Origin of the sequence: Klebsiella sp. CN_Kp097 (genome assembly GCF_040064495.1) — a bacterium.
Lineage (GTDB): Bacteria > Pseudomonadota > Gammaproteobacteria > Enterobacterales > Enterobacteriaceae > Klebsiella > Klebsiella aerogenes.
In genome coordinates, this window is record NZ_JBEAIL010000021.1 from 1 (window position 1) to 56,725 (window position 56,725).

Below are 56,725 nucleotides of genomic sequence, written 5' to 3' on the forward strand. Positions count from 1 at the left end.
CGGTCGGGGGTTCTCATCCCCCCGTACGGAGAATATAAAAGAAAAGAGCCCGTACTTTCGTACGAGCTCTCATCTCGAATATGGCGGTGAGGGGGGGATTGACTCGCTTCGCTCGCCCCTGTGGGGCAGTCCGCTTACTGCGTTCGCGGTCTGTCCAACTGGCTGCGCCAGTTGTCGAACCCCGGTCGGGGGTTCTCATCCCCCCGTACGGAGAATATAAAAGAAAAGAGCCCGTACTTTCGTACGAGCTCTCATCTCGAATATGGCGGTGAGGGGGGGATTCGAACCCCCGATACGTTGCCGTATACACACTTTCCAGGCGTGCTCCTTCAGCCACTCGGACACCTCACCATATTGTCTTGCTGCTCACCTTGGGTGGGCAACGGGGCGCTACTATAGGGAGTTGCGCTAAAACGGTCAAGCATATTTTTTTCTTTCTTTACCGTTCGGTTAAGCAATGAACACTGCCCCGTCGATTCATCGACGGGGCAGTTATTTTAACGCTGGGAATCCAGCTTTTCGTTGTTCTTCACGACGTCCTGCGCCTTGCTGTAGCTTTCAATCAGCAACTGATACGCCGGGAAGACTTTGGTATACACCTCAGCCCACTCGGCGGCATCCGGACGGTTCCAGGTGCGCTGCAGTTCAGAGGCTACCGCGGCGGTATCCATTGGTACTACGCCGGCCTGGACTACGCGGGCCAGGGTGATCTCCTGCGCCATTTTGCTGTAGGTACCGGAGGCATCGATAACGGCAAACACTTTATAACCGTCGGCGACGGCGGCAATTGCCGGGAAAGCCATGCACACGCTGGTAATGGTACCGGCGATGATTAAGGTTTTACGTCCGGTCGCTTTCACCGCTGCGACAAACTCCGGGTTGTCCCAGGCGTTGATCTCGCCTTTACGCGCAATATACTTCGCATGCGGCGCATTCTCATGAATTTCCGGAATCAACGGGCCGTTCGGACCTTGCGGCACGGAAGCGGTGGTGATCACCGGGATCCCGGCAAGCGATGCCATTTTCGCCAGCGCGGCGGCGCGAGCGCGCAGTTCTGGCATCGGCATATCGCCAACGGTCTGGAACAGGCCGCTTTGGTGGTCAATCAACAGCATCGCGGTATCGTTAACATCAATCACCGGACGAGAACCGTTAAAGTTAGCTGGAGTAGACATATTCTTCACCTCAATTTCGTTAGATTTGGCCAAAACGGCCGCTGTTAAAATCGCGAATTGCTTCGGCAATTTGCGTTTTGGTATTCATCACAAACGGGCCGTAGCCCACGATCGGCTCCTGTAGCGGTTCGCCGGCCATCAGCAGAACCTTCGCGTTGGAGCTCGCTTCCAGATGGAAGGCTTCACCTTTTTGGCTCAGCACTACCAGCTGTCCTTCCCGTGCGTTTTCCGTACCGTTGACGATGACTTCGCCTTCGAGCACGACCAACGCGGTGCTCCAGCCTTCCGGCTGACGCAATGTCACATCGTGACTTTGTTTGAGCTGCATATCCCACACGTTTAACGGTGAGAATGTGTGCGCTGGGCCGACGACATCGCCGTAACGCCCGGCAATCACTCTGACGGTCCCGGCGTCGTCTTCCAGCGTTGCTTGCGGAATGACGTCTGCGGTAATGCTCTGATAGCCCGGGGTCGTCATTTTGTCTTTCGCCGGCAGGTTGACCCACAGCTGCATCATTTTCAGTTCACCGCCGGAGCGGGTGAACGCTTCGGAGTGGAACTCTTCATGCAGGATCCCGGCGCCGGCCGTCATCCACTGCACGTCGCCAGGGCCGATAACGCCGCCTCTACCGGTTGAGTCGCGATGCTCGACTTCACCGGAGTAGACAATGGTGACGGTTTCGAATCCGCGATGCGGATGCTCGCCGACGCCGCGTTTACCGCTTCCCGCCGGAAACGTGTGCGGGCCGGCGTAGTCAAGCAGTAAGAACGGGCTCAGTTGTTCGCCGTGGGTCTGGTAAGAAAACATTGAGCGAACCGGGAAACCGTCGCCCACCCAGTGCTGCGAAGGGGCGGTGTAAACGCCAGTAATCTGTTTCATGGTTATCTCCTGCGTGTCTGTATCTGATGTGAATAAGCTTATATCTGGGGCTAATATTCCGGTAGATAGCGAAAATGACCTATACTGTTCTAAAAATGGAACGATGGAGAAAAGGATGCAGGATCTCAACGACCTGGCCTGGTTTGTTCAGGTGGTCGACCATGGCGGTTTTGCCGCTGCCGGTCGGGCGCTCGACCAGCCCAAATCCAAACTCAGCCGCCGCATTGCGCAACTGGAAGAGCGCCTGGGCGTGCGTCTGATTCAACGAACCACCCGACAGTTCGCCGTCACGGAAGTCGGCCAAACTTTCTATCAACACTGCAAGGCGATGTTGATAGAAGCCGAAGCGGCGCATCAGGCGGTAGAAACGCTGCAGTCTGAACCGCGCGGCAGCGTCAAGCTCACCTGTCCGGTAACCCTGTTGCATGCCCATGTTGGCCCGATGCTGGCGCGCTTTATGGTGCGATATCCTGGGGTGACGCTACATCTGGAAGCCACCAATCGGCGGGTGGATGTGGTGGGCGAGGGGGTTGATGTGGCCATTCGCGTGCGACCAAGGCCATTTGAAGATAGCGACCTTGTCATGCGGGTGTTGGCCGATCGCGGCCATCGCCTGGTGGCGAGTCCGGCGCTGATAGCCAGTCTTGGGCGCCCGCAGGCGCCGGCGGAATTGAGCACCTGGCCGGGGCTAAGTATTGGCGCCGGAAAACATCAGCATAAATGGCAACTTACCGGGCCAGAGGGGGCGCGGGCCGAGGTTTATTTCACGCCGCGGATGGTGACTAGCGATATGCTGGCGCTGCGCGAGGCGGCTATGGCGGGCGTTGGTGTGGTTCAGCTTCCTTTATTAATGGTGCGCGATCAGTTGGCATCAGGGGAGTTGGAAATCGTGCTTGATGAGTGGCAGCCGCGGCGGGAAGTCATTCATGCGGTGTTTGCTTCGCGGCGCGGTTTATTACCTTCTGTCAGAGCGCTGGTGGATTATCTCAGCGAAGAGTATCAACGGATGGAAGAGGATTAGCCCAGGCTCTTTTTCCCGGCGGCGCTGCGCCTGGACGGGCTACTCGTTGGTGGTGCGGCCTGTGGGATGGGTAGCCCGGGCGAGGAATTTATGCCGACCCCGGGAAGGTTTACCGGGGTCAGATGCGAAAAAAGCCCGTACTTTCGTACGAGCTCTCATCTCGAATATGGCGGTGAGGGGGGGATTGACTCGCTTCGCTCGCCCCTGTGGGGCAGTCCGCTTACTGCGTTCGCGGTCTGTCCAACTGGCTGCGCCAGTTGTCGAACCCCGGTCGGGGGTTCTCATCCCCCCGTACGGAGAATATAAAAGAAAAGAGCCCGTACTTTCGTACGAGCTCTCATCTCGAATATGGCGGTGAGGGGGGGATTCGAACCCCCGATACGTTGCCGTATACACACTTTCCAGGCGTGCTCCTTCAGCCACTCGGACACCTCACCATATTGTCTTTCCCGTTGTTGCTGGGAACGGGCGCTAATGTAGGGAAATACGTATCTCCCGTCAATCAACTTTTTTAAAAAAAGATGCGTTTAGCCAAACTTCAAACAACTTGCTTCTTAAACGCGCGGGAATCGTTTTTTTTGTCACCATTCTCTTTATTCCTCGATAGCGATACGAAATTTGTTATGCTGGCAAACCAATACAAAACAAAAAGTAAAACACGACGCAAACCTCAACCTACTCACGCGTCAGTAATCAGGAGTCATTATGGAGATTATTTTTTACCACCCGACGTTCGATACCCCCTACTGGATCGCAGAGCTGGAAAAACATCTGCCGGGAGCGCGCGTTCGTGAGTGGAAACCTGGCGACAATCAACCAGCCGACTATGCGCTGGTCTGGCATCCACCGGTAGAAATGTTGCAAGGCCGCAAATTGAAGGCGGTTTTTGCCCTCGGCGCAGGCGTGGATTCTATTCTTAGCAAGCTGCGAGAGCATCCGGAAATGCTGCCGCTTTCGATCCCGCTGTTCCGCCTCGAAGATACCGGTATGGGCCTGCAGATGCAGGAATATGCGGTAAGCCAGGTCCTGCATTGGTTCCGCCGCTTTGATGATTATCAGGCGCTGAAGCTGCAATCCCGCTGGCAGCCGTTGCCGGAATACCGTCGCGAAGATTTTACTATCGGCATTATGGGGGCAGGGGTGTTGGGCGGCAAAGTCGCGGAAAGCCTGTTGCGCTGGGGTTTCCCAGTGCGCTGCTGGAGCCGTAGCCACAAATCCTGGCCGCAAGTTGAGAGTTTTGCCGGTCAGGAAGAACTGGGCGCATTTTTACGGCAAACCCGCGTGCTGATCAACCTGTTGCCAAATACGGCTGAAACCGTCGGCATCATTAATGAAACTTTACTCTCTCAACTTCCGGATAACAGCTATGTTCTGAACCTCGCCCGCGGCGTACATATCGTTGAGCCGGATTTACTGGCCGCGCTTGACAGCGGTAAGGTGAAAGGGGCGATGCTGGATGTCTTTAGCCGCGAACCGCTGCCGAAAGAGAGCCCGCTGTGGGCGCATCCGCGTGTGGCCATGACGCCGCATATTGCCGCCGTTACCCGTCCACAGGAAGCGATCGCTTATATTGCCAGTACCATTAGCCGCCTGGAGCGTGGTGAAACGGTCAGCGGGCAGGTCGATCGCCAACGCGGCTACTAATCGATAACCCCGCTACGGCGGGGTTTTTACTGATCATGACTCCTGATTCCTGCTATTCTTGCCACAAACAGAGGAGGAGATTGTGATGTATCCTGTTGACCTGCACATGCATACCGTCGCCAGCACCCACGCCTATAGCACCCTGCATGACTATATTGCCGAGGCCAAACGTAAAGGCATTAAACTTTTTGCCATCACCGATCACGGCCCGGATATGGCCGATGCCCCGCACTACTGGCATTTCGTCAATATGCGTATCTGGCCGCGTCTGGTAGATGGCGTCGGCATCCTGCGCGGCATTGAAGCGAATATTAAAAATACCCAGGGTGAAATTGACTGTACCGGACCAATGCTGACTTCGCTGGATCTGATTATTGCCGGTTTTCATGAGCCGGTATTCCCGCCTCAGGATAAAGCCACCCACACTGAAGCGATGATTGCCGCGATTGCCAGTGGCGCAGTCCACATGATTAGCCATCCAGGCAATCCGAAATTCCCGATCGATATTCCGGCAGTAGCCGAAGCAGCGGCAAAGCATCATGTGGCGCTGGAAATTAATAATTCCTCTTTCCTTTCATCGCGTATCGGTAGTGAAGATAATTGCCGGGCAATCGCCGCCGCCGTGCGTGATGCGGGTGGTTGGGTGGCGCTGGGTTCGGACTCCCATACCGCCTTTACGCTTGGCGAATTTACCGAATGTCGCAAAATCCTCGACGCGGTGAATTTCCCGGAAGAGCGGATCCTTAACGTCAGTCCGCGTCGACTACTGAATTTCCTCGAATCACGCGGAATGCCGGCGATTGCGGAATTTGCAGACCTTTAATTTGAACCACTGGAACATATTGTATGAATGAATTTTCAATCCTCTGTCGCGTGCTGGGCTCGCTATACTATCGTCAGCCGCAGGACCCGCTGTTGGTGCCGCTGTTCACGCTGATTCGCGATGGCAAGCTGGCCGCCAGTTGGCCGCTGGAACAGGATGAATTACTGGAGCGTCTGCAGAAGAGTTGTGATACCCAGCCGTTAACCGCTGATTACAACGCCCTGTTCGTTGGTGACGAATGTGCGGTCTCGCCTTATCGCAGCGCGTGGGTTGAAGGCGCCACGGAAGCGGAAGTCCGCGGTTTTCTTACTCAACACGGTATTCCCACTGGCGATGGGCCAACCGATCATATTGGATCCCTACTGCTGGCCGCATCCTGGCTTGAAGATCATGCCTCAGATGACGAAAGCGAAACGTTGGAAACGTTGTTTGCCGATTACCTCTTACCGTGGTGCGGCACCTTCCTCGGTAAAGTCGAGGCGCATGCGCAAACCGCATTCTGGCGTACCATGGCGCTACTCACGCGTGAAGCTATATCCGCCATGTGGGATGAGCTGCAGGAAGAAAACGACGAATAATTGTGATTTAAGTCACTTTTAGTGTGAAACAGCAAACTCACGCATTCATATTGTGTGTTCTGGATCGCATTTGGTTGCCGCGTATCTGCTATGATACGCGGCATGAACATACTCTTCGCAATCGCACTCACGACGGGCATTCTCTCCGGTATTTGGGGATGGGTGGCGGTCTCACTTGGCCTGCTGAGCTGGGCCGGTTTCCTCGGCTGTACGGCCTATTTCGCTTGCCCACAGGGCGGCCTGAAAGGGCTGTTGATTTCCGCCTGCACGGTCATGAGCGGCGTGATATGGGCGCTGGTGATTATTTACGGTAGCGCGCTGGCGCCGCAGTTGGAAATCCTCAGCTATGTGATGACCGGAATAGTCGCCTTCCTGATGTGTATTCAGGCGCGTCAGCTGCTGCTCTCTTTTGTTCCCGGAACCTTTATCGGCGCCTGCGCGACCTTTGCCGCGAGCGGCGACTGGCGCATTGTCGTGCCATCGCTGGCGCTGGGATTGGTCTTTGGCTATGCCATGAAAAACAGCGGGCTGTGGCTGGCGGCGCGAGCGGCAAAGAATAAGTCTCTGGCTAACGATAACGTCTGATTTTCTTCACATTTCCTCGACGACGGGAGTAAGCTTCCCGTCACTCACTACATGAAAGCCTTTTCGCATCAACCCCTCTTCGATTGTTTTTTCCTCTTAATGCAGACATTTTGAGCAAACAAACCATAATAATTTGATACCGTTTGCAAAAACGGAGAGAAAAAAGTATCAACGGGTACTTCATATATATACTGATTTTGTATGTAGTTGCTTGTATTCAACTGCGCTCATGGATGATTTGTAAGGTTTTTTTGACCGTTACGCAGAGGGGTTTTGCCGTGAAAAAAATGACTGGCGTACTACTTGCTACAGTTTGTTTCCTTCCCGCTTTATTGACTTTTTCAACTACCTCTAACGCCGCAAGCGGCGTGATTCGTTTCCACGGCGGCGTTGTCGAACCGCCTTGTAAAATTCGTTCTTCAGAAGATCAGGTCTCGATGGCTTGCGCTAAGCAGAAGTCAGTCACTTTTTCTGCCCAGCAGGTAGCCCGGGGAGATCTGCAACATGCCAATATCAAATCTACACAGTTCACCTTTATCAATCCCCAGCACACCAACGCTATTCTCGAAGTGAGTTATCGGTAATAGCAAGGCCCCTGCAGATCCAGCGGGGGCCTTCGCCGCGCCTCTCTCCTGACATTCTCACGCTGCTTTTTTGTAGCAAAATCAAGATGAATCGATTTTGTTAGCAAAAAGAAAACAAAAAGTAACATATTTGTATTTCATAACGCAATCATTGCCTTGCCGTATTCTGGCGGCGCAGTGCGCTCATGGATGGCCTGTTGCTTCTTTGCTATTAAACAGAGGAGACTGCCGTGATAAAAAAAATCCACACCTTCGCGATGCCATGTCTGATGTTGTCGTGCTTGTTTGGAGCAGTGCACGCCGCGCCGACCGACGGCGTTGTCGCCATTTATGGGCAGGTCGTCGATCCGTCCTGCGAAGCCAATAGTGTGAGCGAAAAGATTGAAATGGCCTGCCCGCAGCTGCCTACCCGGGCGCTTTCGCCGCAGGTGCTGACGACGGGAAATTACAGCAATGACGCCGTCCGTTCAGCACAATTAAAGTATATTGATCCGCAACATACCCGCGCTATCCTCGAAGTGAATTATCGCTAATTACTGCCCCTCAGGCTTCCGCCTGGGGGACTATCATGCCATAGTAGACACCACGCTAAGTATGAAGACGTTTGCCGACAGGAGGGGGAAATGGTTGTTCAACCTGAGGTGGTTCTCGGCGATATCACGACGTTGCAGGTAGATGTTATTGTCAACGCGGCAAACCCATCGTTACTGGGCGGCGGCGGTGTTGATGGCGCCATTCATCGCGCAGCGGGCCCGGAACTACTGGCGGCCTGCAAAATAGTCCGTCAGCAGCAGGGCGAATGTCCGCCCGGGCATGCGGTTATCACCAGCGCCGGTAATCTACCGGCCAGCGCGGTGATTCATGCAGTCGGCCCCGTCTGGCACGGCGGTGACGAGCAAGAGGCCGAATTACTGACGGATGCCTATCGCAATAGTCTGTTGCTGGCGGCAGCCAATAATTATCGATCTATTGCTTTTCCGGCTATCAGCACCGGCGTATATGGCTATCCGAAACAGGCGGCGGCGGAAATTGCGGTGAAAACGGTGAAGGCTTTCCTCACCCGATATAATCCACTGGAACGAGTGTGCTTTGTCTGCTTTGATAACGAAACGGCGGAGATCTATCAGCGATTATTGCAGGCAGAATGAATCGCGGCACCGGCAGCACGCAGGCGCGCTGCCGGTTGCGGATTTTAGTTAACCGACACCGGCGCTTTCGCCGGTTTTTGCTGCGGTTTGCCTGAGAACAGGAAGCGCAGCAGCGGAATACGTAGATGGATTTCGTACAGCACCAGCGCAATACCCACTACAAACACCAGCCCGGCGATAAAACCTAACAGATTCGATTTTATTATCGGCGTAATCCACGCCCCGTACAGCAGGGTGAGGGGATGATGCACCAGGTAGATAAACAGCGAGGCGTTGACGAAGTAAGTCACCCGAGCGGACTGGAAGTTGAGCAGGCGGTGGCCCAGCGAGAATACCACGTTCACCATCCACAGCCCAAGCACCATGGTAATCACCGATTCGGTTTCATACATCCAGCCATCGCCGGAACCATACTGTTGGTTAAGACGATAGGCGATAAAGCCCAGCAGTGCGCCGACAAAACACCAGGGTGATGAGGTGGTGAACATCGCTTTTAGCCGCGGGTTGATGAACGTCTGCGCGCCGAGAACAAAGAACGGCAGATAGAACAGGGTCTGCATAACGATGAAGTTAAACAGTCCGTTGCTGAGAATCGGCGGGTAAACGATAAAAATAGTGCGACGAATTACCGCATACAACACGCCAAGACCAAGGAAAATAAGCGATAATTGACCAAATGTGACAGTGTCACCAAAGCTGGCGGTCTGCGTTTTCCCTCGATTGGCCAGCCACTTAAACAGCACCACGCCGAGAGTGGTCAGCACGACCAGCACCAGCAGGAACCACAGATGAGAGATAAGCTCCCATGCCAGGGTGTTGAATTTGTCATAGCCGGAGAGCGTGTGCCAGTTTTGCGCTTTACCATTAACGTATTGCAGCATCAAGAATTGCGGCAAAGTCAGAAGTGGAATCGCGGTGAGCATCGGAATGCCAACGCGCTCTACGCGTACTTTCCACCATTTCTTTAGGGGATAGCGTAGAAACAGCATGTAAGAGAAGTAGCCGGAAATAACAAAGAAGACCTGCATGCGGAAAGCATGGATAAAGTCATTGAACAGCGTTAACCCCCAGGAGGGCTCCAGGCTATTCACATGCCAGCTGTGGCTGGAGTAGATAAGCGAAATGTGAAAGGGTATCCCCAGCAGCATCAGCCAGGCGCGGATGCTGTCGAAGAAATATTCACGCTCTACTGGTGTTTTATTCATAAATTCACAACAATCTCAGACAATTCGTCTTATCACTCGTGGCGATAACGGTTACATTCCCAGCAACCCTACATGAACTCAGGGTATCTGTCTCCAGGATAAGTACGCAAAGTGCAATATGGGACAGAGAACTGTTTATTCCCTGGTCCGCTAAGCTGAACAATGCAGGGATTATGTTGTCGGATTGCCTGAGTTTCCATTAAAATAGATCGGATCGATTTAAGCACACAAAGGGGGAAGTGCTTACTTACTATGAAACATAAACCACAGATGATGAAAATGCGTTGGTTAAGCGCAGCCGTAATGTTGTCCCTGTGTACTTCATCTGCATGGGCATTCAGCATTGATGACGTAGCAAAACAGGCGAAAACGTTAGCCGGGAAAGGCTATGAAGCGCCGAAAAGTAACCTGCCCTCCGCCTTCCGCGATATGAAATACGCGGATTACCAGCAAATCCAGTTCAATCACGACAAAGCGTACTGGAATAACCTGAAAACCCCGTTCAAGCTGGAATTTTACCACCAGGGCATGTATTTCGACACGCCGGTTACTATTAATGAAGTGACCAGCACCAGCGTACGTAAAATTAAATATAGCCCGGATTATTTTAATTTTGGCAATGTGCAACACGATAAAGACACGGTGAAAGACCTTGGTTTCGCCGGTTTTAAAGTACTGTATCCGATCAATAGCAAAGACAAGAATGACGAAATCGTCAGCATGCTCGGAGCCAGCTACTTCCGCGTTCTTGGCCAGGGTCAGGTATACGGGCTTTCCGCCCGCGGCTTGGCTATCGATACCGCGCTGCCGTCAGGCGAAGAGTTTCCTCGTTTCCGCGAGTTCTGGATTGAGCGCCCGAAAGCGACCGATAAGCGCTTAACTATCTATGCGCTGTTGGATTCCCCGCGTGCGACCGGCGCCTATCGTTTTGTGGTTATGCCTGGGCGCGACACCGTGGTTGATGTGCAGTCGAAGGTTTATCTGCGCGACAAAGTCGGTAAACTCGGCGTGGCGCCGTTGACCAGTATGTTCCTGTTTGGGCCGAATCAACCGTCGCCGACGACTAACTATCGTCCGGAACTACATGATTCCAACGGTCTGTCGATTCTTGCCGGTAACGGCGAGTGGATCTGGCGTCCGCTGAATAATCCGAAACATCTGGCCGTCAGCAGCTATGCGATGGAGAACCCGCAAGGGTTTGGTCTGCTGCAGCGTGGCCGCCAGTTCTCCCGCTTTGAAGATCTCGACGATCGTTACGACCAGCGCCCGAGCGCGTGGATCACCCCGAAAGGCGACTGGGGTAAGGGTAAAGTCGAATTGGTTGAAATCCCGACCAACGATGAAACCAACGACAATATCGTCACCTACTGGACCCCGGATCAGCTGCCGGAACCAGGCAAAGAGATGAACTTCAAATACTCTATTACCTTCAGCCGCGATGAAGACAAACTGCATGCGCCAGATAGCGCTTATGTGGTGCAGACTCGCCGCTCAACCGGTGATGTGAAGCAGTCTAACCTCATTCGCCAGCCAGATGGCACTATCGCTTTCATCGTTGATTTCACCGGCGCTGACATGAAAAAAATGGCGGCGGACACGCCGGTAACGGCGCAGGCGAGCATCGGCGATAATGCCGAAATCGTGGAAAACTCCGTGCGCTATAACCCGGTTATCAAAGGTTGGCGTATGACCCTGCGCGTGAAAGTGAAAGATCCGAAGAAAACCACGGAAATGCGTGCGGCGCTGGTCAATGGCGATCAGACGCTGAGCGAAACCTGGAGCTATCAGCTGCCTGCCAATGAATAAGATAACGAATTATATCGACGCATTGCCGCTGTCGGATGCTGAAAAGGCCGCATTACCTGATGCGAGCCTGCAAGCCGTACATGAAGCGCTTGACGCAGAGCATCATCATTTTCCGCGCGATGAAGATTCCCCGTTAGGATCGGTTAAAGCGCGGCTGGAGCATAGCTGGCCGGACTCTCTGGCCGGCGATCAGCTGGTGAAAGATGATGAAGGGCGCACGCAGCTTCATGCGATGCCGAAAGCGAAACGTTCCTCGATGATCCCCGACCCGTGGCGCACCAACCCGGTAGGCCGCTTCTGGGATCGCCTGCGTGGCCGTGACGTGACTCCGCGCTATCTCTCTCGCCTCACGCAAGAAGAGCGTGAAAGCGAGCAGAAATGGCGTACCGTCGGCACCATTCGTCGCTACATTTTGCTGCTGCTGACGCTGGCGCAAACGGTAGTGGCCACCTGGTATATGAAGACCATCCTCCCTTATCAGGGCTGGGCGCTGATCAATCCATCCGATATGGTTGGCCAGGATCTGTGGGTCTCCTTCATGCAGCTACTTCCTTACGTGTTGCAGACCGGCATCCTGATCCTCTTTGCGGTACTTTTCTGCTGGGTCTCGGCCGGTTTCTGGACCGCGCTGATGGGCTTCCTGCAATTGCTGATCGGGCGTGATAAGTACAGTATTTCGGCATCCACCGTAGGCGACGAGCCGCTGAACCCAGAACACCGGACTGCGCTTATCATGCCTATCTGTAACGAAGATGTTGATCGCGTGTTTGCCGGTCTGCGCGCCACCTGGGAATCGGTGAAAGCGACGGGTAACGCTGCGCATTTTGACGTTTACGTGCTCAGCGACAGCTACGACCCGGATATTTGCGTTGCCGAGCAAAAAGCGTGGATGGAATTGATTGCCGAAGTGCAGGGTGAAGGCCAGATCTTCTATCGTCGCCGTCGTCGTCGTGTGAAGCGTAAAAGCGGCAACATCGATGATTTCTGCCGTCGCTGGGGTAGCCAGTATAGCTACATGGTGGTGCTCGACGCTGACTCAGTAATGACCGGCGAGTGCCTGAGCGGGCTGGTGCGCCTGATGGAAGCGAATCCGAATGCTGGGATCATCCAGTCTTCGCCGCGCGCTTCCGGTATGGATACCCTTTATGCGCGCTGCCAGCAGTTCGCCACCCGCGTGTACGGCCCGCTGTTTACCGCCGGGCTGCACTTCTGGCAGTTAGGTGAATCGCACTACTGGGGTCACAACGCCATTATCCGCGTGAAGCCGTTCATCGAACACTGCGCGCTGGCGCCGCTGCCGGGCGAAGGTAACTTTGCCGGCTCGATTCTTTCGCACGACTTCGTGGAAGCTGCTCTGATGCGCCGTGCGGGGTGGGGCGTTTGGATCGCCTACGATCTGCCTGGCTCCTATGAAGAGCTGCCGCCGAACCTGCTGGATGAACTGAAGCGTGACCGCCGCTGGTGTCAGGGTAACCTGATGAACTTCCGCCTGTTCCTGGTGAAAGGGATGCACCCGGTACACCGTGCGGTGTTCCTGACCGGCGTCATGTCCTATCTGTCGGCGCCGCTGTGGTTTATGTTCCTCGCGCTGTCGACGGCGCTACAGGTCGTGCACGCCCTGACCGAGCCGCAATACTTCCTGCAGCCGCGTCAGCTATTCCCGGTATGGCCACAGTGGCGTCCGGAACTGGCTATCGCGCTGTTTGCTTCGACCATGGTACTGCTGTTCCTGCCAAAACTGCTGAGTATCATTCTGGTGTGGTGCAAGGGGCCGAAAGAGTACGGCGGCTTCTTCCGCGTGACGCTCTCCCTGTTGCTGGAGGTACTGTTCTCGGTGCTGCTGGCTCCGGTGCGCATGCTGTTCCATACCGTGTTCGTGGTCAGCGCGTTCCTCGGTTGGGAGGTAGTGTGGAACTCACCGCAGCGCGATGATGACTCAACACCGTGGGGCGAGGCCTTTATGCGTCACGGTTCGCAGCTACTGCTGGGGCTGGTATGGGCGGTTGGCATGGCGTGGCTGGATCTGCGTTTCCTGTTCTGGCTGGCGCCTATCGTCGTGTCGCTGATCCTCTCTCCGTTTGTCTCGGCTATTTCCAGCCGCGCGACGGTAGGTCTGCGCACTAAACGCTGGAAATTGTTCCTGATCCCGGAAGAGTATTCGCCGCCGCAGGTACTGAAAGATACCGATGCTTACCTGACTTTGAACCGTCAGCGTTCGCTGGGCGATGGCTTTATGCACGCGGTGTTTAACCCATCGTTCAATGCTCTGGCGACGGCAATGGCTACGGCGCGTCACCGCCACGGCCGTATTCTGGATATCGCCCGTGAACGCCACGTTGAGCAGGCGCTGAATGAAACGCCTGATAAACTCAACCGCGATCGTCGGCTGGTGCTGTTAAGCGATCCGGTAACGATGTCGCGTCTGCACTATCGCGTGTGGAACGCCCCGGAGAAATACTCCTCCTGGGTGGGGGCGTATCAGCAGCTCACGCTGAACCCGCTGGCCTTGAAAACGAAGTAAGCCGTACGTTAAGGAAAATACCGGCAATTGTGCCGGTATTTTTTTGCCTGAGAGGAAGTGAATGAGAATATTTGTGCTTATCGCCATGACGCTGGTACTCAGCGGCTGCGGCAGCATTATTAGCCGTACGGTACCGGGGCAGGGCCATGGCAACCAATATTACCCCGGCGTACAGTGGGATGTTCGTGATTCAGCCTGGCGCTATCTGACCATTCTCGATCTGCCATTCTCGCTGGTATTTGATACGCTGTTGCTACCGTTAGACGCCAGCCACGGCCCTTATGAGTAATTAACGCTCGTCCCACTCATCGGCTGCGGTCTGACCCTCTTCGGTATCCAGGGAAGGCTCCAGCTGAAACTCGCCTTCATCCCATTCGTGTAGCGTATTTTCTTCCACCCATTCCTGGCGTAGCTCGATTTCGTCATAATCGCCGTCAAATACGCTCTGTGCCGCTTCGCCACTGAGCATGGCCAGGCACTCGCCTTCTTCATCTTCGCTGGCGAAGAATTCAGCCCGCCAGGCGATATCGCCATCCTGGAGAATATACTTCTGCATATTGAACTGTTCGATGTTGGCAGTTTCTTCATCGCTGTCGGGATTATCGGCCAAAAACTCTTCCCGGGCGGCGTCGATGGCCTCTTCGAGCGTGGCGTAGAAAACTGATTCCGTTGACATAGCTAACCCCCTAAGAAGAATGAAAAAGGAACACGTTTCAATCTATAGAAGGCGGTTAGTCAGGCGTCAAGGCAGAGAAGCGCTGAAGCGCTTAATTTACCGAACGTTTACCCGAGCCCCCGTCATCCGCTGAAGCGTCGTGCCGTGGGCGGCGCAGACTGATGGTCGAGTAAAAAGCGTTAAACAGGACGACGCAGGCGGTGACGAGGAACACGGCGCGGAAGCCGTAGTTGGCCGAGACCGAGGCGCCGATTAACGGGCCGGTGACGTTGCCGATATCGCGAAACGACTGGTTATAGCTGAAGATACGTCCCGAAATCTGGCTGGTGGAGTTGTACACCAGCAGGGTTTGTACGGCGGGTAACAGCGCGCCGTCGGCGGCACCAAGCAAAAAGCGCAGAATGCCTAGCTGCAGCGGCGTCTGAACGAATGACATCGGGATCAGTAATAGCACGGAGATAACCAGAGCAACTATCAGGATCTTTTCCGGCCCAATGCGATCGCCGAGCTTGCCTAAACGTGGCGCGCTCAATAGGGCGGCAATGCCGGGTACGGAAGCAATCATGCCGCTAATAAAGGCGATATTACTGACGTTACCTGCCAGGTCGCGCACGTAGAGCGTCAGGATCGGCGCAATGGAGCCGGTAGCGACCTGGATAATCAATGAGGTGACGAACAAGCTCAGCACCAGTTTAGGATTCTTAAGCGAACCGAAAACGTCCCTGGCATTGAGCATCTCTTTTTTGTTCACCGGAACAAAGTTTTCGCGGATTAAAAACAGGGTGAACAGGAAGCAGATAAACAGCACCGTGGCGGTCATAAAGAAGACGGTGCGCAACCCCCAGTGGTCGGCAAGGAAACCGCCAGCCAGCGGGCCGAGCAGGGCGCCGCTTACCGCGCCGGTTGAAAGCGTTCCTAGCGCCCAGCCGCTTTTCTGACGGGGGATCTGGGTGGCGATCAGCGCATTGGCATTGGGAATAAACCCGCCCAGTAAACCCAGCAACGCGCGCAGGATCAGGAATTGCCAAATGTTCTGCGCCATGCCCATCAGCATCATGACGATAGCCATCCCCAGCGCCGAACGCAGCAGCATAATCTTACGCCCTTTACGGTCGGCTAATCCGCCCCAGAACGGCGAGGCAACGGCGGAAAAGAGGAAGGTTATGCTAAAGACCAGCCCTGACCACATATTCAGCGCGCTATGGCCGGTGACGCCCAACTGTTCGACGTAGAGCGGCAAAAAAGGCATCACGAGGCTAAAGGCGGCGCCGGTTAAAAAGCAGCCAAGCCAGGTGACGGTAAGATTTCGTTTCCAGTTAATAGGTGTATCAGCAGACGACATAAGGTCTCACTGGCCCGCGGCGCGGGTCAAAATAAAGGAAAATATGAGCCTGCTAATTATGCGCCTGAGAAATGGTTGTCGCAATGGAGCATAGCTTTTAAAGCTAAAGGAGTATTTAAGAGGACTGGCGGTAGAATTTATCCGGGCAGAGAACCGCCCGGATAGTGAGTCAATCAGTAGCGCGAAGGCACGCCTTCCGGACGGGTTTTAAAGCGGCGATGCAGCCACATATATTGCTCTGGCGCCATCAAAATGCACTGTTCGACGATTTTGTTCATCCACGCGGCGGTAGTTTCTGCGTTTTCCAGAGGCGGATCGCATTCCGGCGGCAGCATGATGAGCTCATAGCCTTTGCCATTCGGTTTGCGCCGTGGGACGAATGGCACAATGCACGCTTTAGACATTTTCGCCAGCATCCAGGTCCCGGAAGTGGTGGCGGCCTGCTCGACGGCGAACAGGGGGGCGAAGACGCTGGCGGTCGGGCCGTAGTCATGGTCCGGGGCATACCAGACCACTTCGCCTTTTTTCAGCGCGCGGATCATGCCTTTGAGATCTTTACGGTCAAGCATATCTTTGTTGGAACGCAGGCGGCCCCAGGTCTGCAGCCAGTCGATAACCGGGTTGTCATTCGGGCGATAGACGCCGATACCGGGTTGATTCATGCCGAACATGCGCGCACCCATTTCCAGCGTCAGGAAATGAATGCCAATCAGCAGGATGCCGCGGTTTTGTGCCTGCACGTCGCGGACATGTTCAAAGCCGATGGTGTCTGTCCAGCGCGCAATGCGTCGGGTTGGCCAGAACCATGCCATCCCGGTTTCCATCAGGCCCATGCCGACTGACTCGAAGTTTTGAACTACCAGTTGATGACGCTCCTGCTCGCTCTTCTCAGGAAAGCAGAGCTCAAGATTACGATAAGCGATTTTTGCGCGGCGTTTCATAAAACGCATCGCCAGACGACCAATGGCATTACCGAGACGGTAGATAACCGGATAAGGGAGTTGGACAACTAACCACAACAGGCCTATGCCCAGCCAAAGCAGCCAGTAGCGCGGATGGAGCAGCGCGGCGGAAAATTTCGGTAAATGGGTCATTTCATACCTGTCTGATTAAACAACGCGTTCTATTATCGCATTTTTTTCCGCTACCGCCAAAAGCAGTCTCCGGCTGAAGCCGATTGTTAACGGCTGAAAACCGCGTGGATGAAATGTAGCGTAAAATGTAGGGATGTAAATTAACGGTGTTTGCTATATGATGCCCGCCGTTTATTTTACTCATTTCCTATGTCGAGCAGGTACACCATGCCAGTGTTACACAACCGCATTTCAAATGAGACGTTAAAGGCGCAGATGCTGGCTGAGACCGAGCCGCGCACGACGATCTCGTTCTATAAATATTTCACTATCGTTGACCCGAAAGCGACCCGCGACGCTCTGTGGCTGGCGTTGACTAAGCTGAACGTCTTTGGCCGCATCTATCTGGCCCATGAAGGTATCAATGCGCAGATCAGCGTGCCGGAAAGCAAGGTCGCAGCGCTGCGTGAATTTCTCGATAGCTTCGATCCGGCGCTAAAGGGGTTACGTCTGAACATCGCGCTGGATGATGACGGTAAATCCTTTTGGGTCCTGCGCCTCAAGGTCCGCGACCGCATTGTGGCCGACGGTATTGATGACCCAACCTTTGATCCCTCTGATGTGGGCGAGTATCTGAAAGCGGCGGAAGTGAACGCGATGCTGGACGATCCGGACGCGGTATTCATCGATATGCGTAACCATTATGAGTACGAAGTCGGTCATTTTGAGAACGCGATGGAAATTCCGGCGGATACCTTCCGCGATCAATTGCCGAAAGCGGTTGAGATGATGCAGGAGTACAAAGACAAGAAGATTGTCATGTACTGTACCGGCGGTATTCGCTGTGAGAAAGCCAGCGCCTGGATGAAGCATAGCGGTTTCAATAAGGTGTGGCACATCGAAGGCGGGATTATCGAGTATGCGCGCCGCGCCCGTGAACAGGGATTGCCGGTACGCTTTATTGGTAAGAACTTTGTCTTTGACGAAAGAATGGGCGAGCGTATTTCTGATGATGTGATTGCCCACTGCCATCAATGCGGCGCACCATGCGACAGCCACACCAATTGCCTGAACGACGGCTGCCATTTGCTGTTTATTCAGTGCCCGGCTTGTGCCGAGAAATTTGCCGGTTGCTGCAGCGAAGCCTGTATGGAAGAGCATAAACTACCGGAAGAGGAGCAGCGCAAACTGCGGGCGGGGCGAGAGAATGGCAATAAGATTTTCAATAAATCCCGTGGTCGTCTTAATACCAAATTAGGTATCCCGGATCCCGACCCGTCAGTAAAACCATAACCAGATGAGGTCGATTACTGCTAGCAGCAGCCACAGCGCGAGATAAATCATAAAGTGCTCGCGCACATTGTTGACTAACCAGTGATACAGGCGACGCATAAACGTTCTCAATCAATAAACGGCCTCCATTGAGGCCGTTTCGTTTTATGGCTGGCTATTATTGTGAAAATCGCGCTAGCGAGAAGGGAGTCAAATCAAACTCCGTCGTTTCACCTTGCGCAAATTGCGTCGCAATTTCGCCAAGTACCGGGGCAAATTTGAAACCGTGACCGCTTAAACCGGTAATGAGTAATGTGTTGTCGTGACCGGGAAGGGTATCAATGATGAAATCTTCATCTACCGTATTATCGTACGTACAGGAGGCGCCGTGCAGGCAGCCGCCAATTCCGGGCAGCACGTTGCGCAGGAAGTTGAACGACTCAGACCCATCGCTGGCGACAGCGCCAAACGGTTTCCGCTCGCCCGGTTTGGAAATCAGCTGGCCGCCATTGTGTTTGCCGATCTTCAATTCGTTGTCTTCCGCCGGGAAGCCATAATACTGATCGCCATTCGGTAGTTCGCCGGTGAAAGCAGGGAAGTTATTTTTCGTGCTATAGCGACCATCGGCCTGGAACCAGGCGAAGACTTTACGTACCGGTTGAATGGGCAGTTCCGGCAATAATTTCGTTACCCAGGTTCCGGCGCTGATCAGCAGTTTTTTGCCATTGTAACTGCCGTCAGCGGTATCGATGGTCACGCCATCGGCATGATGATGGATCGCGGTCACCGGACAGTTGAAGAGCTGGGCACAACCCGCCTCACGCGCCAGCCGGATCCAGGTTTCAACCGCCAGTTCGCTGCGTAACACGCCGGAAGCCGGCTCAAAAATTGCCCGATAATCTTGTGGGATACGAATCTCCGGCCAACGCTTCATGACAGCTTCAGCGTCCAGTTCCTCTACGTTAAGCTTAAACTGACGCGCGCTGTGGGCCACGTTATTGAGAAAATCGGAGCTGGCCGGGCCCAGGTTAATGACGCCGGTTTTTTCGAATACGGCCTCGCCGCTGTCTTGCGCGAATTCGTCCCATAGCTGCTGGGCACGTAGCACCAACGGTACGTATTTTTCGCCCTCGCCATAAGCGTGACGAATCAGACGCGTGTTGCCATGGTGGCTGCCTTCCTGATGCGGCGGTTTGTGGGCATCGGTCATCAGGACATTCAGACCGGCGCGACGGGCGTAATAGCCAGCGGCAGCGCCAACGGAGCCGCTACCGATAATGATGAGGTCGTATTGCATGGTGAGTTCCGGGTTATTGTTTTATTAGCAGGGTAATTAACATCTGCCGGATGTACAAGCGCGAAAAATAATTCAGGCACCCGCAGGTGCCTGTTCAGTGAATATTTAGACATCATCGGTGATGCTAATGTCTGCGATACTCATTTGCCTGGTAATCGCCAGATTCTATCTTCGCTATTCCTGCTTCCAGAATAGAAATAAACTGACGTGCGACGTCCGTCGTTAGCCATAGCGTCTGGCCAATTTCTGCTTCTTTATCGCTTTCTTGGGTGGGGTTTTGGTAGTGCAGGCGCAACATCAGCGCATCGTAGCTATCAACGGTGCTGATGTCCCATCCGACGAGGGGATGGGTCTGGATGACTTCATTATTCTTTTCCATCATAACCCCTTATTCATATGTTAAAAGACAACAATTCTCGAGGTTTAATGCTTGTTTTCTGAAGCAGGTTAATTATATCAGCAGTTAAGTACAAACTCGAGAAAATAAATAAATAGCGACAAATTTTGCGCTGATTGGCGGTTTTTTGCGCGAGTTTCGTCCTGGGTCTCATTATTTTTTAAGGAATTTATCAGGATATTAAGGAAAGTCTTAGTTATAAGCGGAGATAAAAAAGCCGGGGCGACCCGGCAAAAAAAAGCACAATGAGGGAGCAAATTGATTTTGCGTAAGCAGACCTGGAGGCTTAGTCGTGGATAAACCAGTCGTCGGCGCTTTCCCAGGTTTCCTGCAGGATTTCGCTAATCCGGTCTTTGTCTTCTTTCAGGCCACCGATGACAGATAAATTATTGCCGGCGGCATAACGTACCGTGACCTGGTTTTCACGTTCAGGGTAATAGTGAGCGATACGCTTAGCGAGTTCGTTATTCAGCGCTTCCAGCGCGCCGTTGGGTAAGGCTGTGGTTTTGGCAATTGACACTTCGATGCGCATAATGGCCCCCTGGGTAATATACTGTTTATTTATACAGTAACGCTTGCACATTTACAACAGGGGGCAAAAAACTTTATTTTTTCATCGTCCAGCGCACGGTTTCGCCAGCCAGGAACGGTATCAGCGTATCGCCAGGAAGGGCGATGCTTTCGGCGACGGTACTCTCTTCGCGTACCAGTTCAACGTAGCTTTCATTCACCGGCAGGCCGTAGAAACGCGGGCCATTCAACGAGCAGAAAGCCTCAAAATATTCCAGCGCATTCATCTCTTCAAAGACGGTGGCGTAACTACCAAGCGCGGTCGGGGCATTGAAACAGCCCGCGCAGCCGCAACTGGCCTCTTTACGGTGGCGTGCATGCGGAGCGGAGTCGGTGCCGAGGAACGTGCGACTGAACCCGCTGGCGACCAGTTCACGCAGCGCCTGCTGGTGGATATTGCGCTTGAGGATCGGCAGGCAATATAGATGCGGGCGAATACCGCCAACGAGCATATGGTTGCGGTTAAACATCAGATGCTGCGGCGTGATGGTGGCGGCCAGCAGTTCGTTGCCGTCGCGCACGTATTCAGCGGCATCTTTGGTGGTGATATGTTCGAAGACCACTTTTAACCCCTGCAGCCGTTTGCGCAGCGGTTCCATCACTGTCTCGATAAAGCGCGCTTCGCGATCGAAGATATCGATATCAGCATGGGTAACTTCGCCGTGCACCAGTAGCGGCATGCCCAGTTTTTCCATCCGTTCCAGCACCGGCATAATGGCATCGGTGCTGGTCACGCCGTGACTGGAGTTGGTGGTGGCGTTTGCCGGGTAGAGCTTGGCTGCGGTGAACACGCCTTCATGGAAACCGCGCTCCAGTTCGTCCGGGTCGAGCGTGTCGGTCAGGTAGCAGGTCATCAGCGGAGTGAAATCATGCCCGGCGGGAATCGCATCGATGATGCGCTGGCGGTAAGCAATAGCAGCAGCGACGGTCGTTACCGGCGGTACCAGATTCGGCATCACGATCGCCCGGCCATAAAACTCACTGGTGTAAGGCACGACGGTTTTCAACATATCATCATCGCGTAGATGGATATGCCAGTCGTCAGGGCGGCGGATTTTCAATACCTGGGGTTGTGCTGTCATGGAAGGCTCCGGCTAATTGGTTCAGTCATCAGGGCTGTTTTTTGCCGGGCACTAAGGATAAGCGTAAACGTTTTCCTTTGCACTCATTTCCGTAAAAAATTAAGGGCGCCATATTCAGCGCCCTTATTGTTTAATCAGTGAAGGGGATGATTATCTCGCCCGGTTTCACTTCAATGCCTTTAGCGTATTTCTTCGCTAAGGCTTCACCGGTGCTGGCATCTTCACGCAGAACGTAGGCTGGTTGCTGATTGAAATAGCTGCGCAGCGACTGATTCAGATAAGGGATCAGCGTCTGTACCACGGAGGTGAGCTTTTCCGGCTTAACTTTCGCATCGACGACTTCCATTTCACGCAGATAAATCGCGCCTTGCTCTTTATTGAACACCGGCAGCGCTTTGAGCTTCAGGTCGATGGTCGCTTTCTGATTTCCAAACAGCGAATTCAGATCCAGATTAGCGGTTCCGCTCAACGACACCTTGTTCGGCTCTTCACGACCAATGGCGCTGGTCAGGTTTTGCAGCTCAATGTGCGCATCCGCTACGCCAGGCAGGCCGATATCTTTAGCGAAGTGATTACGTTTCTGCAGCGCCTGGTTAATCTCCTGCTCGCTAACGGAGTATTGCGTAAGCTGGTTACATCCGCTCAGAAGGCCGCTGACAATCAGCGCGGCCGCGATCAACATCTTTTTCATTGGGTTCCTTAACGTCATGCCATAGCTAATCCTGACACAAAGCAGCATGGTCTGCTAGCCCCGCTTGTACTAGCGGAAAATGCTGAAAAAAAGGATTACCACTTTGGCTGATTGTCAGGTGCGCGGTTCCAGCATGCCGGAAGCCGACCGTTTCTGGCTAAACTGCCACCATAGCGCAATGAAAGTTGCAAAGCCGATAATGCCCAGCATCAGCCACGGTAGTTCAGGTTGATTAAGCACTTTACCTGCATCAAACAGCCAGCCGCCGCCGGCATACCCCAGCGCGCCGCCAAATGCCAGACCAAGGCGGCTGAAACCCATATAGCTGCCGCGAGCGCGGGCATCAGCCAGTGAAGCGCCCAGCGTTTCGCGCGCAGGTTCGGCAATGATCGAGCCGATATAGAAAATACAGATTAAGGTAAACAGCTGCTGTAGCGTGCTGGTTAAGCCAATCGGCAGCATCGCCGCCGTCATCACCAGCAAACCCGCCATCAGACGATGCTCGAGGCGAAAACGTTTCTCGCTCCAACGGGCGATGGGATACAGCAGCGTCAGGGAGATTGTTGCCTCGATGGCATACATCCATTTCACCGCCGCCGGAGAACCCGCAATATCGTTAACCATAATCGGCAGCATGAGCATCACCTGCACGGCCAGCATGTAGTAACCGGTCAGGGTCAACACGTAAGTGACAAAGCGCTTATCGCGTAACACCAGCCCCAGTCCTTCGCGGATCGGTGTTTTGACCGTCGAGAGTTTCCATGCCGGCAGATACCAGGCGTTAAATGCGGCACAGGCAATAAAGAGCGCTGCCCCTGCGCTGCACACCAGACGGAAATCGTACTGTAATAGCCAACTGCCGAGAAGGGCGCCGATGACCGCGCCGGCGCTATCCTGCATCATCAGGATAGAGAAGAAACGACCACGTTGATGCGGGCGCACCAGTTTGACCACCAGCGCCGCTCGCGGCGGGTCGAACAGGGTGCCGCCGAGACCAGACAAAATGCATGAGAGCCAGAGCACCCAGGGCTCATGGGCGACGGCCATCGCCGCGAAACCGCCGGCGCGCATCAGCATGCCGGTGACGATCATCGGTTTGGCGCCGAAACGATCGGCAATCGCCCCACCGAAGATGCCTAAACCTTGTTGCACCAGCTGACGTAGACCGAGGGCGATACCGACCATCAGCGCCGCCCAACCCATTTGGTCGACAAAACGGATCGATATCAGTGGGAATACGACAAAAAAGCCGAGCACAACCAGCATGTTATCGACTAACAGGAAATATTTACCCAGGCTCCTTGCCTGCGATACGCGGGACATTTCCCCTCCAGGGAAAAAGAAAGATAAGCTTAGATATTCTGCGGGGGCGGCGGTTATTTTCCCAGCATACTGGCGACAATATTTTTTTATCAAAAAGCAAGATCGATTGAGCCTATTCATCGAAAAATGGAGATGGTGCAGAAAATGGTATGTTGCTGTTTTCCCACCTTCACTCAGGGAAGGTATAGTGAAAGATATTAGTTTGGGGCAGGGAACAGGAGTGAGGAATGTTTGGCTATCGCAGTAACGTACCCAAGGTGCGTTTGACGACGGACCGGCTGGTGGTGCGGCTGGTTCACGATCGTGACGCCTGGCGTCTGGCCGATTATTACGCGGAAAACAAGGGGTTCCTGAAACCCTGGGAGCCGGTGCGCGATGAAAGCCACTGTTATCCTTCCGGCTGGCAGGCACGATTATCGATGATTACGGAGTTTCATAAACAGGGTTCGGCCTTTTATTTCGCGCTACTCGATCCTGATGAGAAAGAGATTATTGGCGTAGCGAATTTCTCAAATGTGGTGCGTGGTTCATTTCATGCCTGTTATCTCGGCTATTCCATTGGTGAAAAGTGGCAAGGGCAGGGGCTGATGTTTGAAGCGCTGACCGCGGCGATTCGCTATATGCAACGTACGCAGCATATTCACCGTATCATGGCCAACTATATGCCGCATAACAAACGCAGCGGCGATCTGCTTGCCCGGCTCGGGTTCGAAAAAGAGGGTTACGCAAAGGACTACCTCCTCATTGATGGGCAATGGCGAGACCACGTATTGACGGCGTTAACGGCCACTGACTGGACACCAGGGCGCTAAGGAGAAAACATGAAATATCAGCTAACCGCGCATGAAGCGCGCATCATTGGTTGCCTGCTGGAGAAGCAGGTGACCACGCCGGAACAATATCCGCTATCAGTGAATGCTGTGGTTACCGCCTGTAACCAGAAAACCAACCGTGAGCCGGTAATGTCGCTGGCGGAAAGCGACGTCCAGGATTTGCTGGATGAGCTGGTCAAACGCCACTACCTGCGTACGGTAAGCGGTTTTGGCAACCGGGTGACCAAATATGAACAGCGCTTCTGCAATTCGGAATTTGGCGATCTCAAATTAACGGCGGCGGAAGTCGCCATTGTCACGACGCTGCTGCTGCGCGGTGCGCAAACGCCAGGCGAGCTGCGTAGCCGCGCGCAGCGGATGTATGAATTCCGCGACATGGCCGAGGTGGAAAGCACGCTCGACAATTTGGCCAGTCGTGAAGACGGTCCTTACGTCGCGCGCCTTCCGCGCGAACCGGGTAAACGCGAAAGCCGCTATATGCACCTGTTTTGTGATGACATGGATTCGCTCATCACCGTGGTCGAGGCGGTGTCGCCGCCGAATGACGATTTTCAGGCGCGCGTTGAGGCGCTGGAAAGTGAAGTCGCTGAGCTCAAAGTACGCCTTGATTCACTACTGGCTCATTTAGGAGAGTAACCGTGACGGCGAAATTACGTGTTGGCGTGGTTGGACTTGGCGGCATTGCGCAAAAGGCATGGCTGCCGGTGCTGGGCGCCGCTGATGGCTGGACGCTGCAGGCCGCCTGGTCGCCAGGAAAAGAGAAAGCGTTACGCATCTGCGAAACCTGGCGTCTGCCCTATGCCGACTCTCTGGATGCGCTGGCGGCGCAATGTGATGCGGTATTTGTCCATACCTCAACCGCTTCACATTATGAAGTGGTTCATCATCTGCTGAATGCAGGCGTTCATGTTTGCGTTGATAAGCCGCTGGCGGACAAGCTCAGCGAAGCCGAATCATTGGTTGAACTGGCGGCACGTCGGCGTTTAACGTTAATGGTGGGCTTCAATCGCCGCTTTGCGCCGTTGTATCGTGAATTGAAAGCGCATCTCAATGACGCGGCGTCATTGCGCATGGATAAGCACCGTAGCGATAGCGTGGGCAAAGAGCTGCGCTTTACCCTGCTGGATGATTATCTGCATGTTGTCGATACCGCGCTGTGGCTGGCGGGAGATAAAACGCGGGTGGACGGTGGGGTCCTGCAAACCACTTCTCAAGGGGAAATGCTCTACGCCGAGCATCACTTCAGCGCGGGGCAACTGCAGATCACCACCAGTATGCATCGTCGCGCGGGAAGCCAGCGTGAGTGGGTGCAAGCGGTGACCGATGGCGGACTGTATGAGGTGTGCGATATGCGCGAGTGGCGTGAAGAGCGGGGCAGCGGTATCCTGCAGCGCCCGGTGCCCGGCTGGCAAACGACGCTTGAGCAGCGTGGATTCGACGGCTGCGCGCGGCACTTCATTGAATGCGTGCAAAATCAGACGGTTCCGGAAACCGCCGGCGAGCAGGCGCTTTTAGCCCAGCGGATCGTGGAAAAGCTCTGGCGCGAGGCGATGAGCGAATAACTGGTTGTAACAACTGACAGTAGTAATTCATTGCGAACCCGGTAGACTATCGCCACTTTCCAGCGCCCGCTTTTGCGGGCGTTTTACTCCATGGGTTGTGGAATAAGACAGTAATGAATCTATTAAAATCATTAGCGGCAGTCAGCTCGATGACCATGTTCTCGCGCGTACTGGGGTTCGCCCGCGATGCTATCGTCGCGCGTATTTTTGGCGCCGGGATGGCGACCGACGCCTTTTTTGTGGCCTTCAAACTGCCAAACCTCTTGCGGCGTATTTTTGCCGAAGGCGCCTTTTCTCAGGCGTTTGTGCCGATTCTCGCTGAATATAAAAGCAAGCAGGGCGAAGACGCGACGCGGGTGTTCGTCTCCTATGTTTCCGGGCTGTTGACGCTGGTTCTGGCGCTGGTCACGGTGGCGGGGATGCTGGCGGCGCCATGGGTGATTACCGTAACCGCTCCGGGCTTTGCCGATACGCCGGATAAATTTGCCTTAACCACCCAGCTGCTGCGTATCACCTTCCCCTATATTTTATTGATTTCGCTGGCGTCGCTGGTGGGGGCGATCCTTAACACCTGGAACCGCTTCTCGGTTCCCGCGTTCGCGCCGACCTTCCTCAACGTCAGCATGATTGGTTTTGCCCTGTTTGCCGCGCCTTATTTTCATCCGCCAATGCTGGCGATGGCTTGGGCGGTCACGGTTGGCGGTATCCTGCAACTGGCGTATCAACTGCCGCATCTGAAAAAAATCGGTATGCTGGTTCTGCCGCGGGTTAACCTGAAAGATGCCGGGGCGATTCGCGTGGTTAAGCAGATGGGGCCGGCGATCCTCGGCGTCTCTGTCAGCCAGATCTCGCTGATTATCAATACCATTTTCGCTTCCTTCCTGGTTTCAGGTTCGGTCTCCTGGATGTATTATGCCGACCGTCTGATGGAGTTTCCCTCCGGCGTGCTGGGCGTGGCGCTGGGCACCATCCTGTTGCCATCGTTATCAAAAAGTTTCGCCAGCGGCAATCACGATGAGTACTGCCGACTGATGGATTGGGGGCTGCGTCTGTGCTTCCTGCTGGCCTTGCCCAGCGCGGTTGCCTTAGGCATTCTCGCTAAGCCGCTGACGGTATCGCTATTCCAGTACGGTAAGTTTAACGCTTTTGATGCGGCGATGACGCAACGCGCGCTGGTGGCTTATTCGGTTGGACTGATGGGGCTTATCGTCGTGAAGGTGCTGGCGCCGGGCTTTTACTCGCGCCAGGATATCAAGACGCCGGTTAAAATCGCCATTGTTACTCTGATAATGACCCAGGTGATGAACCTGGCGTTTATTGGCCCGTTGAAGCATGCCGGCTTGTCGCTGTCTATTGGTCTGGCTGCCTGCCTGAACGCCGCGCTGCTTTACTGGCAACTGCGTAAGCAGAAAATCTTCACGCCGCAGCCGGGCTGGCTCGTCTTCATGCTGCGTCTGGTCATCGCGGTGCTGGTCATGGCCGCAGCGCTCGTCGGCGTGATGTATCTGATGCCGGAATGGTCGCAGGGGACGATGCCGTTCCGCCTGATGCGTCTGATGGTAGTAGTGGTCGCCGGCGTTGTCGCCTATTTCGCGACCTTGCTGCTGCTCGGCTTCCGCCTGAAAGAGTTTGCCCGCCGCACGATTTAAATTCACCGTAACGTCGGGCCTGATTAACCCGTTCCGCTATGCGGAGCGGGTTTTTTTATCTCACGGCGCGTTCTGCGGCCTGTAGACGAGCATTTTCCAGCAGGCGGATAATCAGAGCAATCGCGCCGCTGCTCACCGCCAGAATCACCACACCGTTCCAGCCAGCCAGCACGTACAGTTTACTTCCCAGCACCGATCCCAGAGCCATTCCGATGAAGACCACGGTAAATAGCAAGGCGTTAAGCCTGCCGCGGGCCTGGGGCTCCAGGCTGTAAACCAGGTTTTGATGCGCCACCAGGCTCGACTGCAGACCAAGGTCAAAACCGATAGCCGATAACGCAATCAGCGCCAGTTGGCCGTGTACCGGCAACGCGGGCAGTAGCAACATCAGGGCAAAGGAGACGGTGACTAACGCCGCGCCGAGCTGGGTGACTCTCCCCGCGCCAACTTTATCCGCCAAACCGCCTGCCAGCGGTGCCGCCAGGGCGCCTGCTGCGCCAGCGATACCGAAGCCGCCGGCGACCGCGCTACCCATCTGGTAATGTTCGGCGAGCATCACCGCCAGCGTCGACCAGAACGCGCTAAAGGCGATAGACAAAAAGCCCTGGGCGAATGCCGCGCGGCGCAGCGCGGGATAGCGCTGCCACAAATGGGCCATTGACTTCAGCAACTGCGGATAACTGAGGGTAGAGTGGATCTCAAAACGCGGCACAACACGCCACATTAACAGGCCGATAAAGGCGATACTGACTGCCGCAGCCTGGTACATGACCCGCCAGCCAAATAGCGCGCCGACCAGCCCGCTGACGGTACGTGAAAGCAGGATCCCCAGTAGCAGGCCGGTCATCACCGTACCGACCATCTTCCCCTGTTTGCCCGCCGGCGCCAGAATCGCCGCCGCCGGGACAATATCCTGCGCCATGGTCGCCGCCATGCCAATCAGCAGGCTGACGACCAGTAGCGAGGTAAGCTGACCGGTCAGGCTGCAGAGTAGCAACAGTACCGCCAGCACGGCGCTTTTCAGCAGGATAAGCGTTCGGCGATCGTGGCGATCGCCGAGCGGCAGCAGAAATAATATTCCCAATGCATAGCCAGCCTGGGTCAGGGTGGGCACCAGCCCCATTCCTTCAACGCTGAGATGCAGGTTGGCGCCGATTAACGGCAGCAGCGGCTGGGCGTAGTAGATGGATGCGACGCTGAAGCCAGCGCCGAGCGCGAGAATAAAAATAACCCAGCCGGCCTGGCGGGGGGATAAAGGAAGCGGTGTCATGGTAGTGCCCTCGTAAATGCGTTGGCGCTATTGTTCCCTGAAGCAGACTGGCGCGGAAGATAGGGTAGTGGTAAAACGGTTATACGTAGCACGTATAGGCAAAATATAAATGAAGAAACAAGAGCGTATAGATCGGATTGAGCTGATGCGGACCTTTATTCGCATCGTCGAAGCGGGTTCGCTCTCGGCGGCGGCTCTGCAGATGAGTACGACTCAGGCGACCGTCAGCCGACGTTTGCAGTCGCTGGAGACGTTACTTGGCGCGAGGCTTATTCTGCGCACGACCCATGCGATGAAACTGACCGATGACGGCGAGCGCTGTTATCAACATGCGCGGCGGCTGGTGGACAGCTGGCTGGCGCTGGAAGATGATTTGCGCATCGAGGAGGACCGGCCGGTTGGCGTGCTGCGGGTGCGGGCGCCGCACGCTTTTGGCCAACAGCAGTTGCTGGGTCCGCTGGTGAGTTTTCTGCAGCGATATCCCGAGCTCTCCGTTGAGTGGATGCTGAATGATAAAACCGTCGATTTTCTTAGCGATAATATTGATTGTGCGATCCGCGTTGGCGCGGAAGTCGATCCATCAACGGTATCGGTACTGTTGGCTGTGGTTCCTCGCAGCCTGGTGGTTGCGCCTGAGCTATTGGCGCGCCATCCGGAACTCAGCGAACCGCAGGCGCTCTCCGCGCTGCCATGGGTCGCTATCAGCACCTTTTATCAGCATGAAGTCACGCTACAGCATCAGGTGGACGGGCAGTTGGTGAGTTTCCCGATTGTCCCTTGTCTGAGTACCGATAGCGTCTACGTTGCGCGTAACACCGCCCTGGCGGGGCTGGGGGCGGCAATTGTTTCCAGTTGGGCGGTGGAGGAGGATATTGCGGCAGGCAGGCTGATTGAGCCGTTTGCGCAGTGGCGGGCTTCGCCGCTGCCGGTGCATCTGGTTTATCCCTGGGCGCGCTATTATCCGACGCGGCTACGCAAGTTTCTCGATTTGATGCGCGAAGTGATGCCACAGGTGGCGGGGATGCAGCGCCCGGACGAGAAGAAATAAAAAAACCGGCCAGTTGGCCGGTTTTTTCGTTGAGCACCGTTACTCTACAGGCTGCGGACGGGTAGCTTCCGCCGTGGCTTGATGAGTGGCGCTATGGCCGCCTGCAGACCCTTTACCCTCAAAGGCAAACGGAGGACGAACCCAATCGCTTTGGCGCGGCGCTTCCGGCACGTATTCCGGAGCCGGTGCGCGGGTCATCGGCGCGGTCGCATGGCGAGTAGCGGTGGTCGCCGGTTGCGCTTTCACCACTGGCGCGGTGCTGATGACCGGCGTCGGTTCAATAACCGGCGCGGCTTCTTCAACGGAGGCAACGGTCGTTTCTTCGACAACAGTGGTTTCTTCTTCGGCAATCGTTGGCTGCGCAGTGACGGTTTCTTCAGTAGCTGGAGCAGGTGCGGTCTCAGTTTCTTCGACTACCGGCTCTGCTGGCTCACTGACTTCTGCCTGCGGCGCAACGCTTTCCGCAACAATTGCGGTCTCTTCAACCACCGCCGTTTCTTCGACGACCGGAGCTTCAACTACGGTCGCTTCTGCGGTCGGTTCGCTGGCCACTGCCGGTGCGACAGTTTCAGCTGCGACGGTTTCCGCAACGACAACCGGAGCGATAGTCTCCGCGACGACTGGCGTAATGATAGGCTCAACGTTGCTGGTTTCCTGTACCGGTAACTCTTCCTGCTGCTGATCCTGCGTACGAGCAATCGGATAGCGGATCCACGCTTTACCTGACGCCAGCTCAGGCGAGGCGCAGGCGACGGCCAGCGGCATCGGCGACTGGGTCGGATAACGCTCATCGCGGTAACGACGGCGACGTTGGCCGCTTACGCGCAGGTGGCGCGGAGAGCGACGTGAACGACGCGGCATACCGTTAGATTCACGAGCATCGCCGTTTTCATCCTGCTCAGCGGCAGTTTCAACGACGGCCGGCAGATCGACTTTTGCCAGTTCGGTACGCGGCGTAGTGGATTCCGCCTGCTGCTCGGCAACGGCTTCGACAACCTGCTCGGTTTCTGCTGATTCAAAGCGGACTTTCTGCGCCAGCTGACGCGGCTTACGACGCGGCATGCTCTGAACGCGCTCTTCCTGCTCGGTTTCCTGCTGTACTACCGGTTCTTCGCGGGTCTGAGCTTTCGCTTCCTGCTGTGCCTGACGCTTGTCATCATTATTACGACGACGGTTGCGTTCGCGGCGCGGTTGCTGTTGCTCATCGCGTGACTTGCCTTTATCAGACTCATCGCCCGCGTTTTGGCGAGATTCGCGCAGTTCAGCGTTCTGTGATTGTTTGTCACGACGATTACGGCGGTTCTCCTCGCGTGATTCACGAGGTTCGCGACCTTCTGTGTTTTCTCCGCGATTATCACGATTATCACGGTTGTCACGATTATCGCGGTTTTCACGACGGTCATTCCGATCGCGGCGATTATTAGAACGCGGTTTACGGCGCTCTTGCTGACGCTCAGGTTTCTCTTCAGTTTTTTGCTCGGCTTTGACTTCAGCCGGTTTAGCTTCTTCTGCGCCGGAGAAGATGTTTTTCAACGCGCCGAAGAAGCGGGACAGCAGACCGGGCTGGGCAGGCGTGGCTGTCTTCGCGGCAGAGGCGGCGGCGACTTTCGCTGCGGCCGGCGCGGCTGCGGTTTCTTCCTGTACCGGCGCAGGCGGCGCATCCGGCATCACGAAAGCAGCCAGCGCTGGCTCTTCGCGGCGTTTGCGTTCAGCCGGTTCTTCGTCAGACGGCATCGCCATCTCTTCTTCGTGCAGTTTCGGCAGCAAATAGCTCAGCGTGGAGGTTTCTTCGCCTTTACGCACGCGCAGTACGGAGTAGTGCGGGGTTTGCATCTCATCGTTAGGGACGATGATGACGCGAATGTCGCTCTGGCGGGTTTCAATCGCGCTGACTGCGGCACGTTTTTCGTTAAGCAGGTAAGAAGCGATAGGTACCGGAACGATCGCGTGGACTTCTTTGGTGTTCTCTTTCAGCGCTTCTTCTTCAATCAGGCGCAGGATAGAGAGCGACAGCGATTCGTTGTCACGCACGGTACCGGTGCCGCTACAGCGTGGGCACACGTGGTGGCTGGATTCGCCCAGCGACGGGCTCAGACGCTGGCGGGACATCTCCAGTAGGCCGAAGCGCGAGATATGGCTGATCTGGATACGCGCGCGGTCCTGGCGGACGGCTTCACGCAGGCGGTTTTCAACCGCACGCTGGTGGCGGACCGGGGTCATATCGATGAAGTCGATAACGATCAGGCCGCCAAGGTCGCGCAGACGCAACTGGCGCGCGATTTCGTCAGCCGCTTCGAGGTTAGTGTTGAACGCCGTTTCTTCGATATCGCCGCCGCGGGTCGCGCGAGCGGAGTTGATGTCGATAGCGGTCAGCGCTTCGGTGCTATCGATAACGATAGAACCACCGGACGGCAGACGCACTTCACGCTGGAACGCGGATTCAATCTGGGATTCAATTTGGTAGTGGCTGAACAGCGGGATTTCACCGGTGTACAGTTTGATTTTGCTGCTGAAATCCGGACGACCGAGGGCGGCGATATGCTGGCGCGCCAGCTCAAGCACTTTCGGATTATCGATCAGGATTTCGCCGATGTCCTGGCGCAGATAGTCGCGGAAGGCACGCACGATAACGTTACTTTCCTGGTGGATCAGGAACGGAGCAGGGCGGCTCTCAGCGGCTTTCTGAATCGCTTCCCAGTGCTTCAGGCGGAAGCTCAGATCCCACTGCAGCGCTTCAGCGGATTTGCCAACGCCCGCGGTACGCACGATAAGACCCATGCCGTCCGGCAGCTGAAGGCTCGCCAGCGCTTCTTTCAGCTCGGTACGATCGTCACCTTCGATACGGCGCGAAATGCCGCCGGCGCGAGGGTTGTTCGGCATCAGTACCAGGTAGCTGCCTGCCAGGCTGATAAAGGTGGTCAGCGCGGCGCCTTTATTACCGCGCTCTTCTTTATCAATCTGAACAATGACTTCCTGACCTTCGCGCAGAACGTCCTTAATGTTAGGGCGGCCATGAGCGCTGTAATTGGCTGGGAAGTATTCGCGGGCAATTTCTTTGAGGGGGAGGAAACCATGACGCTCAGCGCCGTAATCGACAAACGCGGCTTCAAGGCTAGGTTCAATACGAGTGATTTTGCCTTTGTAGATGTTCGCTTTTTTCTGCTCGTGCCCGGGGCTTTCGATATCCAGGTCGTACAGGCGCTGCCCATCAACAAGAGCGACGCGCAACTCTTCCTGCTGAGTTGCGTTGATTAACATTCTTTTCATCGTAACTTACTCATTATTCTTACATTGACGACTAAGCTACGGGCAGAGTAACGCCTTACCGGGTGAAAACCGATGGCCTCGAGTCTGGTTCACGTCGCCAACCTCACGGTTGTCGCGCGCTTAAGAGGCGCAGAGTGTCGGTCGCCTGTGTTTCAAACGGAAACACAGCGCAATTATTCAGGGGAACAGCCTGGGATGTATCACCAGAGAATATTCCATTTATACACTTCATCCTTTAAGTGATTTCGCGTTGGCCGCGCTTGTTCACCTCAATCGATTGCTTGTACAACCGACTGAAGATTCTCTCTTTTGCAGCCTTGACGCACCTCAAACGATGTTGCGTATATTCTCATCGTCTCTCACGTCGCAGGAGTAATGGCTTAACCTGTTCACCTCAATCGGAGGATTCAGATGAACTCCCGGTGGTTCCGGAGTCGACGCCGTCCTGCCACGCAAAAATCTTATAGAGCCTGTGCCGGTAAGGACTGCAACCCGCAGCCCGCTAACTGTCTGAAAGATCAATACGTCTTACGCCATTGCTGCGTGGATGATCGGTCAGACAAAATTGGTCATTCCGCTAATTTCTTGTTCTAACAAGTGTCAACACGGAAAACGGCTTCATTATTCCATTGCTAACCTTGTTATAGCAAGTTCACTTTTACCTTTTATCACCGGGTTACTCACAGTTTTTTCACCAGCGTCTACAGATTGTTCTAATAACAAACAAAACGCCGATGAAGCATGCGATGAAAACCGGATACTGATAAATATAAGCATATAAAAATGAGTGGCGCTAATGCCCTCGGCTATTTAGAATCGCCGACCATGAAAACTGAGACTCCAACCGTAAAAATGGTTGCCATTTCCGCCGATGAAGCGGGGCAACGTATCGACAACTTTTTGCGTACGCAACTTAAAGGCGTACCGAAGAGCATGATTTATCGCATCCTGCGTAAAGGCGAGGTGCGGGTGAACAAAAAACGCGTCAAGCCGGAATATAAACTGGAAGATGGCGATGAAGTGCGTATCCCGCCGGTGAGGGTCGCCGAGCGCGAAGAAGAGGCCGTTTCGCCGCATCTGCAAAAAGTGGCGGCGCTGTCGGATGTTATCCTCTATGAAGACGATCATATCCTGGTGCTGAATAAACCTTCCGGTACCGCGGTGCACGGTGGTAGCGGTCTGAGCTTCGGCGTGATTGAAGGGCTGCGCGCGCTACGCCCTGAGGCCCGTTTCCTGGAACTGGTCCACCGTCTCGATCGTGATACCTCAGGCGTTCTGCTGGTAGCGAAAAAACGTTCGGCGCTTCGCTCGCTTCACGAGCAACTGCGTGAGAAAGGGATGCAGAAGGATTATCTGGCGCTGGTCCGCGGTCAGTGGCAGTCCCACACGAAGGTGGTACAAGCGCCGCTGCTGAAAAATATTCTGCAGAGCGGCGAGCGCATCGTGCGCGTGAGCCAGGAAGGTAAGCCTTCCGAAACGCGCTTTAAAGTGGAAGAGCGTTACGCGTTTGCCACGTTGGTACGCTGTAGCCCGGTTACCGGGCGTACGCATCAGATTCGCGTTCACACGCAGTATGCGGGACATCCTATTGCTTTTGACGATCGTTATGGCGATCGCGAGTTTGACAAGCAGCTTTCAGGGACAGGTTTAAACCGTCTGTTTTTGCATGCGGCAGCGCTGAAGTTCACTCATCCAGGCACCGGTGAAGTGATGCGTATTGAAGCGCCGTTGGATAACCAACTGAAACACTGCTTGCAGGTTTTGCGCAATAGCAAATAAGCACAGCGGCGGATTCATACTCCGCCGCTTTCTTTTATGGCTAGCTAAGCAGCGGGTTAAAGCCTTCCCGGCGCAACATCTGGCATAGCGCTATCAGCGGTAATCCAACCAGCGAATTAGGATCGCGTCCTTCCAGTCGCTCAAATAGCGTGATGCCTAAGCCTTCGCTTTTAAAACTGCCGGCACACTGCAGAGGGTTCTCTTTACAGATATAGGCCTCGATCTCCTGATCGCTTAAATGACGAAAATGGACATCGAAGGGTTCGCATTCCGTTTGCAGGTGTCCGTTGGCGGAATTGTAGAGCGCAAGCCCGGTATAAAAAGTGACAATCGTGCCGCTGGCTTTGCGTAGCTGACGGTGAGCGTTTTCTTCAGTGTGCGGTTTACCGGTGATTTCGCCGTCTAAGACGCAAACCTGATCGGAACCTATAATAAGGTGCTGAGGGAAGCGGGATGCCAGCGCCTGGGCTTTGGCTTGCGCCAGACGCACAACCAACTGGCGAGCGGATTCGCCGGGCTGAGGCGTTTCGTCAACCTCCGGCGCCGCGCATTCGAACGGCAGCGTGAGTTTTTCCAGCAGCATCCGCCGCCACGGCGAGGTTGAGGCCAGGAGAAGATTAGACATATTTTTTCATCCACATATAGCGCTTCGCAGAGCATCATTTTAAACTATGCGCCGCAATGTGTGCGAATAAATGGCAAAAGGCAACCTGAGGCTGCCTTTTTCTTTGACTCTATGACATTACAAAGTTAATATGCGCGCCCTATGCAAAAGGTAAAATTACCCCTGACTCTCGATCCGGTTCGCACGGCTCAAAAACGCCTTGATTACGAGGGTATCTACGCCCGTGATCAGGTTGGCCGTGTCGCCGATTCAGTCGTCAGCGTGGACAGTGATGTGGAATGCAGTATGTCGTTCGCTATCGATAACCAGCGTCTCGCCGTTATTACCGGTGATGCGAAGGTGTCGGTAACCCTCGAATGTCAGCGTTGCGGGAAACCGTTCCCTCATCATGTTCACACAACGTATTGTTTCAGCCCTGTCAGAAATGACGAACAGGCAGAAGCACTACCGGAAGCGTATGAGCCGATTGAGGTTAACGAATTCGGTGAAATCGATCTGCAGGCGATGGTTGAGGATGAAATCATTCTTTCCTTGCCGGTAGTTCCGGTGCATGATTCTGAACACTGTGAAGTGTCCGACGCGGACATGGTCTTTGGCGAACTGCCTGAAGAGGCACAAAAACCAAACCCATTTGCCGTATTAGCCAGCTTAAAGCATAAGTAATTGAGGAGTAAGGTCCATGGCCGTACAACAGAATAAACCAACCCGTTCCAAACGTGGCATGCGTCGTTCCCATGACGCTCTGACCGCAGTCACCAGCCTGTCTGTAGACAAAACTTCTGGTGAGAAACACCTGCGTCACCACATCACTGCCGACGGTTTCTACCGCGGTCGCAAGGTAATCGCTAAGTAATCACGCCTTACTCCGTGGATTTCACGTTGCAAGAAAACGTAGTCAACGTCCTTGTAACGTGAAAGACAAGAGTAAAAGCGTGGTGAAGCTTAGTGAGGATCTCCCCAGGTAACTGGGGAATAACCGAACCGGGCAGCGACGATACCTTGACACGTCTAACCCTGGCGTTAGATGTCATGGGGGGCGATTTTGGCCCATCCGTGACAGTGCCTGCAGCACTGCAGGCACTGAACTCTAATTCGCAACTCACACTTCTTTTAGTCGGCGACCCCGACGCCATCACGCCATTACTTGCCAAAGCTGATTTCGAACAACGTTCGCGACTGCAGATTATCCCTGCACAGTCAGTTATTGCCAGTGATGCGCGACCCGCGCAGGCTATCCGCAGTAGCCGCGGAAGCTCGATGCGCCTGGCGCTGGAGCTGGTGAAAGAAGGGCGAGCCGAAGCCTGCGTTAGCGCGGGAAATACCGGCGCGCTGATGGGGCTGGCGAAATTATTGCTTAAGCCCATTGAGGGGATTGAGCGCCCGGCGCTGGTGACGGTACTGCCGCATCAGCAAAAGGGCAAAACGGTAGTGCTGGATTTAGGCGCTAACGTCGATTGCGACAGTACAATGCTGGTGCAGTTCGCCGTAATGGGCGCAGTGTTAGCTGAAGAAGTGGTGGGGATTAAAAACCCACGCATTGCGTTGTTGAATATCGGTGAAGAAGAGATGAAAGGTCTCACCAGCATTCGCGATGCGTCGGCAATGCTCAAAAAACTGCCGTCCTTCAACTATATTGGTTACCTTGAAGCTAACGAACTGTTGACGGGGAAAACGGATGTTCTGGTTTGTGACGGATTCACAGGCAACGTCACATTAAAGACGATGGAAGGTGTTGTCAGGATGTTCCTTTCGCTGCTGAAATCACAGGGAGAGGGAAAAAAACGGTCGTGGTGGCTGATTTTATTAAAGCGTTGGTTACAAAAAAGCCTGAGCAGGCGATTCAGTCACCTCAACCCCGACCAGTATAATGGCGCCTGTCTGTTAGGATTGCGCGGTTCTGTGATCAAAAGTCATGGCGCTGCCAACCAGCGCGCATTTTGCGTCGCAATAGAGCAGGCAGTGCAGGCGGTGCAGCGGCAGGTTCCACAGCGGATCGCCGCTCGCCTGGAATCGTTATACCCAGCAGGCTTTGAACTGCCAGGGAGCAGCAGCGGTAACGGGAATGCCCGACAGCACACCGGGACCAACGGATACGACTGACGCCCTGCGGTTTGAACAACGCGGGTATATTACCCAAGAGTGACTGAGCGTACATGTATACAAAGATTATTGGCACCGGCAGCTACCTGCCTGAGCAAGTGCGTACTAACGCCGACCTGGAAAAAATGGTTGAAACGACTGACGAGTGGATTGTCACACGTACAGGTATTCGTGAACGCCGTATTGCCGCAGCGAACGAGACAGTTGCTACGATGGGCTTCGAAGCCGCAAAGAAAGCGCTGGAAATGGCGAATGTCAACCCGGAACAAATTGGTCTGATCGTTGTTGCGACCACCTCGGGTACTCATGCCTTCCCGAGCTCTGCGTGCCAGATTCAATCTATGCTGGGGGTCAAAGGCTGTCCGGCGTTTGACGTCGCAGCTGCCTGCGCGGGCTTCACCTACGCGTTGAGCATCGCCGACCAGTATGTGAAAAACGGCGCCGTAGATTACGCGCTGGTGATTGGCGCCGACGTGCTGGCGCGCACCTGCGATCCAACCGATCGCGGCACGATCATTATCTTCGGCGACGGCGCGGGCGCAGTGGTGCTTGGCGCTTCTGAAGAGCCAGGCATTATCTCCACGCATCTGCATGCCGATGGCCGCTACGGTGAGCTGTTAACGCTGCCGAACGCCGATCGCGTAGAGCCGGAAAATCCGATTTATCTGACGATGGCCGGCAACGAAGTGTTTAAAGTTGCGGTCACCGAACTGGCGCATATCGTTGACGAGACGCTGGCGGCCAATAATCTTGAGCGCTCGGCGCTGGATTGGCTGGTGCCGCACCAGGCTAACCTGCGGATCATCAGCGCGACGGCGAAAAAGCTGGGAATGTCGATGGATAATGTGGTGGTCACGCTCGATCGTCACGGTAACACTTCCGCCGCCTCGGTCCCTTGCGCGCTCGATGAAGCCGTTCGCGATGGCCGTATTCAACGCGGCCAGTTGATTCTGCTGGAAGCCTTCGGTGGTGGTTTCACCTGGGGTTCCGCGCTGGTTCGTTTTTAGTATAAGGATTTAAACATGACGCAATTTGCTTTTGTGTTCCCCGGACAGGGCTCTCAGGCTGTCGGTATGCTGGCAGATATGGCCGCGACCTGGCCAGTTATTGAAGAGACTTTCGGCGAAGCTTCCGCAGCGTTGGGTTACGATCTGTGGGCGCTTGCCCAACAGGGCCCGGCAGAAGAACTGAACAAAACCTGGCAAACGCAGCCGGCGCTGCTGACCGCTTCCGTCGCGTTATATCGCGTATGGCAACAGCAGGGCGGTAAAGCGCCGGCGCTGTTAGCCGGTCATAGCCTTGGCGAATACTCTGCGCTGGTCTGCGCGGGCGTGATTAATTTCGCTGATGCCGTTCGTCTGGTTGAACTGCGTGGCAAATTCATGCAGGAAGCGGTACCAGAAGGTACCGGCGCGATGTCTGCAATTATTGGCCTCGACGACGCGTCCATCGCTAAAGCCTGTGAAGAATCTGCACAAGGGCAGGTGGTTTCGCCAGTGAACTACAATTCACCGGGTCAGGTGGTTATCGCCGGGCACAAAGAAGCCGTTGAGCGTGCAGGCGCTGCGTGTAAAGCCGCAGGCGCCAAACGTGCGCTGCCGTTGCCGGTCAGCGTACCGTCTCACTGCGCGCTGATGAAACCTGCCGCTGAAAAACTGGCGGTAGAGCTGCAGAAAATCACTTTTAATGCGCCGACCGTTCCGGTTGTGAACAACGTCGACGTGAAGTGTGAAACCGCGCCTGATGCTATCCGCGACGCGCTGATTCGCCAACTGTACAGCCCGGTTCAGTGGACTAAGACCGTTGAGTTTATGGCATCTCAGGGCGTCGAGCACCTGTATGAAATGGGCCCGGGTAAAGTCCTCTCCGGCCTGACCAAACGTATTGTTGACACCCTGACTGCTTCTGCGCTCAACGAGCCGGCTGCGATGTCTGCGGCGCTTGAGCAATAAAAGAGGAATACCATGAGTTTTGAAGGAAAAATCGCGCTGGTTACCGGTGCGAGCCGCGGTATCGGCCGCGCAATCGCTGAAACCCTCGCCGCGCGCGGTGCGAAAGTTATCGGTACTGCCACCAGCGAAAGCGGTGCGCAGGCAATCAGCGACTATTTAGGCGCCAACGGTAAAGGTCTGATGTTGAATGTGACCGACCCGGCATCTATTGAATCTGTTCTGGAAAATGTTCGCGCAGAGTTTGGCGAAGTTGATATCCTGGTCAATAATGCCGGAATTACTCGTGATAACCTGTTAATGCGAATGAAAGATGATGAGTGGAACGATATTATCGAAACCAACCTGTCATCTGTATTCCGTCTGTCAAAAGCGGTAATGCGCGCTATGATGAAAAAGCGTCATGGGCGTATTATCACTATCGGTTCTGTGGTTGGTACCATGGGAAATGCTGGTCAGGCTAACTACGCTGCGGCGAAAGCGGGTCTGATTGGTTTCAGTAAGTCACTGGCACGTGAAGTTGCGTCTCGCGGTATTACTGTAAACGTTGTTGCTCCGGGCTTTATTGAAACGGACATGACGCGTGCGCTGACCGATGAGCAGCGTGCGGGTACGCTGGCTGCAGTTCCTGCGGGGCGCCTTGGCTCCCCAAATGAAATCGCCAGCGCGGTTGCATTCTTAGCCTCTGACGAAGCGGGTTACATCACTGGTGAAACCCTGCACGTCAATGGCGGGATGTATATGGTCTGACCGAGATTTGCGCAAAATGTTCAGGAAGCGCGCAGTCTGCACGCTTGCGGGTACAGTTTTGTGCGAAATCATTTGCGTTATTAGGGCAAACAGCCGCAAAATAGCGTAAAATCGTGGTAAGACCTGCCGGGATTTAGTTGCAAATTTTTCAACATTTTATACACTACGAAAACCATCGCGAAAGCGAGTTTTGATAGGAAATTTAAGAGTATGAGCACTATCGAAGAACGCGTTAAGAAAATTATCGGCGAACAGCTGGGCGTTAAGCAGGAAGAAGTTACCAACAATGCTTCCTTCGTTGAAGACCTGGGCGCTGATTCTCTTGACACCGTTGAGCTGGTAATGGCTCTGGAAGAAGAGTTTGATACTGAGATTCCGGACGAAGAAGCTGAGAAAATCACCACCGTTCAGGCTGCCATTGATTACATCAACGGTCACCAGGCGTAAGTGAACATCTCCAGGCGGTCATTCGACCGCCTGAGTTTTATCTTTTTTTGTCCCACAAGAATCTATTTTCCCTCCCTGGAGGACAACCGTGTCTAAGCGTCGTGTAGTTGTGACCGGACTGGGCATGTTGTCTCCTGTCGGCAATACCGTAGAGTCTACCTGGAAAGCTCTCCTTGCCGGTCAGAGTGGCATCAGCCTGATCGACCATTTCGATACTAGCGCCTATGCAACGAAATTTGCTGGCTTAGTAAAGGATTTTAACTGTGATGATATCATCTCGCGCAAAGAACAGCGCAAGATGGATGCCTTCATTCAATATGGAATTGTCGCTGGCGTTCAGGCCATGCAGGATTCTGGCCTTGAAGTGACGGAAGAAAACGCAACCCGCATCGGCGCCGCTATCGGTTCCGGTATCGGGGGCCTCGGCCTGATCGAAGAAAACCATAGTTCGCTGGTAAACGGCGGACCGCGGAAGATCAGCCCGTTCTTCGTTCCGTCCACAATTGTTAACATGGTGGCCGGTCATCTGACCATCATGTTTGGTCTGCGTGGACCGAGTATCTCCATCGCGACCGCGTGTACTTCAGGCGTACACAATATCGGCCACGCGGCACGTATTATCGCCTATGGCGATGCCGACGCGATGGTTGCCGGTGGTGCAGAGAAGGCGAGTACGCCGCTGGGCGTAGGCGGCTTTGGCGCTGCGCGCGCGCTGTCCACCCGCAATGACAACCCGCAGGCGGCAAGCCGTCCGTGGGATAAAGAGCGTGATGGCTTCGTGCTGGGCGACGGTGCTGGTATGGTCGTGCTGGAAGAGTACGAGCATGCGAAGAAACGCGGCGCGAAAATCTACGCAGAGATCGTTGGTTTTGGTATGAGCAGCGATGCGTACCATATGACGTCTCCACCGGAAGATGGCGCTGGCGCTGCGCTGGCGATGGTTAACGCCATTCGCGACGCGGCGATTGAACCGGGCCAGATTGGCTATGTCAACGCCCACGGTACTTCGACGCCAGCCGGTGATAAAGCAGAAGCCCAGGCGGTGAAATCCGTGTTTGGCGATGCGGCAAGCCGCGTGATGGTGAGCTCCACCAAATCAATGACCGGCCACCTGTTAGGCGCGGCTGGCGCAGTAGAGTCTATCTACTCTATTCTGGCGCTGCGCGATCAGGCGGTTCCGCCGACCATCAACCTGGATAACCCGGATGAAGGTTGCGACCTCGACTTCGTTCCTCATGAAGCGCGTCAGGTTTCCGCTATGGAATACACCCTGTGTAACTCCTTCGGCTTTGGCGGTACTAACGGTTCGATTATCTTCAAAAAAGTATGATCAACCGCTAATGCTGGTTTAAGCGTTGACGAAAAGACCCGCCTGGCGGGTCTTTTTTTATTCGGTTTTCTCCGCTTGTTCTCTGCTTTTTATCCTGAGACACTGTGCCACCGGTGAGAGGAGCCCCCTATGTTCTTGATAAATGGTGTCGAGCAGGATGTGCTGGCAGCAAACGACCGTGCAATTCAATTCGGTGATGGGTGTTTTACCACCTCGCGAATCATCGACGGCCAGATAGCCTTCTTCAATGCCCATTTGGGCCGCTTGCAAGATACTTGCGAAAAACTCTTGATACCTTTTTCTGAATGGGAAACGTTGGCCGCAGAAATGCAAGAACTGGCAAAGCCACATCGAGAAGGCGTACTCAAAGTGGTCATAACACGTGGTTCAGGAGGTCGGGGATATAGCGCGAGCGGATGCATTCAACCTACCCGCATGATGAGTGTGTCGTCTTTCCCCGCGCATTATGCGCGTTGGCGAGAAGAGGGAATAACCCTGGCGTTAAGCCCGATCCGCTTGGGGCGCAATCCTTCGCTGGCGGGGCTCAAACATCTTAATCGCCTCGAACAAGTCTTAATTCGTTCTCATCTTGAGCAGACGGACGCCGATGAGGCGCTGGTTCTTGACAGCGACGGGTGGCTTACGGAATGCTGTGCCGCGAATGTGTTCTGGCGTAAAGGAAGCCAGGTGTTCACGCCGCGCCTCGATCAGGCGGGCGTTAATGGCATTATGCGCCAGCACTGTATGGCTATGTTGGCACGTTCTTCTTTTGATGTTGTCGAAGTATCCATGCGCCCTGATGTACTGCGCGATGCCGATGAAGTGCTGATTTGCAATGCGCTTATGCCGCTGGTACCGGTTTGTCGTTGGGATGACGTCTGTTGGTCTGAACGCGATCTTTACCATTTTTTAGCCCCATTGTGTGAGCTGCCTGGTTAGTCATGAAGAAAATGTTACGTTTTGTCCTGCTGTTAGTCGTGGTGTTCGGTATTGCCGCAGCGGCAGGTATGTGGAAAGTCCGCCAACTGGCAGATAGTAAGTTGCTTATTAAAGAAGAGACCATCTTCACCCTTGAGCCAGGAACCGGGCGAGTGGTGCTTGGCCAGCAGTTGTATGGCGATAAAATCATTAATCGTCCACGCGTATTCCAGTGGCTGCTGCGCGTCGAACCTGAACTTTCTCATTTCAAAGCGGGTACCTATCGCTTCACACCGCAAATGACGGTGCGCGAGATGCTGCAGCTTTTAGCGAGCGGTAAAGAAGCGCAGTTCCCGCTACGGTTTGTTGAAGGGATGCGCGTTAGCGACTATTTGCGTCAGCTGCGCGATGCGCCGTATGTGAAGCACACTTTAGAAGACGACAGTTACGAAACGGTCGCCAAAGCGCTGGGTCTTGAGCACGCCGATTGGGTTGAAGGTTGGTTATGGCCGGATACCTGGATGTACACCGCCAATACCAGCGATATCGCCATTCTTAAACGCGCGCACCAGAAAATGGTCGCTGCGGTAGCGAAAGCCTGGGAAGGGCGGGCGGATAATCTACCCTATAAAGATCAAAACCAGTTACTGACCATGGCCTCTATCGTTGAGAAAGAGACCGCGGTTCCTGCCGAGCGCGATCGCGTGGCGTCGGTCTTTATCAACCGTCTACGCATTGGCATGCGTTTGCAGACCGACCCTACCGTAATTTACGGCATGGGAGAGCGCTATAATGGTAAACTGTCGCGTAAAGATCTGGAGACGCCGACCGCCTATAACACCTATGTGATTAGCGGTATGCCGCCTGGACCCATAGCGGTTCCTGGTGAAGCGTCTCTCAATGCGGCAGCCCATCCGGCGAAAACGCCGTACCTCTATTTTGTTGCCGACGGAAAAGGCGGCCATACGTTCAATACCAATCTGGCCAGCCATAACCGTTCGGTTCAGGACTATTTAAAAGTACTTAAGGAAAAAAATGCGCAGTAACTATATCGTCATCGAAGGCCTGGAAGGGGCGGGGAAAACGACCGCACGCAATCTGGTCGTTGAGACACTCGAACAGCTGGGTATCCGCGATATGGTGTTTACCCGTGAACCGGGCGGTACCATCCTGGCTGAAAAACTGCGCAGCCTGGTGCTGGATATCCAGTCTACCGGCGATGAAGTCATTAACGATAAAGCGGAAGTGCTGATGTTTTACGCCGCCCGCGTACAGCTGGTGGAAACGGTGATTAAGCCTGCTCTGGCTCGCGGTCAATGGGTCATTGGCGACCGTCACGATCTCTCAACTCAGGCCTACCAGGGCGGGGGGCGCGGTATCGATCAGGGGATGCTGGCGACGCTACGCGATGCGGTGCTCGGTGATTTTCGCCCTGATTTAACACTTTATCTTGACGTGACGCCGGAAGTTGGCCTTAAGCGCGCCCGCGCCCGAGGCGATCTGGATCGGATTGAGCAGGAGTCGATGAATTTCTTCAATCGTACCCGCGCGCGCTACCTTGAACTGGCGGCTCAGGATCCGACTATCCGCACGGTGGATGCAACGCAGCCTCTGGAAGCGGTTGAGCGCGACATTCGCGCCGTTATCACTCAATGGGTTGCGGAGCAACGCGCATGAAATGGTATCCGTGGTTACGCCCGTCCTTCGAGCAGCTAGTGGCTGGCTATCAGGCAGGACGGGGTCACCATGCGTTATTACTCCAGGCATTACCGGGGATGGGGGGCGATGCGCTTATCTACGCGTTATGCCGTTTCCTGATGTGCCGCCAGCCGGAAGGGCATAAAAGCTGTGGCCATTGTCATAGCTGCCAGCTTATGCAGGCGGGGACCCATCCTGATTACTACACTCTGGTTCCGGAGAAGGGCAAGAGCGCGCTAGGCATCGATGCGGTGCGCGGCATCACTGAAAAACTCTATGAGCGTGCGCGTCTCGGCGGCGCGAAGGTGGTGTGGATCAACGATGCGACGTTGTTAACCGATGCCGCCGCCAATGCTTTGCTGAAGACGCTGGAAGAGCCGCCGGAAAATACCTGGTTTTTCCTGGCCTGCCCGGAGCCGGCGCGTCTGCTCGCCACCTTGCGCAGCCGGTGCTTCTCATACCACCTTACTCCGCCTTCTGAAGCCTGGGCGTTAGGGTGGTTAGCACGTGAAGTGACAATGTCACAAGAAGCTTTATTGGCCGCGTTGCGCCTCAGCGCTAACGCACCCGCGGCAGCGCTGGAGTTACTGCAAGAGGCTAACTGGGCTCCGCGACAACAGCTTTGCCAGGCGTTAGCCAGCGCGTTAACCAGCGGTGACTGGCTGTCATTATTGCCGGTTCTGAATCACGAACAGGCCCCGGTGCGTCTGCACTGGCTGGCATCGCTGTTGCTGGATGCGCAGAAGCGGCAACAGGGGATTACGCTTCTGAGTAATCCAGATGCCTGGACGCTGGTTAACCAACTGGCGCAAACACTTTCGGGCCCACGTCTTGAAGCTATCACGCGCGATGTTAGCGCCTGTCGCGAGCAGTTGCTGAGCGTGGTCGGCGTCAACCGCGAACTACTACTCACCGAGCGCCTCCTGCGCTGGGAACATTACCTGCAACCCGGGGCGGTTCTGCCCGTCTCACATCTCTGAGAATAAGAACATGTTTTTAGTCGATTCCCACTGCCATCTTGATGGCCTGGATTATCAAACGCTGCATAAAGATGTCGATGATGTGCTGGCGAAAGCCGCCGCGCGTGATGTTAAGTTTTGCCTGGCAGTCGCCACCACGCTGCCGGGATATCGCGGGATGCGCGAGTTAGTCGGCCAGCGAGAAAATGTCGTCTTTTCCTGCGGTGTTCATCCATTGAACCAGGATGAAGCGTATGACTTCGAAGAGCTGCGTTCGCTGGCTGCGGAAGAGGGCGTAGTGGCGATGGGGGAAACCGGGCTCGATTATTTTTATACCCCGGAAACGAAACTCCGCCAGCAGGAGTCTTTCCGCCAGCATATCCGCATTGGCCGCGAATTGAATAAGCCGGTGATTGTGCATACCCGCGATGCGCGCGCCGATACGCTGGCGATTTTACAGGAAGAAAAGGTGACGGATTGCGGTGGCGTACTACACTGTTTCACTGAAGACAGGGAGACAGCGGGTAAATTGCTGGACATGGGGTTTTATATTTCGTTTTCCGGTATCGTCACGTTCCGTAACGCGGAGCAGCTACGAGATGCCGCGCGCTATGTTCCGCTCGATCGCTTGCTGGTAGAGACCGATTCGCCTTATCTGGCGCCGGTACCACATCGCGGTAAAGAGAACCAGCCGGCGATGGTGCGCGATGTCGCTGAATACATGGCGGTGCTGAAGGGCGTGTCGCTGGAGCAGCTCGCGCAACAAACCACCGATAACTTTGCCAGCTTGTTCCACATCGACCCTGCCAGACTGCAACCCGCCTGATCTTTCTATTATTTTAAGGCTCGTAATTAATAGTTAAAGCGAGTAAAGTTCACCGCCGCGACAGAGGCGGTGAGCGCATTTTTGCAACATACAGATACACATTATGTAAATCAGTGTAAATTTTTATATGTTGACTGAATGAAACGTGATAGCCGTCAAACAATGTCCGCGTTAATTATTTTACTCTGTGTAATAAATAAAGGGCGCTTAGATGTCCTGTCCACGGCACGGTTCTCCCCCCGGGCCAATGCGTGAAAGCGTAAAAAAGTACCAAATACTCAGGAGCACTCTCAATTATGTTTAAGAATGCATTTGCTAACCTGCAGAAGGTCGGTAAATCGCTGATGCTGCCAGTATCCGTACTGCCTATTGCAGGTATCCTGCTGGGCGTCGGTTCTGCCAACTTCAGCTGGCTGCCAGCCGTGGTCTCCCACGTCATGGCGGAAGCAGGCGGTTCAGTTTTCGCCAATATGCCGCTGATCTTCGCAATCGGTGTTGCGCTTGGCTTCACCAATAACGACGGTGTATCCGCACTGGCTGCAGTCGTAGCTTACGGCATCATGGTGAAAACCATGGCGGTAGTCGCGCCGCTGGTTCTGCATTTACCTGCTGAGGAAATCGCAGCCAAACACCTGGCTGATACCGGCGTGCTTGGCGGTATTATCTCCGGTGCGATTGCAGCCTACATGTTCAACCGCTTCTACCGTATCAAGCTGCCTGAATATCTGGGCTTCTTCGCGGGCAAGCGTTTTGTGCCGATCATCTCTGGTCTCGCCGCTATCTTCACCGGCGTGATCCTGTCCTTCATCTGGCCGCCGATTGGTTCCGCCATCCAGACCTTCTCTCAGTGGGCTGCTTACCAGAACCCGGTTGTGGCGTTCGGTATCTACGGTTTCATCGAACGTTGCCTGGTACCGTTTGGTCTGCACCATATCTGGAACGTACCTTTCCAGATGCAAATTGGTGAATACACCAACGCTGCAGGTCAGGTGTTCCATGGCGACATCCCTCGTTACATGGCAGGCGATCCGACTGCTGGTAAACTGTCTGGCGGCTTCCTGTTCAAAATGTACGGCCTGCCGGCTGCAGCTATTGCGATTTGGCACTCTGCTAAACCAGAAAACCGTGCCAAAGTCGGCGGTATTATGATCTCCGCGGCGCTGACCTCGTTCCTGACCGGTATTACCGAGCCGATCGAGTTCTCCTTCATGTTCGTTGCGCCGATCCTGTATATCATCCACGCGATTCTTGCAGGCCTGGCATTCCCGATCTGTATCCTGTTGGGTATGCGTGACGGGACGTCGTTCTCTCACGGTCTGATCGACTTTATCGTTCTTTCCGGCAACAGCAGCAAGCTGTGGCTGTTCCCGATTGTCGGTATTTGCTATGCGATCGTGTACTACGTGGTCTTCCGCGTGCTGATTAAAGCGCTGAACCTGAAAACTCCAGGCCGTGAAGATGCAACTGAAGACAGCAAATCCGCTGCGACCAGTGAAATGGCGCCGGCGCTGATTGCCGCCTTCGGTGGTAAAGAGAACATCACAAACCTCGACGCATGTATTACTCGTCTGCGCGTAAGCGTGGCTGACGTAGCGAAAGTTGATCAGGCTGGCCTGAAAAAACTGGGTGCTGCTGGCGTAGTTGTTGCAGGTTCCGGCGTTCAGGCTATTTTCGGCACCAAGTCCGATAACCTGAAAACCGAGATGGATGAGTACATCCGCAATAGCTAAGACGTAGTGTGGGGAGACTAAGGCAGCCAAATGGCTGCCTTTTTTACGTTGGTATTCTGGTCATTGTTTGGCAATACCCGGAAAATGGGGGAAATGCTTATTCCCTCAGCAGCTAAGTCTATAGTTGAATAAGAAAAACTGCATTCAGGTTGAAAGAGAGGGAGGAAGTCGCTCATACTCTTAGCTGATCCTGTGCATTCGTGTTTATCTGCAGAGGCAGGCCGGGGCACGGTATAAAACTAATAAGGAATCAGTCATGGCAGAAGAAACGATTTTCAGCAAAATCATTCGCCGGGAAATCCCGTCGGATATTGTGTATCAGGATGAACTGGTCACCGCTTTTCGCGATATCTCTCCGCAGGCGCCGACCCATATTCTGATTATCCCGAATATCCTGATTCCAACCGTAAATGACGTCACCGCCGAACACGAACAGGCGCTAGGCCGAATGATGACCGTCGCGGCGAAGATTGCCCGTGATGAAGGTCTGGCTGACGACGGCTACCGTCTTATCGTTAACTGCAACCGCCACGGCGGGCAGGAAGTTTACCATATTCATATGCACCTGTTGGGCGGCCGTCCGTTGGGCCCGATGCTGGCGCATAAAGGCTAAATCGATGCGTGCTGCTTATTCAGGCGTCCTGGTTCTGGCGGCGCTGTTGGCCGGATGTAGCTCGCACCCGGAAATTCCGGTTGGCGAGCAGCAGACGTTGGTGATGGAATCCAGCGTTCTGGCGGCTGGCATCAGCGCCGATCCGCCGTCGGTGACCGCTTCGGAAATTCAGGCCACCGCTACCTCAAGATTATTTAATGAACGGCAAGAGCCCATTACCGTGCACTACCGTTTTTTCTGGTATGACGCCCATGGGCTTGAGATGCATCCGCTGGACCCTGCGCGTAGCGTGACGGTTCCAGCACGCTCGTCCGTCGTGCTCTACGGCAGTGCCAATATTCTCGGGGCGCACAAAGCCCGCCTTTATCTTTATCTCTAAGAGGTCATCATAATGATTAAAATGTGTCGCTATGCGTTAATCACAGCACTGGCGATATTCCTGGCTGGCTGTGTGGGGCAACGTAATGAACCTGCGCCGGTCGAGGAGGCGAAGCCGAAGCCGGAACAACCTGCGCAGCCGCAGCCGACGGTGCCTGCCGTGCCGACGGTGCCAACGCAGCCGGGGCCGATCGAACACGGCGGCGAACAGCCATCGCAGCCGTCTCAGCCTGCTCCGCGCGTTCGTCACTACAACTGGGACGCCGCCGTACAACCAATGGTCGGCCAGATGCTGCAGGCCGGCGGAGTGAACGCGGGCAGCATTCTGTTGGTGGATAGCGTCAATAACCGTACCAACGGATCGCTGAACGCGGCCGAAGCGACCTCCGCGCTGCGCAACGCGCTGGCCGGCAACGGCAAGTTTACGCTGGTATCGACTCAGCAGCTTGCGGCGGCTAAACAACAGCTGGGCCTGTCGCCGCAGGATAGCCTCGGCAGCCGCAGCAAAGCGATGGGGATTGCGCGCACCGTTGGCGCACAGTACGTGCTGTATTCCAACGCCACCGGCAACGTCAATGCGCCGGAGCTGAAAATGCAGCTGATGCTGGTGCAGTCCGGCGAGATTATCTGGTCAGGCAAAGGTGCGGTTCAGCAACAATAAGCTTACGCGCGACGAGCTCTTGTCGCGCTTCTTTCCTCGCTATTCACCTGTCGCCGCCTTGACTGAAAACGGTCTTAGCGGCGGCAGTTGCGTTATCAGCGATGGCGTCCGTCGGCTGGTGTTGCGCCAGCCTCACGATCCGCTGGCGCCGCTCAGCCATTTTCTGCGCCAGTACCGCGCGCTTCAGCACCTTCCGGCGTCGCTTTCGCCGGCGCCGGTGTTCTTTTCGCCACGCTGGATGGTGGTGGAGTATTGCGCAGGAGAAGTGAAAAGCGCGCTGCCGGAGTGCCCTTCGCTTGCCGGGTTATTGTATCATCTGCACCAACAGCCGCGTTTTGGCTGGCGCATCGAGCTGGCACCGTTGCTTGAGTTGTACTGGCAGCAGTGCGATCCGACCAGGCGCACCGTTTTCTGGCTGCGCTGGCATAAACGGTTATTGCGCCAGCGTGAACCGCGGCCGTTGCGTTTAGCGCCTCTGCATATGGACGTCCACGCTGGTAATATTATTCATAGCCGCGACGGTCTGCGCTTGATTGACTGGGAGTATGCGGGAGACGGCGATATCGCGCTTGAACTGGCGGCGGTATGGTGCGATGCCCATACGCGTTGCCAGCTGCTCAATGAGTATTCGCGCTTTGCCCGAATTGATAAGCAGCAACTGCGGCGGCAAATACAGCGTTGGCGGCCGTGGGTACTTATATTGATGGCGGGCTGGTATGAGCGGCGCTGGCAGCAGAGCGGCGACCGGCAATTTATTGCACTGGCGGATGCGACATGGCGTCAGTTAAAAACAGAAAATAAAGGATAAGAGAGGTCTGTGTGGGTCCGGTAATGTTGGATGTCGAAGGTTTTGAACTGGATGCGGAAGAGCGTGAGATTCTGGCTCATCCTTTGGTCGGCGGCTTAATTTTGTTTACCCGCAACTACCACGATCCGGCGCAGTTGCGCGAACTGGTACGCCAAATCCGCGAGGCCTCGCGTAATCATCTCGTGGTGGCGGTGGATCAGGAAGGTGGGCGTGTGCAGCGCTTTCGCGAAGGTTTTACCCGTCTGCCGGCCGCGCAGTCTTTTGCCGCGCTGCTGGGGGTGGAAGAGGGCGGTAAGCTCGCCGCAGAAGCCGGTTGGCTGATGGCCAGCGAAATGATTGCCATGGATATTGATATCAGCTTCGCGCCGGTGCTGGATGTGGGGCACATCAGCGCTGCGATCGGCGAACGCTCATGGCATGAAGACCCGCAAAAGGCGCTGGTGATGGCGCGTCATTTCATTGACGGTATGCATGCCGCCGGTATGAAAACCACCGGTAAACACTTCCCGGGCCACGGCGCGGTGACGGCGGATTCACACAAAGAGACACCGTTTGATCCGCGTCCGGCAGCGGAAATCCGTGCTAAAGATATGGCGGTGTTCAAGAGCCTGATCGATGAACAACGCCTGGATGCGATTATGCCGGCGCATGTGATTTACTCTGACATCGATCCGCGCCCGGCGAGTGGTTCAGAATACTGGCTGAAAACGGTGCTGCGCGGCGAGCTGGGCTTTGATGGCGTCATCTTCTCAGACGACCTGTCGATGGAAGGGGCGGCGATCATGGGCAGCTATGCTGAACGTGGGCAGGCATCGCTCGATGCCGGTTGCGATATGATCCTGGTCTGCAATAATCGTAAAGGCGCGGTGAGCGTATTGGATAACCTGTCCCCGATCAAAGCAGAGCGTGTTACAAAATTGTATCATAAAGGTTCATTTACCCGTCAGGAACTGCGAGATTCCGCTCGTTGGCAAACGGTAAGCGCACAGCTGGAACAGCTCCATGCGCGCTGGCAAGAAGCGAAGTCTGCGTAGTTAACCTGAAGGGCGTTGTTGTCTGGTGAGGATACGATGATTATCTATTTACACGGTTTTGACTCTAACAGCCCCGGTAACCATGAAAAGGTGCTGCAGCTGCAGTTTATCGACCCTGACGTGCGGTTGATTAGCTACAGTACGCTCCATCCAAAACATGATATGCAGCATTTGTTGAAGGAAGTCGACAAAATGCTGCAGCTCACTGCCGACGATCGGCCGCTCATATGCGGCGTCGGGTTAGGCGGTTACTGGGCGGAAAGGATCGGTTTCCTCTGCGATATTCGGCAGGCCGTGTTCAACCCGAACCTGTTCCCCTACGAGAACATGGAAGGGAAAATCGACAGGCCGGAAGAGTATCAGGATATCGCCACCAAGTGCGTGAACAACTTCCGCGAAAAAAATCGCGACCGCTGCCTGGTGATGCTATCACGCCATGATGAGGCGCTGGATAGCCAACGCTCGGCTGAAGTGCTGCATCATTATTACGAAATCATCTGGGATGAAGAACAGACGCACAAATTTAAAAGTCTTTCACCGCATCTGCAGCGAATAAAGGCTTTTAAGACCCTCGGCTAACCTTGTTTTCCCTTTCTCAGCCCGCCGCGTGCAAACGCCGCGGGCTTTTTCTTGTCCATAATTGACGTTGTTCGTTTAAAAAATATGCGGTAAAACTTGATGCACATCAATTTTGGTATGACCAATGTTCCGTTCATGCTATTCTCGGTCCTGCTGAATGGTTTCATTGCTGCAACTTGTTGTTAACTAAGAGCTATTTGGATAACTTTTGATTAACAATTGGTTAATACTTTTAGGGGGTCTTGTGACTACGCCATTGAAAAGAATCGTTATTGTAGGTGGTGGTGCCGGCGGACTGGAACTGGCTACTCAGTTGGGTAGAAAGCTGGGCCGCAACAAAAAAGCGAAAATTACGCTGGTGGATCGCAACCATAGCCACCTGTGGAAGCCGCTACTGCATGAAGTGGCGACCGGTTCTCTGGATGAGGGCGTTGATGCGCTGAGCTACCTGGCGCATGCGCGTAACCACGGTTTCCAGTTCCAGTTAGGATCGGTGGTGGATATCAATCGCGAAGGAAAGACCATTACTCTCGCGGAACTGCGCAACGAGAAAGGCGAGCTGTTGGTTGCCGAGCGTAAGCTGCCGTACGACACGCTGGTGATGGCGCTGGGTAGTACCTCCAATGACTTTAACACGCCAGGGGTGAAGGAAAACTGCATTTTCCTTGATAACCCGCACCAGGCGCGCCGTTTCCATCAGGAAATGCTTAACCTGTTCCTCAAGTATTCTGCAAACCTCGGCGCCAACGGTAAGGTCAATATCGCCATCGTTGGCGGCGGGGCTACCGGGGTTGAGCTGTCCGCCGAGCTACATAATGCGGTGAAACAGCTGCATAGCTATGGTTACAAAGGGTTGACCAACGAAGCGCTGAACGTGACGCTGGTTGAAGCCGGCGAACGTATTCTTCCGGCGCTGCCGCCGCGCATTTCCGGCGCCGCGCACAATGAACTGACTAAGCTTGGCGTACGTGTCCTGACGCAGACCATGGTGACCAGCGCAGACGTTAACGGCCTGCACACTAAAGATGGTCAATTTATTGATGCCGACCTGATGGTGTGGGCGGCGGGCATCAAAGCGCCTGATTTCATGAAAGAGATTGGCGGCCTGGAGACCAACCGCATTAACCAACTGGTGGTGGAGCCGACGCTGCAGACAACGCGTGATCCGGATATCTACGCTATCGGCGATTGTGCCTCATGCGCTCGTCCGGAAGGCGGCTTTGTACCTCCACGCGCCCAGGCGGCGCACCAGATGGCGACCTGCGCGCTGAATAACATTCTGGCGCAGATGAAAGGTAAAGCGCTGAAACCGTATGTCTATAAAGATCACGGTTCACTGGTCTCCCTGTCGAACTACTCCACCGTTGGCAGCCTGATGGGTAACCTGATGCGTGGCTCGATGATGGTTGAAGGGCGAATTGCGCGCTTCGTGTATATCTCGCTGTACCGCATGCATCAGATTGCGTTACACGGCTATTTCAAGACCGGCCTGATGATGTTGGTAGGACGTATTAACCGCATCATTCGTCCGCGTCTCAAGCTGCACTAAGCTGTCAGCAATCAGGATAGCGCCATCGCGGCGCTATCCTGAAAACACAGCATATCCTTCTGCCAGAATCGCTAATTCCTGTTAGGAATCCTCTGAATCCCCTTGATTTGCCGTAGGTTCCCGCATTTTTCATCCGCTTTCTGATTTGCATACCCCCTGAGCAGCACGCAGAATTGCTAGTAACAGCAATGAAGGAGGAATTCCCGTGAATAAATCAATGTTGGCGGGTATTGGGATTGGCGTTGCCGCCGCGTTGGGCGTCGCCGCCGTTGCCGGTCTCAATGTATTAGATCGTGGCCCGCAATATGCGCAAGTGGTGTCCAGTACGCCGATAAAAGAAAGCATAAAAACGCCGCGCCAGGAATGCCGTAACGTGACCGTTACCCATCGTCGTCCGGTGCAGGATGAAAACCGTATTGCCGGTTCCGTTCTCGGCGCGGTCGCCGGGGGCGTGATTGGCCACCAGTTTGGCGGCGGGCGAGGGCGTGATGTCGCTACCGTGGTTGGCGCGCTGGGCGGCGGCTATGCCGGTAACCAAATTCAGGGCTCGATGCAGGATAACGACACCTATACCACCACCCAGCAGCGCTGTAAGACGGTTTACGACAAGTCGGAAAAAATGCTCGGTTATGATGTCACCTATAAAATCGGCGACCAGCAGGGCAAAATCCGCATGGACCACCAGCCGGGGGCGCAAATCCCGCTGGACAGCAACGGTCAGCTGATTCTGAATAACAAAGCGTAAAACAGCAGTTTTAAGCTATTAGCCCCTCAATCACTCAGGCTGAGGGGCTTTTTTTATTAGAACGTTAACGCGTAGTTCAGGCCGAAGGTCCGGCCACGGCCTTTATATTCGTACAGCCCGGCGCTGCCATAGGTTGGACTGTACAATAGCGGCGCGCGCTGTCCCCAGATGGTGACGTAATCTTCGTTCAGCAAGTTTTCGATGCTAAAGGTCAGTTTACCCACCGGCAGCAAATAGCTACCGATAAAATCGACGGTATTGTACCCATCAAGCTTATTGCCGCTGGCATCGCTTAAATCAAATACCTGCTGGCTTTGCACGCGTAGCGACCACGGGTCCGGCGCCCAGCCGACCCAGGCGGTGGCTTTCGACGGCGAGGCCAGGGTGACGTCCCACTTCTGCCAACTGCCATCGGTTTTTACTTGCGATTTCAGCACGTTGAAGTTAGCGCCCAGGCTCCAGTCGCTATCAGGCACGAAGTAGTCCACCGCGCCTTCCACGCCGTAAATGCGTCGTTTATCCGATTGCACATCAATGGTCATATCGCTGCGGTTAACTACGATGGTTTTGTCTGATGTCGAGTAATAAGCGGCAAGCTGGGTGCGCAGGTTGTCGCCGGTGTAACGCCAGCCCAGCTCCCAGGAGTTAACTTTGATCCCCTGTAGCGGCGAGTCGCCGACGTTAACGCTCGAAACCAGCGGCAGATGGCCGTTGACCGCGGCGCCGTAGCTGCCGATACCGTAATATTTGCCCGGATCCGGCAGTTCGACGCCCTGAGAGAAGTTAAACCAGGTCTGCTGGCGTTCGGTAATGTGGGCGACGATCCCGGCATTAAAGAGGAAGTTATCATAATCGGTCTTACCGCCAGGAATGGCATCCGCCGACTGATATTTGCCTTTAGCGACATCCTGCTGCTGCGCGTAGCCGACAAAATCATCGACGCGGTTTTCCGTCCATTGATAGCGCACGCCGCCGCTAAGGGTGAAGATGTCGTTCAGGTCATAGCTGGTTTGCAGGAACGGCGCGAGATTGGTGATGCTGTAGCCTGGATAGCGGCCGGTGGTGTAGGCTGACTGATTATTCAGGCCGCCGGAAGCCATTGCTTTATCCAGGTCGAAGAACATTTGGTTGGAGTTGAAGGTTTCATGGTCGGCATCAACGCCCCAGGTCAGATCCCATCCCGTCAGCGGCTGGCTGTTGAAGGTGATCTTAGCGCCGTACTGATCGGTATCCTGCTGTGAAGCGGAAAAACTGCTGATTTGCCCTTTGCTCAGAGCCGGGAAGGGGTAGAAGGTCAGTGATTCGTCGCGGTAATAAATCTGGCTGACCAGATTCTGGCCGAAGAAGTCGGCGTCGGAATATTGCAGACTGATCAAATGACGCTCGGTACCAGGCACGCGATCGGAGTTAAGCCCGTTAGAGGTCCAGGCTTTACTTTCGCCAAGTACCGCAGACATATCTTTGCCCAAATTCAGACCATAATCATCGCCCTGGCTTTTATAGTACTGCGTGACAAGCTGGAGCTGGCGCTGGTCATCGATTTCGATGGTTCCGGTACCCATCACGTCGAGTCGGTCCGAATGCTGTAAGCCGGTTTGCGTATTATCGAGGATCAGCGCGTCATTGTTGCCGTCATACCAGCCGCCGAAGCGCTGATAGGCCACCGACAGACGGCCGGAAGCATGATCGGTACCCCCGCTGACGGCCGCCGCTACTCGTTCATCATGATCGTTGCTATTGGCAAAGCCGGTTTTACCACCCAGCTCCAGATCCACCTGGCGTTCCTGCTGGCCTTTTTTCGTGACGATATTAATCAGACCGCCGGTACTGCCGCCGCCGTATAACGATGTGGCGCCGGAAATAACTTCAATATGTTCGATGTTAAACGGATCGATGGCGTCAAGCTGGCGGCTATCGGTACGCGA

At 54.7% G+C, this 56,725-nt stretch carries 57 protein-coding genes and 2 tRNA genes (1 of these 59 cut by a window edge); 40 read left to right on the top strand and 19 right to left on the bottom strand.

What is annotated here, in order from left to right:
• Positions 1-263 precede the first annotated feature (263 nt).
• The 3 genes from ABLV07_RS17800 to ABLV07_RS17810 all read right to left on the bottom strand — a co-directional run bounded on the left by ABLV07_RS17800 (position 264) and on the right by ABLV07_RS17810 (position 2,055).
• Positions 264-351, bottom strand: a tRNA-Ser gene (locus tag ABLV07_RS17800).
• Between the two features lie 146 nt (positions 352-497).
• Positions 498-1,175, bottom strand: a complete 678-nt coding sequence (locus tag ABLV07_RS17805; protein ID WP_015367229.1) for an isochorismatase family protein — start codon at positions 1,173-1,175, stop codon at positions 498-500.
• Between the two features lie 19 nt (positions 1,176-1,194).
• Entirely contained in the window at positions 1,195-2,055 is an 861-nt protein-coding gene (locus tag ABLV07_RS17810) for a pirin family protein (RefSeq protein ID WP_045386333.1), read from the bottom strand.
• Positions 2,056-2,170: 115 nt separating this feature from the next.
• Here ABLV07_RS17810 and ABLV07_RS17815 point away from each other — a divergent pair, with 115 nt between their 5' ends.
• On the top strand, positions 2,171-3,076 hold the full coding sequence (locus ABLV07_RS17815; protein ID WP_047057532.1) for a LysR family transcriptional regulator: 906 nt from the start codon (positions 2,171-2,173) through the stop codon (positions 3,074-3,076).
• 349 nt (positions 3,077-3,425) lie between these two features.
• Here ABLV07_RS17815 and ABLV07_RS17820 read toward each other — a convergent pair.
• Positions 3,426-3,513, bottom strand: a tRNA-Ser gene (locus ABLV07_RS17820).
• A 268-nt stretch (positions 3,514-3,781) separates the two neighbouring features.
• Here ABLV07_RS17820 and ghrA point away from each other — a divergent pair.
• From ghrA to ymdB, 7 genes are all read left to right on the top strand, one after another.
• Positions 3,782-4,720: a glyoxylate/hydroxypyruvate reductase GhrA gene (ghrA, locus tag ABLV07_RS17825; protein WP_015705016.1), complete on the top strand. Its 939-nt coding sequence runs from the start codon at positions 3,782-3,784 to the stop codon at positions 4,718-4,720.
• 85 nt (positions 4,721-4,805) lie between these two features.
• A complete protein-coding gene (locus ABLV07_RS17830; protein WP_015367224.1) occupies positions 4,806-5,543 on the top strand; it encodes a phosphatase in 738 nt (245 codons plus the stop codon).
• Between the two features lie 23 nt (positions 5,544-5,566).
• Positions 5,567-6,121 (top strand): molecular chaperone, encoded by a 555-nt coding sequence (locus tag ABLV07_RS17835; RefSeq protein WP_015705018.1) that lies wholly within the window; start codon positions 5,567-5,569, stop codon positions 6,119-6,121.
• Positions 6,122-6,223: 102 nt separating this feature from the next.
• Entirely contained in the window at positions 6,224-6,706 is a 483-nt protein-coding gene (locus ABLV07_RS17840) for a DUF1097 domain-containing protein (RefSeq protein WP_015705019.1), read from the top strand.
• Positions 6,707-6,993: 287 nt separating this feature from the next.
• A complete protein-coding gene (locus ABLV07_RS17845; protein ID WP_223575861.1) occupies positions 6,994-7,290 on the top strand; it encodes a fimbrial assembly protein in 297 nt (98 codons plus the stop codon).
• Between the two features lie 230 nt (positions 7,291-7,520).
• Positions 7,521-7,823: a type 1 fimbrial protein gene (locus ABLV07_RS17850; protein ID WP_196338444.1), complete on the top strand. Its 303-nt coding sequence runs from the start codon at positions 7,521-7,523 to the stop codon at positions 7,821-7,823.
• Between the two features lie 90 nt (positions 7,824-7,913).
• Positions 7,914-8,438, top strand: coding sequence for an O-acetyl-ADP-ribose deacetylase (ymdB, locus tag ABLV07_RS17855; RefSeq protein WP_015705022.1), 525 nt, complete (start codon positions 7,914-7,916; stop codon positions 8,436-8,438).
• A 44-nt stretch (positions 8,439-8,482) separates the two neighbouring features.
• Here the strand turns inward: ymdB and mdoC are convergent, their stop codons facing one another.
• Positions 8,483-9,643, bottom strand: a complete 1,161-nt coding sequence (gene mdoC / locus ABLV07_RS17860; protein WP_015705023.1) for a glucans biosynthesis protein MdoC — start codon at positions 9,641-9,643, stop codon at positions 8,483-8,485.
• A 252-nt stretch (positions 9,644-9,895) separates the two neighbouring features.
• On the opposite strand from mdoC, the gene mdoG reads away from it, so the two are divergent.
• From mdoG to ABLV07_RS17875, 3 genes are all read left to right on the top strand, one after another.
• Positions 9,896-11,449, top strand: a complete 1,554-nt coding sequence (gene mdoG, locus ABLV07_RS17865; protein WP_015367217.1) for a glucans biosynthesis protein MdoG — start codon at positions 9,896-9,898, stop codon at positions 11,447-11,449.
• The gene (mdoH, locus tag ABLV07_RS17870) at positions 11,442-13,970 is read left to right on the top strand and encodes a glucans biosynthesis glucosyltransferase MdoH (protein WP_047045269.1); all 2,529 of its coding nucleotides are present in this window, start codon (positions 11,442-11,444) and stop codon (positions 13,968-13,970) included. The genes mdoG and mdoH overlap by 8 nt, the downstream gene beginning before the upstream one ends.
• A 61-nt stretch (positions 13,971-14,031) precedes the next feature.
• Positions 14,032-14,259 (top strand): YceK/YidQ family lipoprotein, encoded by a 228-nt coding sequence (locus tag ABLV07_RS17875; RefSeq protein WP_015367215.1) that lies wholly within the window; start codon positions 14,032-14,034, stop codon positions 14,257-14,259.
• On the opposite strand, the gene ABLV07_RS17880 is transcribed toward ABLV07_RS17875, so the two are convergent.
• The 3 genes from ABLV07_RS17880 to ABLV07_RS17890 all read right to left on the bottom strand — a co-directional run bounded on the left by ABLV07_RS17880 (position 14,260) and on the right by ABLV07_RS17890 (position 17,082).
• Positions 14,260-14,646, bottom strand: coding sequence for a MysB family protein (locus ABLV07_RS17880; RefSeq protein WP_015705026.1), 387 nt, complete (start codon positions 14,644-14,646; stop codon positions 14,260-14,262).
• A gap of 91 nt (positions 14,647-14,737) precedes the next feature.
• Positions 14,738-15,988, bottom strand: coding sequence for a multidrug efflux MFS transporter MdtG (gene mdtG, locus ABLV07_RS17885; protein WP_015705027.1), 1,251 nt, complete (start codon positions 15,986-15,988; stop codon positions 14,738-14,740).
• A gap of 173 nt (positions 15,989-16,161) precedes the next feature.
• Positions 16,162-17,082 (bottom strand): Kdo(2)-lipid IV(A) acyltransferase, encoded by a 921-nt coding sequence (locus tag ABLV07_RS17890; RefSeq protein ID WP_325923065.1) that lies wholly within the window; start codon positions 17,080-17,082, stop codon positions 16,162-16,164.
• Between the two features lie 207 nt (positions 17,083-17,289).
• On the opposite strand from ABLV07_RS17890, the gene ABLV07_RS17895 reads away from it, so the two are divergent.
• Positions 17,290-18,354, top strand: a complete 1,065-nt coding sequence (locus ABLV07_RS17895; protein WP_015705028.1) for a rhodanese-related sulfurtransferase — start codon at positions 17,290-17,292, stop codon at positions 18,352-18,354.
• Here ABLV07_RS17895 and ABLV07_RS17900 read toward each other — a convergent pair.
• The 7 genes from ABLV07_RS17900 to mdtH all read right to left on the bottom strand — a co-directional run bounded on the left by ABLV07_RS17900 (position 18,340) and on the right by mdtH (position 23,693).
• Positions 18,340-18,453 (bottom strand): YceO family protein, encoded by a 114-nt coding sequence (locus tag ABLV07_RS17900; protein WP_015367210.1) that lies wholly within the window; start codon positions 18,451-18,453, stop codon positions 18,340-18,342. The genes ABLV07_RS17895 and ABLV07_RS17900 overlap by 15 nt on opposite strands.
• A gap of 58 nt (positions 18,454-18,511) precedes the next feature.
• Positions 18,512-19,630 carry an N-methyl-L-tryptophan oxidase gene (solA, locus tag ABLV07_RS17905; RefSeq protein WP_087877325.1) on the bottom strand — a complete coding sequence of 373 codons (1,119 nt, stop codon included), beginning with the start codon at positions 19,628-19,630 and terminating at the stop codon, positions 18,512-18,514.
• A gap of 124 nt (positions 19,631-19,754) precedes the next feature.
• Positions 19,755-20,009, bottom strand: a complete 255-nt coding sequence (gene bssS, locus ABLV07_RS17910) for a biofilm formation regulator BssS (protein ID WP_015367208.1) — start codon at positions 20,007-20,009, stop codon at positions 19,755-19,757.
• Between the two features lie 304 nt (positions 20,010-20,313).
• A complete protein-coding gene (gene dinI, locus ABLV07_RS17915; protein WP_015367207.1) occupies positions 20,314-20,559 on the bottom strand; it encodes a DNA damage-inducible protein I in 246 nt (81 codons plus the stop codon).
• 73 nt (positions 20,560-20,632) lie between these two features.
• Positions 20,633-21,679, bottom strand: a complete 1,047-nt coding sequence (gene pyrC, locus ABLV07_RS17920; RefSeq protein WP_087877324.1) for a dihydroorotase — start codon at positions 21,677-21,679, stop codon at positions 20,633-20,635.
• Between the two features lie 130 nt (positions 21,680-21,809).
• Positions 21,810-22,370, bottom strand: a complete 561-nt coding sequence (locus ABLV07_RS17925; RefSeq protein ID WP_015705031.1) for a lipoprotein — start codon at positions 22,368-22,370, stop codon at positions 21,810-21,812.
• Between the two features lie 114 nt (positions 22,371-22,484).
• The gene (mdtH, locus tag ABLV07_RS17930; RefSeq protein WP_015367204.1) at positions 22,485-23,693 is read right to left on the bottom strand and encodes a multidrug efflux MFS transporter MdtH; all 1,209 of its coding nucleotides are present in this window, start codon (positions 23,691-23,693) and stop codon (positions 22,485-22,487) included.
• Between the two features lie 227 nt (positions 23,694-23,920).
• Between mdtH and rimJ the strand changes: the two genes are divergently transcribed.
• From rimJ to murJ, 4 genes are all read left to right on the top strand, one after another.
• A complete protein-coding gene (gene rimJ / locus ABLV07_RS17935) occupies positions 23,921-24,505 on the top strand; it encodes a ribosomal protein S5-alanine N-acetyltransferase (protein ID WP_015367203.1) in 585 nt (194 codons plus the stop codon).
• Between the two features lie 9 nt (positions 24,506-24,514).
• On the top strand, positions 24,515-25,162 hold the full coding sequence (locus ABLV07_RS17940; RefSeq protein ID WP_151585159.1) for a YceH family protein: 648 nt from the start codon (positions 24,515-24,517) through the stop codon (positions 25,160-25,162).
• Between the two features lie 2 nt (positions 25,163-25,164).
• The gene (locus ABLV07_RS17945; protein WP_015705032.1) at positions 25,165-26,088 is read left to right on the top strand and encodes a Gfo/Idh/MocA family oxidoreductase; all 924 of its coding nucleotides are present in this window, start codon (positions 25,165-25,167) and stop codon (positions 26,086-26,088) included.
• Between the two features lie 113 nt (positions 26,089-26,201).
• Entirely contained in the window at positions 26,202-27,737 is a 1,536-nt protein-coding gene (gene murJ / locus ABLV07_RS17950; RefSeq protein WP_047063658.1) for a murein biosynthesis integral membrane protein MurJ, read from the top strand.
• A 55-nt stretch (positions 27,738-27,792) separates the two neighbouring features.
• Here the strand turns inward: murJ and ABLV07_RS17955 are convergent, their stop codons facing one another.
• Entirely contained in the window at positions 27,793-29,007 is a 1,215-nt protein-coding gene (locus tag ABLV07_RS17955) for an MFS transporter (protein ID WP_015705033.1), read from the bottom strand.
• Between the two features lie 109 nt (positions 29,008-29,116).
• Here ABLV07_RS17955 and ABLV07_RS17960 point away from each other — a divergent pair, with 109 nt between their 5' ends.
• Positions 29,117-30,055 (top strand): LysR family transcriptional regulator, encoded by a 939-nt coding sequence (locus ABLV07_RS17960; protein ID WP_015367198.1) that lies wholly within the window; start codon positions 29,117-29,119, stop codon positions 30,053-30,055.
• A 39-nt stretch (positions 30,056-30,094) separates the two neighbouring features.
• Here ABLV07_RS17960 and rne read toward each other — a convergent pair whose 3' ends face one another.
• On the bottom strand, positions 30,095-33,322 hold the full coding sequence (gene rne / locus ABLV07_RS17965; protein ID WP_063443652.1) for a ribonuclease E: 3,228 nt from the start codon (positions 33,320-33,322) through the stop codon (positions 30,095-30,097).
• Positions 33,323-34,147: 825 nt separating this feature from the next.
• Here rne and rluC point away from each other — a divergent pair.
• Positions 34,148-35,101, top strand: a complete 954-nt coding sequence (gene rluC / locus ABLV07_RS17970; RefSeq protein ID WP_072205245.1) for a 23S rRNA pseudouridine(955/2504/2580) synthase RluC — start codon at positions 34,148-34,150, stop codon at positions 35,099-35,101.
• 40 nt (positions 35,102-35,141) lie between these two features.
• On the opposite strand, the gene ABLV07_RS17975 is transcribed toward rluC, so the two are convergent.
• Positions 35,142-35,726, bottom strand: coding sequence for a nucleoside triphosphate pyrophosphatase (locus ABLV07_RS17975; protein ID WP_348853522.1), 585 nt, complete (start codon positions 35,724-35,726; stop codon positions 35,142-35,144).
• Positions 35,727-35,867: 141 nt separating this feature from the next.
• On the opposite strand from ABLV07_RS17975, the gene yceD reads away from it, so the two are divergent.
• From yceD to ABLV07_RS18085, 22 genes are all read left to right on the top strand, one after another.
• Positions 35,868-36,389, top strand: a complete 522-nt coding sequence (yceD, locus tag ABLV07_RS17980; RefSeq protein ID WP_015705036.1) for a 23S rRNA accumulation protein YceD — start codon at positions 35,868-35,870, stop codon at positions 36,387-36,389.
• 16 nt (positions 36,390-36,405) lie between these two features.
• Positions 36,406-36,579: a 50S ribosomal protein L32 gene (gene rpmF / locus ABLV07_RS17985; protein WP_000290724.1), complete on the top strand. Its 174-nt coding sequence runs from the start codon at positions 36,406-36,408 to the stop codon at positions 36,577-36,579.
• A 146-nt stretch (positions 36,580-36,725) separates the two neighbouring features.
• On the top strand, positions 36,726-37,826 hold the full coding sequence (gene plsX, locus ABLV07_RS17990; protein WP_086557245.1) for a phosphate acyltransferase PlsX: 1,101 nt from the start codon (positions 36,726-36,728) through the stop codon (positions 37,824-37,826).
• A 53-nt stretch (positions 37,827-37,879) separates the two neighbouring features.
• Positions 37,880-38,833, top strand: coding sequence for a beta-ketoacyl-ACP synthase III (locus ABLV07_RS17995; RefSeq protein WP_015367192.1), 954 nt, complete (start codon positions 37,880-37,882; stop codon positions 38,831-38,833).
• Between the two features lie 15 nt (positions 38,834-38,848).
• Positions 38,849-39,778, top strand: a complete 930-nt coding sequence (gene fabD / locus ABLV07_RS18000) for an ACP S-malonyltransferase (RefSeq protein WP_348853523.1) — start codon at positions 38,849-38,851, stop codon at positions 39,776-39,778.
• A gap of 12 nt (positions 39,779-39,790) precedes the next feature.
• Entirely contained in the window at positions 39,791-40,525 is a 735-nt protein-coding gene (gene fabG / locus ABLV07_RS18005; protein ID WP_015367190.1) for a 3-oxoacyl-ACP reductase FabG, read from the top strand.
• A 210-nt stretch (positions 40,526-40,735) separates the two neighbouring features.
• Positions 40,736-40,972, top strand: a complete 237-nt coding sequence (acpP, locus tag ABLV07_RS18010; protein WP_000103754.1) for an acyl carrier protein — start codon at positions 40,736-40,738, stop codon at positions 40,970-40,972.
• A gap of 88 nt (positions 40,973-41,060) precedes the next feature.
• Positions 41,061-42,302 carry a beta-ketoacyl-ACP synthase II gene (gene fabF / locus ABLV07_RS18015; RefSeq protein ID WP_047041511.1) on the top strand — a complete coding sequence of 414 codons (1,242 nt, stop codon included), beginning with the start codon at positions 41,061-41,063 and terminating at the stop codon, positions 42,300-42,302.
• Between the two features lie 129 nt (positions 42,303-42,431).
• The gene (pabC, locus tag ABLV07_RS18020) at positions 42,432-43,241 is read left to right on the top strand and encodes an aminodeoxychorismate lyase (RefSeq protein WP_015367188.1); all 810 of its coding nucleotides are present in this window, start codon (positions 42,432-42,434) and stop codon (positions 43,239-43,241) included.
• A gap of 2 nt (positions 43,242-43,243) precedes the next feature.
• On the top strand, positions 43,244-44,266 hold the full coding sequence (gene yceG, locus ABLV07_RS18025) for a cell division protein YceG (RefSeq protein ID WP_020079144.1): 1,023 nt from the start codon (positions 43,244-43,246) through the stop codon (positions 44,264-44,266).
• Positions 44,256-44,897, top strand: a complete 642-nt coding sequence (tmk, locus tag ABLV07_RS18030; protein ID WP_032707765.1) for a dTMP kinase — start codon at positions 44,256-44,258, stop codon at positions 44,895-44,897. The genes yceG and tmk overlap by 11 nt, the downstream gene beginning before the upstream one ends.
• Positions 44,894-45,898, top strand: a complete 1,005-nt coding sequence (gene holB / locus ABLV07_RS18035; RefSeq protein WP_032711395.1) for a DNA polymerase III subunit delta' — start codon at positions 44,894-44,896, stop codon at positions 45,896-45,898. Before tmk ends, holB begins: the two co-directional genes overlap by 4 nt.
• Positions 45,899-45,908: 10 nt before the next feature.
• Positions 45,909-46,703, top strand: coding sequence for a metal-dependent hydrolase (locus tag ABLV07_RS18040; protein WP_020079141.1), 795 nt, complete (start codon positions 45,909-45,911; stop codon positions 46,701-46,703).
• A gap of 296 nt (positions 46,704-46,999) precedes the next feature.
• Positions 47,000-48,433, top strand: a complete 1,434-nt coding sequence (gene ptsG / locus ABLV07_RS18045) for a PTS glucose transporter subunit IIBC (RefSeq protein WP_015367184.1) — start codon at positions 47,000-47,002, stop codon at positions 48,431-48,433.
• 256 nt (positions 48,434-48,689) lie between these two features.
• A complete protein-coding gene (hinT, locus tag ABLV07_RS18050) occupies positions 48,690-49,046 on the top strand; it encodes a purine nucleoside phosphoramidase (protein ID WP_015705043.1) in 357 nt (118 codons plus the stop codon).
• Positions 49,047-49,050: 4 nt separating this feature from the next.
• The gene (locus tag ABLV07_RS18055) at positions 49,051-49,425 is read left to right on the top strand and encodes a YcfL family protein (RefSeq protein ID WP_015367182.1); all 375 of its coding nucleotides are present in this window, start codon (positions 49,051-49,053) and stop codon (positions 49,423-49,425) included.
• A 21-nt stretch (positions 49,426-49,446) separates the two neighbouring features.
• Positions 49,447-50,085: a penicillin-binding protein activator LpoB gene (gene lpoB / locus ABLV07_RS18060; protein WP_164514935.1), complete on the top strand. Its 639-nt coding sequence runs from the start codon at positions 49,447-49,449 to the stop codon at positions 50,083-50,085.
• Positions 50,066-50,893 carry a thiamine kinase gene (gene thiK / locus ABLV07_RS18065; protein WP_015705044.1) on the top strand — a complete coding sequence of 276 codons (828 nt, stop codon included), beginning with the start codon at positions 50,066-50,068 and terminating at the stop codon, positions 50,891-50,893. The genes lpoB and thiK overlap by 20 nt, the downstream gene beginning before the upstream one ends.
• Positions 50,894-50,916: 23 nt before the next feature.
• Positions 50,917-51,927 carry a beta-N-acetylhexosaminidase gene (gene nagZ, locus ABLV07_RS18070; protein ID WP_161798797.1) on the top strand — a complete coding sequence of 337 codons (1,011 nt, stop codon included), beginning with the start codon at positions 50,917-50,919 and terminating at the stop codon, positions 51,925-51,927.
• 36 nt (positions 51,928-51,963) lie between these two features.
• On the top strand, positions 51,964-52,506 hold the full coding sequence (gene ycfP / locus ABLV07_RS18075) for an alpha/beta hydrolase YcfP (protein WP_015367178.1): 543 nt from the start codon (positions 51,964-51,966) through the stop codon (positions 52,504-52,506).
• A gap of 244 nt (positions 52,507-52,750) precedes the next feature.
• Entirely contained in the window at positions 52,751-54,055 is a 1,305-nt protein-coding gene (locus ABLV07_RS18080; protein WP_015367177.1) for an NAD(P)/FAD-dependent oxidoreductase, read from the top strand.
• A 205-nt stretch (positions 54,056-54,260) separates the two neighbouring features.
• Positions 54,261-54,800 carry a glycine zipper 2TM domain-containing protein gene (locus ABLV07_RS18085; protein ID WP_048228651.1) on the top strand — a complete coding sequence of 180 codons (540 nt, stop codon included), beginning with the start codon at positions 54,261-54,263 and terminating at the stop codon, positions 54,798-54,800.
• Between the two features lie 56 nt (positions 54,801-54,856).
• On the opposite strand, the gene ABLV07_RS18090 is transcribed toward ABLV07_RS18085, so the two are convergent.
• Positions 54,857-56,725, bottom strand: partial view of a TonB-dependent siderophore receptor gene (locus tag ABLV07_RS18090; RefSeq protein ID WP_020079138.1) — the 3' portion only. 321 nt of this gene lie beyond the right edge of the window; the window shows 1,869 of its 2,190 coding nt (coding positions 322-2,190); its start codon lies off the right edge, out of view; the stop codon is at positions 54,857-54,859.

What these genes read in the sequence shown, in the direction of transcription:
- ABLV07_RS17960 (WP_015367198.1), top strand. Translation starts at nt 29,117, where the DNA reads ATGAAGAAACAAGAGCGTATAGATCGGATTGAGCTGATGCGGACCTTT.
- mdtH (WP_015367204.1), bottom strand. Translation starts at nt 23,693, where the DNA reads ATGTCCCGCGTATCGCAGGCAAGGAGCCTGGGTAAATATTTCCTGTTA.
- ABLV07_RS17925 (WP_015705031.1), bottom strand. Translation starts at nt 22,370, where the DNA reads ATGAAAAAGATGTTGATCGCGGCCGCGCTGATTGTCAGCGGCCTTCTG.
- fabG (WP_015367190.1), top strand. Translation starts at nt 39,791, where the DNA reads ATGAGTTTTGAAGGAAAAATCGCGCTGGTTACCGGTGCGAGCCGCGGT.
- ABLV07_RS17975 (WP_348853522.1), bottom strand. Translation starts at nt 35,726, where the DNA reads ATGTCTAATCTTCTCCTGGCCTCAACCTCGCCGTGGCGGCGGATGCTG.
- tmk (WP_032707765.1), top strand. Translation starts at nt 44,256, where the DNA reads ATGCGCAGTAACTATATCGTCATCGAAGGCCTGGAAGGGGCGGGGAAA.
- murJ (WP_047063658.1), top strand. Translation starts at nt 26,202, where the DNA reads ATGAATCTATTAAAATCATTAGCGGCAGTCAGCTCGATGACCATGTTC.
- ABLV07_RS17830 (WP_015367224.1), top strand. Translation starts at nt 4,806, where the DNA reads ATGTATCCTGTTGACCTGCACATGCATACCGTCGCCAGCACCCACGCC.
- mdoH (WP_047045269.1), top strand. Translation starts at nt 11,442, where the DNA reads ATGAATAAGATAACGAATTATATCGACGCATTGCCGCTGTCGGATGCT.
- ABLV07_RS17940 (WP_151585159.1), top strand. Translation starts at nt 24,515, where the DNA reads ATGAAATATCAGCTAACCGCGCATGAAGCGCGCATCATTGGTTGCCTG.
- ptsG (WP_015367184.1), top strand. Translation starts at nt 47,000, where the DNA reads ATGTTTAAGAATGCATTTGCTAACCTGCAGAAGGTCGGTAAATCGCTG.
- ABLV07_RS17875 (WP_015367215.1), top strand. Translation starts at nt 14,032, where the DNA reads ATGAGAATATTTGTGCTTATCGCCATGACGCTGGTACTCAGCGGCTGC.
- nagZ (WP_161798797.1), top strand. Translation starts at nt 50,917, where the DNA reads ATGTTGGATGTCGAAGGTTTTGAACTGGATGCGGAAGAGCGTGAGATT.
- hinT (WP_015705043.1), top strand. Translation starts at nt 48,690, where the DNA reads ATGGCAGAAGAAACGATTTTCAGCAAAATCATTCGCCGGGAAATCCCG.
- holB (WP_032711395.1), top strand. Translation starts at nt 44,894, where the DNA reads ATGAAATGGTATCCGTGGTTACGCCCGTCCTTCGAGCAGCTAGTGGCT.
- ghrA (WP_015705016.1), top strand. Translation starts at nt 3,782, where the DNA reads ATGGAGATTATTTTTTACCACCCGACGTTCGATACCCCCTACTGGATC.
- rpmF (WP_000290724.1), top strand. Translation starts at nt 36,406, where the DNA reads ATGGCCGTACAACAGAATAAACCAACCCGTTCCAAACGTGGCATGCGT.
- yceG (WP_020079144.1), top strand. Translation starts at nt 43,244, where the DNA reads ATGAAGAAAATGTTACGTTTTGTCCTGCTGTTAGTCGTGGTGTTCGGT.
- ABLV07_RS17840 (WP_015705019.1), top strand. Translation starts at nt 6,224, where the DNA reads ATGAACATACTCTTCGCAATCGCACTCACGACGGGCATTCTCTCCGGT.
- ABLV07_RS17810 (WP_045386333.1), bottom strand. Translation starts at nt 2,055, where the DNA reads ATGAAACAGATTACTGGCGTTTACACCGCCCCTTCGCAGCACTGGGTG.
- rne (WP_063443652.1), bottom strand. Translation starts at nt 33,322, where the DNA reads ATGAAAAGAATGTTAATCAACGCAACTCAGCAGGAAGAGTTGCGCGTC.
- mdoC (WP_015705023.1), bottom strand. Translation starts at nt 9,643, where the DNA reads ATGAATAAAACACCAGTAGAGCGTGAATATTTCTTCGACAGCATCCGC.
- ABLV07_RS17815 (WP_047057532.1), top strand. Translation starts at nt 2,171, where the DNA reads ATGCAGGATCTCAACGACCTGGCCTGGTTTGTTCAGGTGGTCGACCAT.
- yceD (WP_015705036.1), top strand. Translation starts at nt 35,868, where the DNA reads ATGCAAAAGGTAAAATTACCCCTGACTCTCGATCCGGTTCGCACGGCT.
- ABLV07_RS17805 (WP_015367229.1), bottom strand. Translation starts at nt 1,175, where the DNA reads ATGTCTACTCCAGCTAACTTTAACGGTTCTCGTCCGGTGATTGATGTT.
- rimJ (WP_015367203.1), top strand. Translation starts at nt 23,921, where the DNA reads ATGTTTGGCTATCGCAGTAACGTACCCAAGGTGCGTTTGACGACGGAC.
- solA (WP_087877325.1), bottom strand. Translation starts at nt 19,630, where the DNA reads ATGCAATACGACCTCATCATTATCGGTAGCGGCTCCGTTGGCGCTGCC.
- ABLV07_RS17955 (WP_015705033.1), bottom strand. Translation starts at nt 29,007, where the DNA reads ATGACACCGCTTCCTTTATCCCCCCGCCAGGCCGGCTGGGTTATTTTT.
- pabC (WP_015367188.1), top strand. Translation starts at nt 42,432, where the DNA reads ATGTTCTTGATAAATGGTGTCGAGCAGGATGTGCTGGCAGCAAACGAC.
- ABLV07_RS17895 (WP_015705028.1), top strand. Translation starts at nt 17,290, where the DNA reads ATGCCAGTGTTACACAACCGCATTTCAAATGAGACGTTAAAGGCGCAG.
- ABLV07_RS18055 (WP_015367182.1), top strand. Translation starts at nt 49,051, where the DNA reads ATGCGTGCTGCTTATTCAGGCGTCCTGGTTCTGGCGGCGCTGTTGGCC.
- ymdB (WP_015705022.1), top strand. Translation starts at nt 7,914, where the DNA reads ATGGTTGTTCAACCTGAGGTGGTTCTCGGCGATATCACGACGTTGCAG.
- ABLV07_RS17880 (WP_015705026.1), bottom strand. Translation starts at nt 14,646, where the DNA reads ATGTCAACGGAATCAGTTTTCTACGCCACGCTCGAAGAGGCCATCGAC.
- mdtG (WP_015705027.1), bottom strand. Translation starts at nt 15,988, where the DNA reads ATGTCGTCTGCTGATACACCTATTAACTGGAAACGAAATCTTACCGTC.
- ABLV07_RS17995 (WP_015367192.1), top strand. Translation starts at nt 37,880, where the DNA reads ATGTATACAAAGATTATTGGCACCGGCAGCTACCTGCCTGAGCAAGTG.
- rluC (WP_072205245.1), top strand. Translation starts at nt 34,148, where the DNA reads ATGAAAACTGAGACTCCAACCGTAAAAATGGTTGCCATTTCCGCCGAT.
- ycfP (WP_015367178.1), top strand. Translation starts at nt 51,964, where the DNA reads ATGATTATCTATTTACACGGTTTTGACTCTAACAGCCCCGGTAACCAT.
- lpoB (WP_164514935.1), top strand. Translation starts at nt 49,447, where the DNA reads ATGTGTCGCTATGCGTTAATCACAGCACTGGCGATATTCCTGGCTGGC.
- dinI (WP_015367207.1), bottom strand. Translation starts at nt 20,559, where the DNA reads ATGCGCATCGAAGTGTCAATTGCCAAAACCACAGCCTTACCCAACGGC.
- ABLV07_RS17890 (WP_325923065.1), bottom strand. Translation starts at nt 17,082, where the DNA reads ATGACCCATTTACCGAAATTTTCCGCCGCGCTGCTCCATCCGCGCTAC.
- ABLV07_RS17900 (WP_015367210.1), bottom strand. Translation starts at nt 18,453, where the DNA reads ATGCGTCGCCTGTATCACTGGTTAGTCAACAATGTGCGCGAGCACTTT.
- ABLV07_RS17845 (WP_223575861.1), top strand. Translation starts at nt 6,994, where the DNA reads ATGACTGGCGTACTACTTGCTACAGTTTGTTTCCTTCCCGCTTTATTG.
- ABLV07_RS18040 (WP_020079141.1), top strand. Translation starts at nt 45,909, where the DNA reads ATGTTTTTAGTCGATTCCCACTGCCATCTTGATGGCCTGGATTATCAA.
- ABLV07_RS17835 (WP_015705018.1), top strand. Translation starts at nt 5,567, where the DNA reads ATGAATGAATTTTCAATCCTCTGTCGCGTGCTGGGCTCGCTATACTAT.
- mdoG (WP_015367217.1), top strand. Translation starts at nt 9,896, where the DNA reads ATGAAACATAAACCACAGATGATGAAAATGCGTTGGTTAAGCGCAGCC.
- acpP (WP_000103754.1), top strand. Translation starts at nt 40,736, where the DNA reads ATGAGCACTATCGAAGAACGCGTTAAGAAAATTATCGGCGAACAGCTG.
- bssS (WP_015367208.1), bottom strand. Translation starts at nt 20,009, where the DNA reads ATGGAAAAGAATAATGAAGTCATCCAGACCCATCCCCTCGTCGGATGG.
- fabD (WP_348853523.1), top strand. Translation starts at nt 38,849, where the DNA reads ATGACGCAATTTGCTTTTGTGTTCCCCGGACAGGGCTCTCAGGCTGTC.
- pyrC (WP_087877324.1), bottom strand. Translation starts at nt 21,679, where the DNA reads ATGACAGCACAACCCCAGGTATTGAAAATCCGCCGCCCTGACGACTGG.